This window comes from Paenibacillus silvae, assembly GCF_014639235.1.
GTDB classification, from domain to species: Bacteria; Bacillota; Bacilli; order Paenibacillales; family Paenibacillaceae; genus Paenibacillus; species Paenibacillus silvae.
On record NZ_BMFU01000020.1, the window covers coordinates 1 to 55780 of the forward strand.

At 46.8% G+C, this 55780-nt stretch carries 72 protein-coding genes, 1 rRNA gene and 1 other annotated feature (1 of these 74 cut by a window edge); of the genes, 3 read left to right on the forward strand and 70 right to left on the reverse strand.

Annotated features, from left to right (window positions below; all coding sequences use genetic code 11):
• From IEW26_RS28345 to IEW26_RS28355, 3 genes are all read right to left on the reverse strand, one after another.
• A 16S ribosomal RNA gene (locus tag IEW26_RS28345) occupies positions 1-86 on the reverse strand; the annotation flags it as partial.
• A 524-nt stretch (positions 87-610) separates the two neighbouring features.
• On the reverse strand, positions 611-841 hold the full coding sequence (locus IEW26_RS28350; protein ID WP_188594824.1) for a hypothetical protein: 231 nt from the start codon (positions 839-841) through the stop codon (positions 611-613).
• Between the two features lie 166 nt (positions 842-1007).
• A complete protein-coding gene (locus IEW26_RS28355; protein ID WP_188594825.1) occupies positions 1008-1625 on the reverse strand; it encodes a stage II sporulation protein M in 618 nt (205 codons plus the stop codon).
• A gap of 145 nt (positions 1626-1770) precedes the next feature.
• On the opposite strand from IEW26_RS28355, the gene pdaB reads away from it, so the two are divergent.
• Entirely contained in the window at positions 1771-2547 is a 777-nt protein-coding gene (pdaB, locus tag IEW26_RS28360; RefSeq protein ID WP_111271042.1) for a polysaccharide deacetylase family sporulation protein PdaB, read from the forward strand.
• Positions 2548-2663: 116 nt separating this feature from the next.
• On the opposite strand, the gene IEW26_RS28365 is transcribed toward pdaB, so the two are convergent.
• Positions 2664-3296: a KinB-signaling pathway activation protein gene (locus IEW26_RS28365; protein WP_188594826.1), complete on the reverse strand. Its 633-nt coding sequence runs from the start codon at positions 3294-3296 to the stop codon at positions 2664-2666.
• Between the two features lie 125 nt (positions 3297-3421).
• Between IEW26_RS28365 and gerD the strand changes: the two genes are divergently transcribed.
• Positions 3422-4171 (forward strand): spore germination lipoprotein GerD, encoded by a 750-nt coding sequence (gerD, locus tag IEW26_RS28370; RefSeq protein ID WP_145406615.1) that lies wholly within the window; start codon positions 3422-3424, stop codon positions 4169-4171.
• A 99-nt stretch (positions 4172-4270) separates the two neighbouring features.
• Here the strand turns inward: gerD and salA are convergent, their stop codons facing one another.
• The 63 genes from salA to IEW26_RS28685 form a co-directional block, all read right to left on the reverse strand.
• Positions 4271-5374: an iron-sulfur carrier protein/transcriptional regulator SalA gene (gene salA / locus IEW26_RS28375; RefSeq protein ID WP_188594827.1), complete on the reverse strand. Its 1104-nt coding sequence runs from the start codon at positions 5372-5374 to the stop codon at positions 4271-4273.
• 78 nt (positions 5375-5452) lie between these two features.
• Positions 5453-6208 carry an N-acetylmuramoyl-L-alanine amidase CwlD gene (cwlD, locus tag IEW26_RS28380; RefSeq protein ID WP_145406613.1) on the reverse strand — a complete coding sequence of 252 codons (756 nt, stop codon included), beginning with the start codon at positions 6206-6208 and terminating at the stop codon, positions 5453-5455.
• Between the two features lie 68 nt (positions 6209-6276).
• Complete coding sequence (gene sat / locus IEW26_RS28385) at positions 6277-7446, reverse strand: sulfate adenylyltransferase (protein WP_111271037.1); 1170 nt, start codon at positions 7444-7446, stop codon at positions 6277-6279.
• A gap of 107 nt (positions 7447-7553) precedes the next feature.
• Positions 7554-8246, reverse strand: coding sequence for a phosphoadenylyl-sulfate reductase (locus IEW26_RS28390; protein WP_145406611.1), 693 nt, complete (start codon positions 8244-8246; stop codon positions 7554-7556).
• 750 nt (positions 8247-8996) lie between these two features.
• On the reverse strand, positions 8997-9389 hold the full coding sequence (rpsI, locus tag IEW26_RS28395; RefSeq protein WP_111271035.1) for a 30S ribosomal protein S9: 393 nt from the start codon (positions 9387-9389) through the stop codon (positions 8997-8999).
• 19 nt (positions 9390-9408) lie between these two features.
• A complete protein-coding gene (gene rplM / locus IEW26_RS28400) occupies positions 9409-9846 on the reverse strand; it encodes a 50S ribosomal protein L13 (RefSeq protein ID WP_024633564.1) in 438 nt (145 codons plus the stop codon).
• Between the two features lie 205 nt (positions 9847-10051).
• A complete protein-coding gene (truA, locus tag IEW26_RS28405; protein ID WP_111271034.1) occupies positions 10052-10825 on the reverse strand; it encodes a tRNA pseudouridine(38-40) synthase TruA in 774 nt (257 codons plus the stop codon).
• Between the two features lie 159 nt (positions 10826-10984).
• Positions 10985-11350, reverse strand: coding sequence for a 50S ribosomal protein L17 (gene rplQ, locus IEW26_RS28410; RefSeq protein ID WP_017692102.1), 366 nt, complete (start codon positions 11348-11350; stop codon positions 10985-10987).
• A 34-nt stretch (positions 11351-11384) separates the two neighbouring features.
• Positions 11385-12329: a DNA-directed RNA polymerase subunit alpha gene (locus IEW26_RS28415; protein WP_024633566.1), complete on the reverse strand. Its 945-nt coding sequence runs from the start codon at positions 12327-12329 to the stop codon at positions 11385-11387.
• 136 nt (positions 12330-12465) lie between these two features.
• Complete coding sequence (rpsK, locus tag IEW26_RS28420; protein ID WP_068537278.1) at positions 12466-12861, reverse strand: 30S ribosomal protein S11; 396 nt, start codon at positions 12859-12861, stop codon at positions 12466-12468.
• A 19-nt stretch (positions 12862-12880) separates the two neighbouring features.
• Positions 12881-13249 (reverse strand): 30S ribosomal protein S13, encoded by a 369-nt coding sequence (gene rpsM, locus IEW26_RS28425; protein WP_095293406.1) that lies wholly within the window; start codon positions 13247-13249, stop codon positions 12881-12883.
• Between the two features lie 20 nt (positions 13250-13269).
• Positions 13270-13383: a 50S ribosomal protein L36 gene (gene rpmJ / locus IEW26_RS28430; protein ID WP_003333770.1), complete on the reverse strand. Its 114-nt coding sequence runs from the start codon at positions 13381-13383 to the stop codon at positions 13270-13272.
• Between the two features lie 152 nt (positions 13384-13535).
• Positions 13536-13751, reverse strand: coding sequence for a translation initiation factor IF-1 (gene infA / locus IEW26_RS28435; protein WP_017692098.1), 216 nt, complete (start codon positions 13749-13751; stop codon positions 13536-13538).
• 3 nt (positions 13752-13754) lie between these two features.
• Positions 13755-14063: a KOW domain-containing RNA-binding protein gene (locus IEW26_RS28440; RefSeq protein ID WP_111271033.1), complete on the reverse strand. Its 309-nt coding sequence runs from the start codon at positions 14061-14063 to the stop codon at positions 13755-13757.
• Positions 14064-14073: 10 nt separating this feature from the next.
• Positions 14074-14826 carry a type I methionyl aminopeptidase gene (gene map, locus IEW26_RS28445; RefSeq protein ID WP_111271032.1) on the reverse strand — a complete coding sequence of 251 codons (753 nt, stop codon included), beginning with the start codon at positions 14824-14826 and terminating at the stop codon, positions 14074-14076.
• Positions 14827-14829: 3 nt separating this feature from the next.
• Positions 14830-15474, reverse strand: coding sequence for an adenylate kinase (locus tag IEW26_RS28450; protein WP_111271031.1), 645 nt, complete (start codon positions 15472-15474; stop codon positions 14830-14832).
• A gap of 90 nt (positions 15475-15564) precedes the next feature.
• Positions 15565-16863, reverse strand: coding sequence for a preprotein translocase subunit SecY (gene secY / locus IEW26_RS28455; protein WP_184190211.1), 1299 nt, complete (start codon positions 16861-16863; stop codon positions 15565-15567).
• Entirely contained in the window at positions 16863-17303 is a 441-nt protein-coding gene (gene rplO / locus IEW26_RS28460; protein ID WP_110899289.1) for a 50S ribosomal protein L15, read from the reverse strand. The genes secY and rplO overlap by 1 nt, the downstream gene beginning before the upstream one ends.
• Before the next feature lie 44 nt (positions 17304-17347).
• Positions 17348-17533, reverse strand: a complete 186-nt coding sequence (rpmD, locus tag IEW26_RS28465) for a 50S ribosomal protein L30 (RefSeq protein WP_111271028.1) — start codon at positions 17531-17533, stop codon at positions 17348-17350.
• 12 nt (positions 17534-17545) lie between these two features.
• Positions 17546-18043, reverse strand: a complete 498-nt coding sequence (gene rpsE, locus IEW26_RS28470; RefSeq protein ID WP_024633574.1) for a 30S ribosomal protein S5 — start codon at positions 18041-18043, stop codon at positions 17546-17548.
• Positions 18044-18070: 27 nt separating this feature from the next.
• A complete protein-coding gene (gene rplR, locus IEW26_RS28475) occupies positions 18071-18439 on the reverse strand; it encodes a 50S ribosomal protein L18 (RefSeq protein ID WP_110899288.1) in 369 nt (122 codons plus the stop codon).
• Between the two features lie 117 nt (positions 18440-18556).
• Positions 18557-19099, reverse strand: a complete 543-nt coding sequence (gene rplF, locus IEW26_RS28480) for a 50S ribosomal protein L6 (RefSeq protein WP_110899287.1) — start codon at positions 19097-19099, stop codon at positions 18557-18559.
• 30 nt (positions 19100-19129) lie between these two features.
• The gene (gene rpsH, locus IEW26_RS28485) at positions 19130-19528 is read right to left on the reverse strand and encodes a 30S ribosomal protein S8 (protein WP_110899286.1); all 399 of its coding nucleotides are present in this window, start codon (positions 19526-19528) and stop codon (positions 19130-19132) included.
• 32 nt (positions 19529-19560) lie between these two features.
• A complete protein-coding gene (locus tag IEW26_RS28490; RefSeq protein WP_013312154.1) occupies positions 19561-19746 on the reverse strand; it encodes a type Z 30S ribosomal protein S14 in 186 nt (61 codons plus the stop codon).
• Between the two features lie 74 nt (positions 19747-19820).
• Positions 19821-20363, reverse strand: coding sequence for a 50S ribosomal protein L5 (gene rplE, locus IEW26_RS28495; protein WP_111271027.1), 543 nt, complete (start codon positions 20361-20363; stop codon positions 19821-19823).
• Positions 20364-20395: 32 nt separating this feature from the next.
• On the reverse strand, positions 20396-20749 hold the full coding sequence (rplX, locus tag IEW26_RS28500) for a 50S ribosomal protein L24 (RefSeq protein ID WP_090924672.1): 354 nt from the start codon (positions 20747-20749) through the stop codon (positions 20396-20398).
• 41 nt (positions 20750-20790) lie between these two features.
• Positions 20791-21159, reverse strand: a complete 369-nt coding sequence (gene rplN / locus IEW26_RS28505; RefSeq protein WP_024633579.1) for a 50S ribosomal protein L14 — start codon at positions 21157-21159, stop codon at positions 20791-20793.
• A 36-nt stretch (positions 21160-21195) separates the two neighbouring features.
• Positions 21196-21462, reverse strand: coding sequence for a 30S ribosomal protein S17 (gene rpsQ / locus IEW26_RS28510; protein WP_110899284.1), 267 nt, complete (start codon positions 21460-21462; stop codon positions 21196-21198).
• Between the two features lie 46 nt (positions 21463-21508).
• Complete coding sequence (rpmC, locus tag IEW26_RS28515; protein WP_145053338.1) at positions 21509-21706, reverse strand: 50S ribosomal protein L29; 198 nt, start codon at positions 21704-21706, stop codon at positions 21509-21511.
• Positions 21696-22130 carry a 50S ribosomal protein L16 gene (gene rplP / locus IEW26_RS28520; protein ID WP_188594828.1) on the reverse strand — a complete coding sequence of 145 codons (435 nt, stop codon included), beginning with the start codon at positions 22128-22130 and terminating at the stop codon, positions 21696-21698. Before rplP ends, rpmC begins: the two co-directional genes overlap by 11 nt.
• Before the next feature lie 2 nt (positions 22131-22132).
• A complete protein-coding gene (gene rpsC / locus IEW26_RS28525; protein WP_110899283.1) occupies positions 22133-22798 on the reverse strand; it encodes a 30S ribosomal protein S3 in 666 nt (221 codons plus the stop codon).
• Positions 22799-22813: 15 nt separating this feature from the next.
• Complete coding sequence (gene rplV, locus IEW26_RS28530) at positions 22814-23146, reverse strand: 50S ribosomal protein L22 (protein WP_110899282.1); 333 nt, start codon at positions 23144-23146, stop codon at positions 22814-22816.
• A 35-nt stretch (positions 23147-23181) separates the two neighbouring features.
• On the reverse strand, positions 23182-23460 hold the full coding sequence (gene rpsS, locus IEW26_RS28535) for a 30S ribosomal protein S19 (protein WP_188594829.1): 279 nt from the start codon (positions 23458-23460) through the stop codon (positions 23182-23184).
• Positions 23461-23531: 71 nt separating this feature from the next.
• The gene (gene rplB, locus IEW26_RS28540; protein ID WP_111271026.1) at positions 23532-24362 is read right to left on the reverse strand and encodes a 50S ribosomal protein L2; all 831 of its coding nucleotides are present in this window, start codon (positions 24360-24362) and stop codon (positions 23532-23534) included.
• A gap of 31 nt (positions 24363-24393) precedes the next feature.
• The gene (rplW, locus tag IEW26_RS28545) at positions 24394-24684 is read right to left on the reverse strand and encodes a 50S ribosomal protein L23 (protein ID WP_110899281.1); all 291 of its coding nucleotides are present in this window, start codon (positions 24682-24684) and stop codon (positions 24394-24396) included.
• Positions 24684-25307 carry a 50S ribosomal protein L4 gene (gene rplD, locus IEW26_RS28550; RefSeq protein ID WP_111271025.1) on the reverse strand — a complete coding sequence of 208 codons (624 nt, stop codon included), beginning with the start codon at positions 25305-25307 and terminating at the stop codon, positions 24684-24686. The genes rplW and rplD overlap by 1 nt, the downstream gene beginning before the upstream one ends.
• Positions 25308-25332: 25 nt before the next feature.
• Complete coding sequence (gene rplC, locus IEW26_RS28555; protein ID WP_111271024.1) at positions 25333-25956, reverse strand: 50S ribosomal protein L3; 624 nt, start codon at positions 25954-25956, stop codon at positions 25333-25335.
• 47 nt (positions 25957-26003) lie between these two features.
• Positions 26004-26312, reverse strand: coding sequence for a 30S ribosomal protein S10 (gene rpsJ / locus IEW26_RS28560; protein WP_017692074.1), 309 nt, complete (start codon positions 26310-26312; stop codon positions 26004-26006).
• Positions 26313-26744: 432 nt separating this feature from the next.
• Positions 26745-27935: an elongation factor Tu gene (tuf, locus tag IEW26_RS28565; RefSeq protein WP_145406608.1), complete on the reverse strand. Its 1191-nt coding sequence runs from the start codon at positions 27933-27935 to the stop codon at positions 26745-26747.
• A gap of 95 nt (positions 27936-28030) precedes the next feature.
• The gene (fusA, locus tag IEW26_RS28570) at positions 28031-30109 is read right to left on the reverse strand and encodes an elongation factor G (RefSeq protein WP_188594830.1); all 2079 of its coding nucleotides are present in this window, start codon (positions 30107-30109) and stop codon (positions 28031-28033) included.
• A 48-nt stretch (positions 30110-30157) separates the two neighbouring features.
• A complete protein-coding gene (gene rpsG / locus IEW26_RS28575; RefSeq protein ID WP_007432586.1) occupies positions 30158-30628 on the reverse strand; it encodes a 30S ribosomal protein S7 in 471 nt (156 codons plus the stop codon).
• An 87-nt stretch (positions 30629-30715) separates the two neighbouring features.
• Complete coding sequence (gene rpsL / locus IEW26_RS28580) at positions 30716-31138, reverse strand: 30S ribosomal protein S12 (protein WP_017692070.1); 423 nt, start codon at positions 31136-31138, stop codon at positions 30716-30718.
• Between the two features lie 153 nt (positions 31139-31291).
• Positions 31292-31540 (reverse strand): ribosomal L7Ae/L30e/S12e/Gadd45 family protein, encoded by a 249-nt coding sequence (locus tag IEW26_RS28585; protein WP_188594831.1) that lies wholly within the window; start codon positions 31538-31540, stop codon positions 31292-31294.
• A gap of 201 nt (positions 31541-31741) precedes the next feature.
• The gene (gene rpoC, locus IEW26_RS28590) at positions 31742-35356 is read right to left on the reverse strand and encodes a DNA-directed RNA polymerase subunit beta' (protein ID WP_188594832.1); all 3615 of its coding nucleotides are present in this window, start codon (positions 35354-35356) and stop codon (positions 31742-31744) included.
• A 112-nt stretch (positions 35357-35468) separates the two neighbouring features.
• Positions 35469-39014, reverse strand: a complete 3546-nt coding sequence (rpoB, locus tag IEW26_RS28595; RefSeq protein ID WP_111271019.1) for a DNA-directed RNA polymerase subunit beta — start codon at positions 39012-39014, stop codon at positions 35469-35471.
• Between the two features lie 413 nt (positions 39015-39427).
• Positions 39428-40030 carry a class I SAM-dependent methyltransferase gene (locus IEW26_RS28600; RefSeq protein WP_188594833.1) on the reverse strand — a complete coding sequence of 201 codons (603 nt, stop codon included), beginning with the start codon at positions 40028-40030 and terminating at the stop codon, positions 39428-39430.
• 98 nt (positions 40031-40128) lie between these two features.
• Positions 40129-40491, reverse strand: a complete 363-nt coding sequence (gene rplL, locus IEW26_RS28605) for a 50S ribosomal protein L7/L12 (RefSeq protein WP_111271017.1) — start codon at positions 40489-40491, stop codon at positions 40129-40131.
• A gap of 71 nt (positions 40492-40562) precedes the next feature.
• Complete coding sequence (gene rplJ, locus IEW26_RS28610) at positions 40563-41066, reverse strand: 50S ribosomal protein L10 (RefSeq protein ID WP_110899271.1); 504 nt, start codon at positions 41064-41066, stop codon at positions 40563-40565.
• 23 nt (positions 41067-41089) lie between these two features.
• Positions 41090-41237: a sequence feature (ribosomal protein L10 leader region), on the reverse strand.
• A 68-nt stretch (positions 41238-41305) separates the two neighbouring features.
• A complete protein-coding gene (gene rplA, locus IEW26_RS28615; RefSeq protein ID WP_090924686.1) occupies positions 41306-41998 on the reverse strand; it encodes a 50S ribosomal protein L1 in 693 nt (230 codons plus the stop codon).
• Positions 41999-42092: 94 nt separating this feature from the next.
• Positions 42093-42518 (reverse strand): 50S ribosomal protein L11, encoded by a 426-nt coding sequence (gene rplK, locus IEW26_RS28620; RefSeq protein ID WP_188594834.1) that lies wholly within the window; start codon positions 42516-42518, stop codon positions 42093-42095.
• A gap of 68 nt (positions 42519-42586) precedes the next feature.
• Entirely contained in the window at positions 42587-43120 is a 534-nt protein-coding gene (gene nusG / locus IEW26_RS28625; protein ID WP_024633599.1) for a transcription termination/antitermination protein NusG, read from the reverse strand.
• Between the two features lie 22 nt (positions 43121-43142).
• Positions 43143-43334, reverse strand: coding sequence for a preprotein translocase subunit SecE (gene secE / locus IEW26_RS28630; RefSeq protein WP_024633600.1), 192 nt, complete (start codon positions 43332-43334; stop codon positions 43143-43145).
• Positions 43335-43355: 21 nt separating this feature from the next.
• Positions 43356-43505, reverse strand: coding sequence for a 50S ribosomal protein L33 (rpmG, locus tag IEW26_RS28635; RefSeq protein ID WP_072735843.1), 150 nt, complete (start codon positions 43503-43505; stop codon positions 43356-43358).
• A 309-nt stretch (positions 43506-43814) separates the two neighbouring features.
• Complete coding sequence (sigH, locus tag IEW26_RS28640; protein ID WP_024633601.1) at positions 43815-44459, reverse strand: RNA polymerase sporulation sigma factor SigH; 645 nt, start codon at positions 44457-44459, stop codon at positions 43815-43817.
• Positions 44460-44631: 172 nt separating this feature from the next.
• Positions 44632-45153, reverse strand: a complete 522-nt coding sequence (locus IEW26_RS28645; protein ID WP_145406606.1) for an NYN domain-containing protein — start codon at positions 45151-45153, stop codon at positions 44632-44634.
• 5 nt (positions 45154-45158) lie between these two features.
• A complete protein-coding gene (rlmB, locus tag IEW26_RS28650) occupies positions 45159-45905 on the reverse strand; it encodes a 23S rRNA (guanosine(2251)-2'-O)-methyltransferase RlmB (protein ID WP_188594835.1) in 747 nt (248 codons plus the stop codon).
• A gap of 50 nt (positions 45906-45955) precedes the next feature.
• Positions 45956-46480 (reverse strand): Mini-ribonuclease 3, encoded by a 525-nt coding sequence (locus IEW26_RS28655; protein ID WP_229730091.1) that lies wholly within the window; start codon positions 46478-46480, stop codon positions 45956-45958.
• A complete protein-coding gene (gene cysS / locus IEW26_RS28660; RefSeq protein ID WP_188594841.1) occupies positions 46477-47877 on the reverse strand; it encodes a cysteine--tRNA ligase in 1401 nt (466 codons plus the stop codon). Before cysS ends, IEW26_RS28655 begins: the two co-directional genes overlap by 4 nt.
• 81 nt (positions 47878-47958) lie before the next feature.
• Positions 47959-48612 carry a serine O-acetyltransferase gene (gene cysE, locus IEW26_RS28665; protein ID WP_111271012.1) on the reverse strand — a complete coding sequence of 218 codons (654 nt, stop codon included), beginning with the start codon at positions 48610-48612 and terminating at the stop codon, positions 47959-47961.
• A gap of 504 nt (positions 48613-49116) precedes the next feature.
• A complete protein-coding gene (gene gltX, locus IEW26_RS28670; RefSeq protein WP_188594836.1) occupies positions 49117-50580 on the reverse strand; it encodes a glutamate--tRNA ligase in 1464 nt (487 codons plus the stop codon).
• A gap of 33 nt (positions 50581-50613) precedes the next feature.
• Entirely contained in the window at positions 50614-51090 is a 477-nt protein-coding gene (ispF, locus tag IEW26_RS28675; RefSeq protein ID WP_017692052.1) for a 2-C-methyl-D-erythritol 2,4-cyclodiphosphate synthase, read from the reverse strand.
• Complete coding sequence (ispD, locus tag IEW26_RS28680) at positions 51087-51779, reverse strand: 2-C-methyl-D-erythritol 4-phosphate cytidylyltransferase (RefSeq protein WP_188594837.1); 693 nt, start codon at positions 51777-51779, stop codon at positions 51087-51089. Before ispD ends, ispF begins: the two co-directional genes overlap by 4 nt.
• Before the next feature lie 102 nt (positions 51780-51881).
• Positions 51882-52967: a PIN/TRAM domain-containing protein gene (locus tag IEW26_RS28685; RefSeq protein WP_188594838.1), complete on the reverse strand. Its 1086-nt coding sequence runs from the start codon at positions 52965-52967 to the stop codon at positions 51882-51884.
• Between the two features lie 172 nt (positions 52968-53139).
• Here IEW26_RS28685 and IEW26_RS28690 point away from each other — a divergent pair, with 172 nt between their 5' ends.
• On the forward strand, positions 53140-53535 hold the full coding sequence (locus IEW26_RS28690) for a nucleoside triphosphate pyrophosphohydrolase family protein (protein WP_110899262.1): 396 nt from the start codon (positions 53140-53142) through the stop codon (positions 53533-53535).
• A 133-nt stretch (positions 53536-53668) separates the two neighbouring features.
• Here the strand turns inward: IEW26_RS28690 and pssA are convergent, their stop codons facing one another.
• The 3 genes in view from pssA to radA are tightly spaced (at most 41 nt apart) and all read right to left on the reverse strand, a layout consistent with a single transcriptional unit that may run on beyond the window.
• The gene (gene pssA / locus IEW26_RS28695) at positions 53669-54397 is read right to left on the reverse strand and encodes a CDP-diacylglycerol--serine O-phosphatidyltransferase (protein WP_145406601.1); all 729 of its coding nucleotides are present in this window, start codon (positions 54395-54397) and stop codon (positions 53669-53671) included.
• A gap of 41 nt (positions 54398-54438) precedes the next feature.
• The gene (gene disA, locus IEW26_RS28700) at positions 54439-55515 is read right to left on the reverse strand and encodes a DNA integrity scanning diadenylate cyclase DisA (protein WP_184190235.1); all 1077 of its coding nucleotides are present in this window, start codon (positions 55513-55515) and stop codon (positions 54439-54441) included.
• 13 nt (positions 55516-55528) lie between these two features.
• Positions 55529-55780, reverse strand: partial view of a DNA repair protein RadA gene (gene radA / locus IEW26_RS28705; RefSeq protein ID WP_111271006.1) — the 3' end only. It continues 1116 nt past the right edge of the window; the window shows 252 of its 1368 coding nt (coding positions 1117-1368); the start codon falls outside the window, past its right edge — the gene reads right to left on this strand; its stop codon occupies positions 55529-55531.

The following is a 55780-nucleotide window of genomic DNA, read 5'->3' on the forward strand; positions in this document are numbered from 1 at the left end:
CAAGCTTTCCGTCAACTCCGCTCGACTTGCATGTATTAGGCATGCCGCCAGCGTTCGTCCTGAGCCAGGATCAAACTCTCCAATAAAGTATTGAAAAGAGCGATTAGCTCATTTTGAATCTGACGAGATTGTTAATCTCATTGTTGTTCCAGTTTTCATACAGCCAGATGCTTGCACCAAAAACCTTCACGTTCATTCTGCAAGCAGAATGATTACTCACTCGTTGTTCAGTTTTCAAAGATCAAAATTCCAATTTAATGTGTTGTTTTTTCATCTCGTCGTCGTTTCAGCGGCGACTTTTATAATGTACCACACTCACATTATCTTTGCAAGCTTTTTTTTTGATAACTTTCAAACCCAGATATCAAAACAGCTTGATTTAGTGACCAGCTCCTTAAAAAAAGGAACGAAAGTTAATTTACCATATCATAATAGAAAGGTCAACCCTATTTCGACAAAAACGTTGATTCTTTTTAGTTTAATTGCGTTACACTCCTTCTAATTCATGAACTGAATGAGAGGTGTGAGCTCTATATAGATTGCCCCACCTCTTATCACGCAGATCGGACATATTCTTAGTTTTGAACCGGATTATATTTTCAGCCTTACTTCACGGCCTGGACTTCTTCAACTCCCCACCTCTTGCATATTTGGATAACTCTTTAGGCGGGGCAAACCGTGCATACATGCGGAATACCGTCTTGTACCGACTAGCGATAGCATGTTTTATCTCCTGGTCAAGACGATGATCACTTAGATCGAACAGCATTTCATCCAATTCTTTGCGTAATACATAGTCCAGCTCTTTGCATTCCTTCTCGTTAAATAGCATACCCAGCATTAAGAGTTCTCCTTTTTGTGCATATCATCTATAGTCACACCCGCGTTTTTCAGCAACATGATTCGTTAATAAGCCCTCGATCTCCTGATTGCTGAAACCCGTTTTATTGTTATGGTCAACTTTCTGGGAAATTATGAATGCTGGTATCATAATTTTCACAAAACATTTATCCTCTTACAAGCGCATAGGTAAGTGTGCTTTCGATAATTGCGGCAATGAAAAGCAGGATGACTACCCAGAAGCTTGCCGTTAACGTCGTTTTCACAAACTCCCTCCAACGTGTCCCGATCAACGCTCTCTTTTCTCCCCCTAATTGGGCAAGACTGCTTATTGTTAAACCGCCAAACTTTAATCCAAACGCACATGCGATGATAATTACCGGGATCTCGATGATTCCGTGAGGAAGCAACCCTTTAATAACGATATCGAAAAAACTTGCGCCATTATTCATCGTTGCATGAACGACAAATCCCAGCACCATTCCGTTAATAAGCAAAAATATAATGGGTAAGATGCCGAAGAAAATGCCTGCGTAAATGACCAATACACTCTTGATGGCATTGTTAAAAAAAATAAACAGGAAGAAGTTCCATTGCACATTTCCTCCTTGCTCCAACTGTTGACTCACCTGGCGTATTCCTTCAATCTGATTCAGCATCAGCTGCTCTAAGGGTCCTGTACTCACCCATCCAGCCCCGATTCCAACTGCAAACAGTAGGAAGGCCCAGATTAATGCTGTCCTTATTTGGCTCATGTCTCTCATGAATGCGCTGAATTTTAACATAATAACCTCCTGGTTAACGAAATGATGGACAATCAATGATGTAAAACGAATAACTGAGCCGTACGAGCATACATTGAAAACAAACAAGCATTTTCCTATCGAACAGAAACAAGCATTTTTTATTGGGAGAGGGGCGCTTAGCGAAATGAACTCGTTCTATGTATTCAGCGGCAAAAAAATCAAACGTAACCTGATTGTGCTCGTTGCTGCCATCTTTGCAATCGGTATTATCTATCTGGAAAGTGGCAACGTGTCTGTATTTTCGGAGGAAGCTCCCTCCGCCGTCTACAGTGTTCCAACTGACAAGAAGGTCATTGCTCTTACCTTTGATATTAGCTGGGGTGATAAACGGACTGAGCCGATCCTGAAGGTGCTTCAGGAAAACAAAGTGCAGAAGGCCACCTTCTTCCTCTCTTCACCCTGGAGCAAAACCCACCCTGAGATTGTCACCGCCATCAAGGAGGCAGGATATGAGATTGGCAGTCATGGCCACAGACATGAGAATTACAGCAGCTTGACCGAAGAACAAATACGCAAGGAAATTTCGACAGCTCACAGCATTTTAACAGATTTAACGGGAAAAGAACCGAAATTGCTGCGTCTGCCTAATGGAGACTTTGACAAGCGCGTGCTCCAGGTTGCTAACAGCCTCAACTATCAGGTCGTGCAATGGGATACCGACTCTATGGATTGGAAGAACCCAGGAGTACAAACGATTGTAGATCGCGTTGTCAGCAAAGCCCATCCGGGTGATATCGTGCTGCTGCACGCCAGCGACTCTTCGAAACAAACGCATGAAGCCCTGCCTGTCATCATTGATAAGTTAAAAAATCAGGGATATGAGTTTGTAACTGTATCGGAATTGCTGAACCACTCCAGTGTAGAGGGTAAAGAAGTCCGTGATCAAGCCAGCGGCCAATAGCCTGCAACAAACAAGTAGAAAGTTGAAAAGAGCTAACATGGTTAGCTCTTTTGGTGTTTATTTTTAAAAGATGACGCCTTATCCGTATTGACGCTTCTAGTGAAGCGTGCTTCTTCTTATGCCCTGCTCTCCTTGATGGACTTGCCTGCAGGCTCAGCCGATCGCTCTTCTGAATTATCGACCAGTTTGTGCAAAATCAGCATCTGGTATGCATTACATAACAACAAAGGGAGCACAATAAAGATCGTCGCCGCGTTGACATCAATACGCAATACACCGATCGTCTCCACAGCAGTAACGGCTATCATAAAAAAAAGCGTGGGTACCAGCGCAGAGATATGTGTTTGCTTAACTTTCACGTAAGCGGTAACAACTGCGGCCGCCAAAATGAGCAGTCCGAGTACGATATCCGAGATGCGCTCCCGCTCACCACCGACAAAGAGACGTAAAAACATAACATCCAGCAGCGCAAGCACAGTCAGCACAATCTGAACAATCTGCCACCCGCGTTTTGGAAATACACCTTTCCCCATATAATTTAATATGAGATATGCAAAGAAACCCATTTGTGAATATACGCTAATCATCACTCCAGAGCCAAACAAAATCAGAAGATACAGCATAAAGTCAGCTATTCCGTTTGTTTTCTCCCCGTTTACCAGCATCATAATCAACCCCGTGGCTAACGCACCTGCAGCGCCAATCAGCAAGGCTGTCCAAAACAGGAAAAACCATCTACGCAAATTCAAATGTTTTCCACCCCCGAGAGTTTATTTTACCAACCTTCACAGCAAAAAACCATCATTGCTCAACATATTTCCCCCTTTCCCATCACATACTACATCCAGTATCTATTCAAGGAGGGATTGTACACATGAAACGGCCTATATGGCAGCTGTCCTGTGTGGTGCTCGGACTATCCGTCATGCTTGCCGGCTGCGGTTCAGATCAAAGTTCTTCGCCTCCTCAGGGCAGTTATAAAGAGATGAAAACGATGGTTGTTGATATTTTGAAAAGTGACGAAGGCAAAAAAGCTGTAGAAGAAGCTCTGACGGGTCAAAGTTCCTCTGGCGGCGGTGGGGGTGGCAGCACAGAAGGAGGCGGAGGGTCCGGCGGTGGATCAGGAACAGTTGGGATGAAAATGTTAATGCCTATGCAATCTTCGGAACAAATACGTATTGCCGTAAAAGATACCATCACCGCACCTGAATACCAGAAGGAATTCGAGAAAATTATGACGGATCCGCAATTCGCGGGTGAATTCGCCAAAGCGATCAACGCGCAAAGCAAGCAGCTCCATATGCAGTTGATCAAAGACCCCACATATCAGAAATCCATTGCGGACATTATGAAATCACCTGAGGTGTCCAAGATGTTTATGGATATGACCAAAACTCCGGAATATCGCAAGCAGACGATGACCGTTATGCAGGAAGTGATGCAGAATCCATTGTTCCGTATGGAAGTGCTCACGCTGCTGAAAAAAGTTGTACAAGAAGAGCTGCAGCCTAAAACCGAAAGTGGTGGGGGGCAAAAGGGGCAGGAATCCGGTGGTCAGGACAGTGGAGATGGTGGCAGTGGTGATTCCGGAGGCGGCGGCTCCAGTGGTGGAAGCGGCTCATAAGATGCATTCTATGGCTTCGTCAAGCCATCCAACGATGCCATTTGAAGATAATAAGCCTGCATCCCCTCTAAAGGACGCAGGCTTTTGTCTGTGCTCACATTAAAATTTGGATTCAATGTTACGGGCAACCTCATCATAAATCGCGCCAATGGGTGTTTCTGACTTGTATACAGAAGGTGAGAAATCCGGCTCGGAAGGATGGTTATCCGGTGCACCCAATGGAATCTGGGCAAGCAGCACGGTATGCAGACTCTCGGCCAGCCGTCCACCGCCACCGCGTCCAAAGACATAATCCTTCTCTCCGCAGCTGCCACATTCGTAATACGCCATATTCTCCACAACACCAAGCAGCTCATGTTCCGTCTGAATCGCCATCGCCCCAGCTCGCGCTGCAACAAAGGCTGCTGTAGCATGCGGAGTTGTCACGATAATTTCTTTACTCTGCGGCAGCATCTGATGTACATCAAGAGCTACATCGCCTGTTCCTGGTGGCAAATCCAGCAGCATATAGTCCAGTTCTCCCCATTGTACATCGGTGAAAAACTGACGCAGCATACGGCCGAGCATCGGCCCGCGCCAGATGACAGGGTTATTTTCCCGAATGAAAAAACCCATCGACATGACTTTGACACCAAAACGCTCCACCGGCTGAATGACGCCGTCTTCAACCACCGGGTACTCCTCAATGCCCATCATATCAGGCACACTGAACCCGTAAATGTCGGCATCAATGAGGCCAACCTTTTTCCCTTGACGAGCCAAGGCTGCAGCCAAATTAACAGTAACGGTGGATTTACCTACCCCGCCTTTACCACTCGCCACCGCAATATAACGCACACCAGACTCGGGACTCAGCAACTCATGTCCATCCAGACCTGCTGCATGCCCTTTTACAAGCACTTCATCCTGTTCCTGAGCCTGATTATCGCCTTGTCCTGTATTCAGACTCTCACGATCATGCTCAGACGCTGCTCGTGTGCGAACGTGTACGTCCTTCACCCCATGCTGAGCAAGCAGATTGCGCGCAGCATCTGTTAAAGCGGTTGCATCTTCCGGTCGATTCTCCAGAGTCACCATACTTAATGCCACATGATGCTCTTTCACCATAATGTCACGAATCCATCCCAGCTCCGTCAGGCTTTGTCCAATCTGCGGTTCCTGTAATGGCTGTAAAATTTCAAGTATCTGTTCTTTGGATAACATCAGACAGCACCTCGGTTTTATCTATTGGCATGTATTAGGTATGCTGTTCCAATTATAGCACTACCGATCTTCTTATGACTAACTTTTCGGACGTTCTCCTGCGGAATACCTGAGAATCCCATTATATATGGATGCCGCTACCTTACGTTGATACGTTTCATCGGCTAGCATACGCGCTTCCTGAGGATGTGACAAAAAGCCAACTTCCACGAGTGCTGACGGAATTTTCAGCGCCTGCAGCAGATAAACGGTATTCACCGTTTTGGCGATCCGGTCTGTATTTTCCAGATTACGAATCATTTCAGCCTGCAGCAAATTTGCGAGTCCTTCATTATCAGGATGATTGGGGGTGTAGAACACCTGTGCGCCGCTCCAGCGATTTGAAGGCACACTGTTCATATGAATGCTGATAAACAGATCTGCCTGCTTGTCTTCAATTCGCCGTACTCTTTGCTTGAGATCCTCCGTTTTGCGCTTGGAATACCCCCTTGTGCCTTCCTCTGCCAGGTCTTTATCTATCTCACGAGTCATCACGACAAGTGCACCAGCCTGCTGCAGATAGTCTCTCACATACAGCGCAATAGACAAGTTGATATCCTTCTCGATAACCCCTTGTCTGCTTACAGCACCTCCATCTGGTCCCCCATGTCCTGCATCGATGGCTATTACCTTGCCCGCCAAAGGCAGACTCCAGTAGCCCGACGTTTTGGCAGAAGGCATCTCATACGAAACAACTGCCACAAACATGGCAAGCAAACACAGACTAAGCATAACCCTCTTTACTGTCTTTAATCTGATCCAGACCACCAGATGTTTCCCCATGTTTTTGCGCATAAAAAAACCACCTCGTCCCTATAAATGACTCTAATCATCTATATGGGACAAGATGGACAAATATACCCTTACGAATGGACTTGCTCTGCCATACCCTCAATCAGCACTTCAGCAACTTCAGGACGTGTGAATTCAGGAGGCGGACACTGACCATCACGCAGCAGTGCACGTACTTTGGTGCCCGACAGCGTCAGATGGTGTTCCTTGCCATGTGGACATGTTTTGCTGGAAGCCATGTTTCCACATTTCGTGCAGAAAAAGCTGTGCTCAAAGAACAGCGGTGTAATTCCGAGTTCTTCAGCTGTAAAGTTAGAGAAGATCTCCTGCGCTTCATAGGTGCCGTAGTAGTCACCTACACCCGCATGATCGCGACCAACGATAAAGTGGGTGCAGCCATAATTTTTACGTACCATCGCATGGAAAATCGCTTCCCGTGGTCCAGCATAACGCATCGCCGCCGGGAACACACCCAAAAACGCGCGATCCGCAGGATAATAGTTCTCCAGCAGCACCAGATAACTTTTCATCCTTACATCAGCAGGTACATCATCAGACTTTGTTTCGCCGACCAGCGGATTCAGGAAGAGTGCATCCACAATCTCCATCGCACTTTTCTGAATATACTCGTGCGCACGGTGCACAGGATTACGAGTTTGGAAACCAACAACCGTTTTCCAACCCTTCTCCTGAAAAATACTGCGTGTCTCTGCCGGGTCGTAATAGAAGTCTTCGAACTTTGCCGGCTTCGGTCGATTTAATACCTGTATAGGACCCCCCACATAGGTTGCAGGGCGCTCCAGCAGCTTTTTCACACCCGGATGCTCCGGATCATCGGTTTTGAATACACGACGCGCTTCCTCGCCCTGATCCACCTGATAGATGCTTTGAACTTCTAGCAAGCCGTATGTCACCCCATCCTCTTCACCAACAAGGGCTACGGTTTCTCCTTTGCGGAGAGCAGCCGCCTGTTGATCATCAACAGCAAGTGTAATCGGTATGCTCCATACCGTACCATTGGCCAAACGCATCCGGGATACAACCGATTGATAATCCTCCTCGTTCATAAATCCTTCAAGCGGCGAGAAAGCACCTACACCGATCAGGTCGAGGTCGGAAATCGTCCAGGTATTAATGCGCAGGGAGGTAAGGCTCTTGCTCTCCTGCAGTAAACGTTCACGTTCTTCTCCTTGTACGACACGCTGCACCAGCGTACCTCCATGAGGCAGAATCGAAGTCATCTTGTCAGCTCCTTATATATCCATTCGTTTATAGTGAGGCCATGCGCTTATTTTCCATTGCTGTAGGATACAGAAAACGTCGTTTACGTCATCCTATCCTTAGGACCTTATTTATGCAGACCGCATTCCGTTTTGTCATTGCCGGACCAGCGTCCTGCACGTGGATCTTCACCAGGCATCACCTGACGTGTACAGTACTCGCAACCGATACTTGGATAGTTCTGATCATGCAGCGGGTTATAGATTACGTTGTTGGCACGTATATATTCCCACACATCCTCACTCGTCCAATGTGCAATCGGGTTGAATTTCATCAGGCCAAACTTTGTATCGTACTCAACTTTCTTCGCATTCGCACGTGTTGGAGCCTGATCTCTGCGAATACCTGTAATCCATGCATCATACTGAGAAAGAATACGTGTTAGCGGCTCTACCTTGCGAATGTTGCAACAAGCGTTAGGATCGGATTTCCACAACTCTTCCCCATGCTGGGCAGCCTGTTCTTCTGGTGTAATTTTCGGTGACACTCTCACAAAATCTAGATTGTATTTTTCCTGCATCCGATCACGTGTATCATACGTTTCCTGAAAATGAAAATCAGTATCCAGATAAAAAATATCCGTGGACGGACTGATTTTCTGAAGCATATCTACGAGCACAACATCTTCAGCGCCGAAGCTGCACGCAAAAGTAATGTTTGGGAAGGTTTCAATTGCATATCGAATAATATCCTCAGGACTTGCATGCTCCAGTTCCTCTGCTTTGGTCCGTGCCAATTCTTCCTTTTCCAACAAGTTCATTGTTTCATTTCCCCCATTCATGATCTCAAAACCAATAAAAGCCGACTAATCTAATATGAATTATGTATAGTATAAATCTTTCACCCGGTATGTCAATGCCTGCCAGATGGTAAAATACAGCGAGTGAAACCTCTAATTAGCGTGTAAAATCACATAACTTTTTAGTGCCATTTAGGCAACTCTAACATACAGAGACAAAATCATCTGAAAATCAGATGGTCTATAGTGAATACTCAATAGTTCGCAAAATGGCGTAAACCGTTGCTGCTGCTGGATTTCCAAGCTGATCAGTATATTCAAACAAGACATAGACAAAATCTTAACTCGTAAAAGAGATGCGATGCATCTTCCATTCTTTTACTGAAGACAGATGCGTAGTGTATTTTCAAATGTAAGAGGCCTTTATCACATCCATAAGAAAGACTGATAAGCATAGCGTGATGTGTATCGCTTGCGAAGAAACATATTGCATTTCTTGTTATATTCGCTGCTGTGCATCATTCATCGAAGTGCTATTCATTTCAATTTACATACGGAGGCTGTTACGGACCTCCTACTGCTAAACAGACTGACGTATTGACTGATGTACACTGTGTACCCGGATGTGTCACTGGAGGTCTAGGGCAAGACTCAGCTGACCGCTTTAGTAATCTGGCCCAACTGTTGGATTTTTGCGCGTTTCACACACTCGGCTGGCTAAAGCCATAATAAAAAAAGCTCTTGACCGAGGGCCAAGAGCTTTTGAAAATCTTAACGTTTGGAGAACTGAGGTGCGCGACGAGCCGCTTTAAGACCGTATTTTTTACGCTCTTTCATACGTGGGTCACGAGTCAGGAATCCTGCTTTTTTCAGGGATGCACGGAATTCCGGATCTGCTTTAAGCAGAGCGCGGGAGATACCATGACGGATCGCGCCGGCTTGACCGGAGATACCGCCACCATGAGCGATAACCAAAACGTCATAGTTAGTGAGCGTTTCTGTCAAAGTCAGTGGTTGTTTTACGATCAGTTTGAGTGTTTCCAAACCGAAGTATTCATTAATATCACGTTTATTGATGACAATGCGTCCTTCACCCGGTACAAGGCGAACACGTGCTACCGAATGTTTACGACGACCTGTCCCATAGTATTGTACTTGTGCCATGAAACTGTCCTCCTTTTAATTAACCGCGAAGTTCGTAAACTTCTGGTTTTTGTGCTGCGTGTGGATGCTCAGTGCCTCTGTACGCTTTAAGTCTCAGCTTCATTTTCTCGCCCATGCGAGTTTTAGGAAGCATACCGCGAACAGCCAATTCCAACATACGTTCAGGTTTGTTTTTAACCATCTCTTCTGCAGTAGTTACTTTCAAACCACCTGGGTGCATGGAGTGACGGTAGTATTTTTTACCTTGCATTTTTTTACCAGTCAATACAATTTTCTCTGCATTGATGATAACAACGAAATCGCCAGTGTCCACATGTGGAGTGAATTGTGGCTTATGTTTGCCGCGGATCAAAGCAGCTGCTTCGCTCGCCAAACGTCCGAGGGTTTTGCCTTCAGCATCAATGATGTGCCATTGGCGCTCAACTTCGTTAGGCTTCGCCATGTACGTAGTACGCATGAAAAGTTCCTCCTTAAATGTTCAAAATCATCATTTTTCATTTATCTTCGTTCGTTAAGTGATAACTTTAGGTGTTGATGGATAGTTGTTGCGATGTGAACATCTTAATTGGGGCTGTGGGAAAGCCATTAAGAAAACACAACTTTTATATTACATGATAGGCGATCAAATCGCAAGTATAAATTAAGCTTTTTACTCACTAAATTCAATCTTTTTTGTATTCAAGATCCCAGAGCATCAAACCGCAGCTAACCGCAGTAGGTCCTGCGGCAGAACGATTGCATGCAGCAATCATATTCGGCACATCAGAGGCTTTCCGTTTGCCCTCTCCGATCTCCAGCAGCGTTCCTACAATGATCCTTACCATGTGCTGCAAAAAGCCGTTACCACTCACGTAGATGTGAATGACGCCTTGATCGCGCGGATGGTCTCTGCACATTGAACGGTCCACTTCTATCCATGCTTCGTATACCGAACGTACATGATTCTCTTTCTGCGACTTGCGTGAAGCAAAGGAAGTAAAGTCATATGTGCCTATGAAATGACGCAGGCCCTCTTCCATAGCAGCGATGTCCAGCCTTGCATGATGATGATGCTGCAATCTTCGGTTAAACACATCCGGGAATTGATTTGCATTGATCGTGTATCGATAGGTTTTCTTTTTCGCCGCATAACGAGAATGGAAATCTAGCGGTACCTCAATCGCATCAATAACAACAATATCGGATGGCAGTCTCGAATTGAGTGCAATACACCAGCGTTCCACCGGAATCTGTGAAGCTGTAGGAAAATTGAAGATTTGTCTGCGAGCGTGAACGCCTGCATCCGTTCGGCCTGAACCCGTGATTTTAACGCTCTCACCTGTCAAAGCTCGAATGGCATCCTCAAGATGATCCTGGATGGTATTGCCTCCTGGCTGTACTTGAAAGCCGTAGTAGGCCGTTCCATCGTAAGTGACCGTCATACATAAGTTGCGCATATTACCACACCTTTGTTCCATACTATACATAAGCCTATCCCGAACAGCAAAAGAAGCCCCTTACGGAGCTTCATTTACAGCACGAATTCCGAAATGAAGAGAAAAAAAGGGTTGATCCAGAATCATCAGACTCTGTCCCCTTTCCTCATCTCATCTGTTTTACGCGCGGTCTACCAGTTCCAAGTAAACCATAGGCGCTGCGTCGCCACGACGAGGTCCCAGTTTCAGGATACGAGTGTATCCGCCTGGACGCTCAGCGTAACGACCGGACAATTCGCTAAACAGTTTTTGGATTGCATCTTGCTCACCATCGATTGTTTCGCGGCGAACGTAAGCTGCCACTTGGCGACGGGCATGAAGATCTCCCTTTTTCGCTTTAGTGATCAGTTTTTCAGCAATAGAGCGAACCTCTTTTGCTTTCGCTTCAGTTGTCTGAATGCGCTCGTATAAGAACAGGTCGGTTACCAGGTCACGGAACAACGCTTTACGTGCGCTGGAATTACGGCCCAACTTTTGGTATGCCATTGTTTTCCCTCCTTCACTTCAAGCACTCAGCTGTCTATTCTTCTGTACGAAGTCCCAATCCCAGTTCCTCAAGCTTCTCTTGAACTTCTTCCAAAGACTTGCGTCCGAGGTTACGGACTTTCATCATGTCTTCTTCCGTTTTCGTTGTCAGCTCTTGTACGGTATTAATACCAGCACGTTTGAGGCAGTTGTAGGAACGAACAGAGAGATCCAGCTCTTCGATCGTCATTTCGAGTACTTTTTCTTTTTTGTCTTCTTCTTTTTCAACCATGATCTCTGCATCCTTCGCTTCGTCTGTAAGACCCACGAAGAGCATCAGATGCTCGGTCAAAATTTTAGCGCCAAGGCTTACAGCCTCTTCAGGACGAATACTTCCGTCAGTCCAAACTTCCAACGTGAGCTTGTCATAGTTGGTTACTTGGCCTACACGCGTATTTTCCACAGCGTAGTTTACGCGGCTGATCGGGGTGAAGATGGAATCGACAGGGATGACGCCGATCGGCTGGTCATCGCGTTTATTCCGATCTGCCTGGACGTAGCCGCGACCGCGATTGGCAAAAATACGCATGTGAAGTCTCGAACCTGGTCCAAGCGTAGCAATGTGAAGATCCGGGTTAAGGATTTCAACATCGGAATCAGCACGAATATCTCCAGCCGTGATTGCTCCTTCGCCTTCAGCATCAATCTCGAGCACTTTCTCCTCATCAGAGTGAATTTTGAGCGACAAAGCTTTCAGGTTAAGGATAATCTCTGTAACGTCTTCCATTACGCCAGGAACTGTAGCAAATTCATGCAGAACGCCATCGATTTGAACCGAAGACACTGCCGCACCCGGCAGTGACGAGAGCAGGATTCGGCGAAGCGAGTTTCCAAGCGTCGTACCGTATCCGCGCTCTAGCGGTTCTACTACGAATTTCCCATAGGTGCCATCATCGTTGACGTCTACCGTCTCAATTTTCGGCTTTTCGATTTCTATCACTGCAATACCCCTCCTTCAAAACGTCGGTCCTCTATGAAACATTTACCTTCTCTTGCGAAAACATGTAGTAGTATGCCTAAACAACCATTATTAGCAGATTGTGCCGGAAGTATACCACACGCAGGGGCAAATCTCATTAGACACGACGACGTTTTGGAGGACGGCATCCGTTATGCGGGACTGGAGTTACGTCTTTGATCAGGTTAACTTCAAGACCAGCAGCTTGCAAAGAGCGGATCGCTGCTTCACGGCCTGCGCCTGGTCCTTTAACCATAACCTCAACGGATTTCATCCCATGTTCCATTGCAGCTTTGGCAGCAGTCTCAGCAGCCATTTGTGCAGCAAACGGAGTCGATTTACGGGAACCTCTGAATCCGAGGCCGCCAGAGCTTGCCCACGAAATCGCATTTCCGTGAGGGTCCGTAATAGTAACGATAGTGTTATTGAAAGTGGAGCGGATATGTGCCACGCCAGATTCAATATTTTTACGGTCACGACGTTTAGTACGTACGACTTTTTTCGGTTTAGCCATTTTCTCTTATCCCCCCTTATTATTTCTTCTTGTTCGCTACAGTACGACGAGGACCCTTACGAGTACGAGCATTCGTTTTCGTACGTTGTCCACGAACAGGCAGACCACGACGATGACGAACTCCACGGTAACAACCGATCTCCGTCAAACGTTTAATATTCAAAGAGATTTCACGACGCAGGTCACCTTCTACTTTGACCTCTTTGTCGATACTTTCACGCAATTTGCTGACTTCATCTTCCGTCAAATCACGAACACGAGTGTCCGGATTGATGCCTGTAGAGCTCAGAATTTTCTGGGAAGTCGTTTTACCGATTCCGAAAATATAAGTCAAGGCGATCTCAACGCGCTTATCACGTGGCAAATCCACACCAGCTATACGTGCCATTTTACGCTACACCCCCTTCATTAACCTTGTTTTTGTTTGTGTTTCGGATTTTCACAGATAACCATTACATTCCCTTTGCGGCGAATGACTTTGCATTTTTCGCAAATCGGCTTGACCGAAGGTCTTACCTTCATGTGAATTACCTCCTCAAAGTTCTGCTTAGCAAAACTCTCTTCGTAAGCATTGACCTTGTTCTACTATTGTAAAACCGGCTTCGAAGCTTTCGCAAGTTTTGCCGGGCAAAACCCGCTTCATAAGCTTCACAGTTCATTGCAACTGTCTACTACTATTTACGGTAAGTTATACGACCTTTTGTTAGATCATAAGGCGATAACTGAACAACTACTTTGTCTCCAGTCAGGATACGGATGAAGTGCATCCGCAATTTTCCGGAAACGTGAGCGAGAATTTGATGACCATTCTCAAGCTCAACCTTGAACGTTGCATTCGGTAGCGGTTCAAGAACCGTACCTTCCACTTCAATGACATCTTCCTTGGCCATTAGTCAGTCTCCTTTCTCTTCAGCTTGAATGTTGGTGGATTCCAGGAACGAATGAACCGCATAGCGGAGCTTTCCGTTTGTCACCCGACCACTCTCGTTTAAACTGTTTACAACCTCACTGCTAATCATGGGCTGAAGTTCAAGATGAAGAATGTTCTTCTTCTTGGGTTGGTCAAACTTTCGTTTGTCTCCATCCGCTATATATACGAACCTACTGTCCACTATAGCAACAATTACTGCGGCTTGGTCCGCGTTGCGGCCTTTACGGATCTTCACAAGTTGACCGAGCTGCGGATTCGACTGATTGTTCATGCCTCATCACCTACGCATTCAGTTTTGTGAAAATTTCCATACCCTCAGGTGTAACTGCTACGGTGTGTTCAAAGTGGGCACATAACGATCCATCAACTGTCACGACAGTCCAGTTATCTTCCAACGTTTTCACATACCGTCTGCCTGCGTTAACCATCGGTTCAATGGCAAGCACCATGCCAGCCTTTAACCTTGGACCACGATCAGGAAGACCATAGTTCGGAATTGATGGCTCCTCGTGCAGATCCGCTCCAATGCCGTGACCGACATACTCACGAACGACGGAGAACCCCTCATCTTCGATATATTTCTGAATTGCATGAGATATTGTAAACAAGCGAACGTCTGGTTTTACCAGCGCCAGACCTGCGTATAACGAAGCCTCGGTGACGTCCAGAAGACGACGGGCTTCTTCGGAAATACGGCCGACTGGATAGGTCCAGGCAGAATCTCCATGATACCCCTGGTACTGCGCGCCAATGTCAAACGTAACGATATCGCCCTCGTTCAACTTGCGTTTGCCGGGAAATCCATGTACCAACTCTTCATTTACTGAAGCGCACACACTGGCAGGGAAACCGTTATAGCCTTTGAAAGACGGCACAGCTCCTTGACTGCGGATATATTGATCAGCCATATGGTCAAGTTCACCAGTCGTAATACCGGGAGCGATATGCTCTGCCAAGAGACGATGCGTTTCCGCAACAATTCTCCCTGCTTCCCTCATCAAACCCAGTTCCGTTTCGGACTTACCAATGATCATCAATTAACCTCTCAACAAGGACACGATTTCTTTAGAAACTTGATCGATATCCTGTTCTCCGTCGATTTGACGAAGAAGACCTTTAGTTTCGTAGAACGTGAGGAGTGGTGCTGTTTTGTTGATATATTCGTCCAAACGAGTGCCTACGCTCTCTTCATTATCATCAGAACGCTGATACAGCTCGCCGCCGCATTTATCACAGATACCTTCCTGCTTCGGTGGATTAAATACGACATGATACGTGGAACCACAGTTTTTACAAATGCGACGACCCGTCAAACGAGCGAGCAATTTGTTGCGATCCACTTTCAGGTTGATCACATGATCAAGACCTGAGTTCAGTCGTGCCAGGATGCCATCCAGCGCTTCTGCTTGAGACAGGGTTCTTGGAAATCCATCCAAAAGAAATCCTTCTCTGCAGTCCGCTTGCTGCAAACGTTCTTCAACGATGCCGATGGTTACATCATCTGGTACAAGTAATCCTTGATCCATATATTCCTTGGCTTTCAGGCCAATGGGAGTTCCCTGTTTAATCGCGAGACGAAATGCATCGCCTGTTGAAATATGGGGAATACCGAACTCTTTCACAATGACGTCTGCTTGCGTACCTTTTCCTGCCCCCGGAGGGCCCATGAATAGGATGTTCACGTTATGTCACTCCCTCCAAGACTACCCTACATCAACAAACAGCACAATAGGTGCCGGCAAGTAAATCTTTACTCAACCGGAACCTATTGCCTATTTATTGATAAAACCTTTGTAGTGGCGTTTGATCAATTGGCTTTCGATTTGCTTCATCGTATCCAGCGCTACACCGATAACGATCAGGAGGGATGTTCCTCCAATTTGCGCTGATTGAGGCAAACCAGAAAGTGCCCCTAAGAATACAGGCAGAACGGAAATGACTGCCAAGAAGATGGCTCCGGCCATTGTCAAACGAGTCATGACACGGGTCAGATATTTCTCGGTTGCTTTACCCGGGCGAATGCCTGGGATGTAACCGCCGTTCTTTTTCATATTATCAGCCATCTGCTGAGGATTCATCTGTACGAAAGTATAGAAGAATGTGAATCCGAAGATCATCACAACATACAGCACCATACCAAGTGGTTTGTGTGTAGTCAAGTTTTGACCGATCCACTGTGCCCAACCATGATTAGCCCAGAAGTTGGCGATAATCGTCGGGAACATCAACAGCGATGATGCGAAGATGACAGGGATAACACCAGCTGCATTAATCTTCAGCGGGATATGTGTATTCTGTCCACCGTACATTTTGTTACCTACGACACGTTTAGCGTACTGTACCGGAATTTTCCGAATCGCCTGTTGGATGTAAATGACCCCGATGATAATCAGTACGATGACAATCGCAATGATTACAGCTTTGAGGATGTTCATAAACAACTGATCAGGTTGAATGAAGTCAGACTCGATGGTTTGTTTGATAATGTTAGGCACTGTTGCCAGGATACCCGCAAAGATCAAAATCGAGATTCCGTTTCCGATGCCCTTCTCGGTGATCTGCTCACCAAGCCACATCAGGAATGAAGTACCGGCCGTAAGTACAATCGCGATCAAGATATAATCTGCAAACGTTGCGTTAGGAACCATCTCTGTATTGTACAAGCGGTTAAATCCGATCGACGTACCAAACGCTTGAATCAATGCCAGCCCGATCGTTAAATAACGAGTCAGTTGTGCAGACTTTTTCTTACCTTGTTCACCTTGCTTTGCCCACTCCGCTAATTTAGGAATAACGTCCATGGAAAGCAACTGTACTATGATAGACGCAGTGATGTAAGGCACGATCCCGAGTGCAAATATCGAGAACTGGAACAGTGCTCCACCCGAGAACGTATTGAGAAGTCCAAAAACTTCTTTACCCGCAGAATTTGTCGCTTCGAACACATCTTTGTTAACACCCGGTACGGGAACAAAGGAGCCGATGCGGTAAATGATCAGTACAAAAAGGGTAAATAATACCCTTTTGCGCAGATCCTCAACCCGCCAGATATTCTTTAGGGTCTTGAACATTAAATCACCTCGGTTGTACCGCCGGCAGCCTCGATTTTCTCTACCGCAGATTGAGAAAACTTATTAGCTTTAACAGTCAGCTTCACAGTGACTTCACCGTTACCCAGGATTTTGATTCCGGATTTAGCGTTTTTAACAACGCCATTCGTCATCAAGAATTCTGGAGTTACTTCAGTACCCGCAGGCAAACTGTTCAGGTCTTCGATATTAACAACTGCATATTCTTTGCGAGTTGGGTTTACGAAACCGCGTTTCGGCAAGCGACGATACAGTGGATTTTGTCCACCTTCGAAGCCTGGACGAACACCACCGCCAGAACGAGCGTTTTGTCCTTTATGACCGCGACCTGATGTTTTACCCGTACCACTACTTGGACCGCGACCAACACGTTTGCGTTCTTTACGCGATCCAGGAGATGGTGAAAGCTCATGTAACTTCATCGTTCGTTGCACCTCCTTAAAGATTTGTGGGATTATCCCGTTTATTAAGCTTCTACTTCTTTAACAGATACCAAGTGACTTACTTTGTTAATCATGCCACGGATGGCTGGATTATCGTTTTGAATCACTTTGCTGTTGATTTTGCGCAATCCCAATGTTTTCACAGTTGTTCTTTGCGTCTCCGGACGTCCGATCAAGCTGCGGACGAGGGTAATTTCTAATTTAGCCATGAGAATTCCCTCCTAACCCAGAAGCTCTTCGACGGATTTTCCGCGCAGTTTAGCCACGTCTTCAGCACGCTTCAAACGGGACAAACCTTCCAAAGTCGCATTGACCATGTTCATGGAATTCGAAGAACCCAGAGATTTTGTCAAAATGTCACCCACACCAGCAAGTTCGAGAACCGCACGTACAGGACCACCAGCGATAACACCAGTACCTTCAGATGCTGGTTTCAGCAGAACGCGTCCTGCGCCGAACTTACCTGTTACCAAGTGAGGAATCGAAGTTCCTACGAGTGGAACGTGTACAAGGTTTTTCTTAGCATCTTCAATACCTTTGCGAATTGCATCAGGTACTTCGCCCGCTTTACCGATACCCGCTCCAACCCAGCCGTTGCCGTCGCCGACTACAACCAGTGCGCTAAAGCTGAAACGGCGTCCGCCTTTTACTACTTTAGCTACGCGATTAATGTTTACTACTCTTTCAGACAGTTCCAAAGTATTCGGATCTACACGCAAGTCGTTAACCTCCTTTTGAAAAATATCTTAAAACTCAAGTCCTGCTTCACGAGCCGCTTCAGCCAAAGCTGCGATACGACCATGGTACAGATATCCGCTACGGTCAAATACGATGTTGGAAACACCTTTGTCTTTCGCACGTTTAGCAACGAGTTCGCCAACTTTGCGAGCAGATTCAACAGATGCACCGTTTTTGATGTCGCCGCTCAATTCTTTGTCTACAGTAGACGCGGATGCGATCGTTACACCAGCTACATCATCGATGATTTGAGCGTACATATGTTTACCAGAACGGAATACGTTCAAACGAGGACGTGCTGCCGTTCCTTGGATTTTTTTACGAACGCGCAAGTGTCTTTTCAGACGAGCCTTGTTTTTATCTGGTTTCGTAATCATCTCAGGGATTCACTCCTTTCAGGTTACCTCGCTGGCTTCAAACCGGAAGCCACGGGGTATATTAGAAACACACGAAGCAAGCAAGCCGAAAGCCGCGAAAAGGCGGTAAGAGAAATCTTATTTCTTCTTACCGGCTTTACCTTCCTTACGGATGATACGCTCGCCTTCATATTTGATACCTTTACCTTTGTACGGCTCAGGTTCACGAACGGAACGAATTTTAGCAGCGTAAGCACCTACGCGCTCTTTATCGATACCGCGAACGATGATTTTAGTGTTCGAAGGTACTTCGAACTCAATTCCCGCTTCCGGTGTAATTTCAACCGGGTGAGAGTATCCAACGTTCAGAACGATTTTATCTCCGGATTTGCTTGCACGATATCCGACCCCAACCAGCTCCAGAGATTTTGCGAATCCTTCAGTTACGCCGCTCACCATATTGCTGACAACGCTGCGTGTTGTGCCGTGCAAAGAACGGTGAGTTTTGTTATCGGAAGGACGCACAACTGTAATTTCGTTGTTTTCAACTGTAACCTTCATGTCTTTATGAAGCTCACGAGTCAAAGTTCCTTTTGGTCCTTTTACCGTAATAACGGAATTGTCCAAAGTGATGTCTACACCACTTGGTACTGTAATTGGTTTGCGACCAATACGAGACATGTGTTGCACCTCCTATCTTGTGACGTTATATTACCAAACGTAGCAAACGACTTCTCCGCCGGATTTTGCTTGACGAGCTTCTTTGTCCGTCATAACACCTTTGGATGTCGAGATGATCGCGATACCCAGGCCGCCAAGTACACGAGGTACTTCATTGCTTTTCGTGTAAACACGAAGACCAGGTTTACTGATTCTTTTCAGACCAGTGATAACGCGCTCGTTATTTTGACCGTATTTCAGGAAAACACGGATAATCCCTTGTTTGTTATCTTCGATAAATTCAGCGTCACGGATGAAACCTTCACGCTTCAAGATATCGGCGATTTGTTTTTTCATTGTCGAAGCAGGCATTTCTACCGTTTCGTGACGAACTGTGTTCGCGTTACGAATACGAGTAAGCATATCTGCAATTGGATCAGACATAGTCATTGTGAGTTAACCTCCTTCCCGTTCAGGACTTTTTACCAGCTTGCTTTTTTCACGCCAGGGATCTGGCCTTTATAAGCTAATTCACGGAAGCAAATTCTGCAAATTTTGAACTTTTGCAGTACCGAATGTGGACGACCGCAACGCTCACAGCGTGTATAAGCACGTACTTTAAACTTTGGTGTACGTTGTTGTTTAACTTTCATCGAAGTTTTTGCCACTTTAGCCTGACACCTCCTAAATAATTTCGGAGAAAAGGGAGTCTTTCCAGACACCCGGAACGTTTATGCCAACATTATTTAACGAAAGGCATTCCCAGTTGCGTGAGCAACTCGCGGGACTCTTCGTCTGTTTTCGCCGTTGTTACGATGACAATATCCATACCGCGGACTTTGTCTACTTTATCATACTCAATCTCTGGGAAGATCAATTGCTCTTTCAGACCCAGAGTGTAGTTACCGCGACCATCGAACGCTTTGCTCGATACACCACGGAAGTCACGTACACGTGGAAGTGTAACGTTGAACAATTTATCGAGGAAGTAGTACATACGCTCGCCGCGCAATGTTACTTTCACACCGATAGGCATGTTCTCACGCAGTTTGAAACCTGCGATAGATTTTTTCGCACGAGTGATTACAGGTTTTTGACCTGCGATCAGTTGCAAATCGTTTACTGCGGAATCCAACACTTTGGAGTTTTGAACAGCGTCGCCCACACCCATGTTGATAACGATTTTCTCGATTTTCGGCACTTGCATTACCGTTGTATAGTTAAACTTCTGCATCAAAGCAGGAGCGATTTCTTGCAGGTAACGTTCTTTCATTCTTGATGCCATGAATCATAGCCCTCCTTTCTCATTCGGTTCAATTAGTCGATAATTTCTCCGGAACGTTTTGCAACGCGCACTTTCTTTCCGTTATCCAACACTTTGTAACCGATACGGGTTACTTTTCCGCTCTTTGGATCGATGTGCATCACGTTGGAAACGTGAATCGGAGCTTCCTTCTCGATAATGCCGCCTTGCGGGTTTTGCTGGTTAGGCTTCTGGTGTTTTTTCACCATGTTAACACCTTCCACAAGGACGCGGTTTTCACGAGGATAAGCAGCGATGACACGGCCTTTTTTGCCTTTGTCTTTACCGCTGATCACCATAACCGTATCTTCCTTTTTAACGTGAAGTTTGTTGTTATGGGATTCCAGAACTTTTTTCACTCTTGGCATTTCGTACACCTCCTGTTTCTAAACATCACGAGCTTAATCTATTAGATAACCTCTGGGGCCAAGGAAACGATTTTCATGAAGTCTTTCTCGCGAAGTTCACGAGCAACAGGTCCGAAAATACGTGTTCCACGTGGGCTTCTGTCGTCTTTTACAACAACAGCTGCATTTTCATCAAAACCGATGTAGGAACCGTCTTTACGACGTACAGAACGTTTCGTACGAACGACAACCGCTCTAACTACATCACCTTTTTTGACAACGCCGCCTGGTGTTGCTTGTTTTACAGAACAAACGATCAGATCACCGATTTGAGCTGTACGACGTCCCGTACCGCCGAGTACGCGGATACACATCAATTCCTTCGCACCGGAGTTGTCGGCTACAGTCAAACGTGTAAATGGTTGAATCATTTAGTATTCCTCCTTCCAGCTATGCTGATCATGCAATTAGATGATAACCGCTTTTTCAACGACTTCAGTAAGTCTCCAGCGTTTATCTTTCGAAAGCGGACGAGTCTCCATGATTTTCACCGTGTCACCGATTTTCGCAGTGTTTTCTTCGTCATGCGCTTTGAACTTTTTAGTGTACTTGATACGTTTATGGTACAAGTCGTGTTTTTTGTAGGTTTCTACAGCAACAACGATCGTTTTGTCCATTTTATCACTGACTACTTTACCGATTTGCACTTTACGTGCGTTACGTTCTTCGCTCATTGTTGGCCTCCTTCCTGATTACGGACGGAATATATCCGACCTCTGATTAACCGATTCCCAGTTCTCTTTCACGGATGATGGTTTTAGCACGAGCTATTTCTTTCCGCACATCACGGATTCGAGTCGGGTTATCCAGCTGACCGGTAGCGAGTTGAAAGCGGAGGTTAAAGAGTTCTTCTTTAAATCCGACAATCTTTTGCTCGATTTCAGCAGAGGTTAGGTTGCGAAATTCACTAGCTTTCATTTGCTTCACCACCCAATTCTTCACGTTTCACGAACTTCGTTTTGATTGGCAGTTTGTGAGCGGCAAGACGCATTGCTTCGCGAGCAATATCCTCCGGTACACCAGAAAGTTCAAACATGATCTTACCTGGTTTCACTACTGCAACCCATTTCTCTACGTTACCTTTACCGCTACCCATCCGAACCTCGAGAGGCTTTTGAGTGATTGGTTTGTCAGGGAAAATTTTGATCCAGACTTTACCACCACGTTTGATGTAACGAGTCATCGCAATACGAGCCGCTTCGATCTGACGGTTCGTAATCCAAGCCGGTTCCGCAGCTTGCAGACCGTATTCGCCAAAGTTCAACGTAGTTCCGCCTTTTGCTTGGCCTTTCATATGTCCACGTTGTTGCTTACGGTGTTTTACACGTTTTGGTACCAACATGATTAGTTGCCTCCTTCCTTAGCAGCTTGTTTCTTAGCCGTAGGAAGAACCTCTCCACGATAGATCCATACTTTTACGCCGATACGTCCGTAAGTAGTATGAGCCTCTGCAGTACCATAGTCAATGTCAGCACGCAGTGTGTGCAGTGGAACAGTTCCTTCGCTGTAGCCTTCAGAACGTGCAATCTCAGCACCGCCAAGACGTCCGCCTACTTGAGTTTTAATACCTTTAGCACCAGAGCGCATAGTTCTTTGAATAGCTTGTTTCAACGCACGACGGAAAGAAACACGACGTTCCAATTGTTGTGCAATGCTTTCTGCTACCAGGATCGCGTCCAGGTCTTGGTTTTTAATTTCAGAGATGTTGATGTGTACTTTTTTACCGCCAGCAATTTTCGTAATTTGGTTACGAAGATTTTCAACTTCAGATCCACCTTTACCGATTACCATACCTGGTTTCGCAGTGTGAATCGTTACGTTTACGCGGTTAGCCGCTCTCTCAATTTCTACACGAGATACAGCGGAGTCTTTCAATTTATTTTTCAGGAATTCACGAATTTTCACGTCTTCCATCAAAAGATCGCCGAAGTCTTTGCCTGCATACCACTTAGATTCCCAGTCACGGATAACTCCGACACGAAGTCCGACTGGATTTACCTTTTGGCCCACACGTTTTCCCTCCTTCTACTTTTCAGATACCACCAAAGTAATGTGGCTAGTACGTTTGTTAATACGACTTGCACGTCCCATTGCACGAGGGCGGAAACGTTTCATCGTTGGTCCTTGGTTTACGTAAACTTGCGAGATCACCAAGTTATTAACATCCAAAGAATAATTATGTTCCGCATTCGCAATAGCGGAGTTAAGCAACTTCTCAACAACTGGAGAAGCGGATTTCGGAGTGTGACGGAGAATGGCAACCGCCTCACCTACTTGCTTGCCGCGAATCAAGTCAACAACGAGTTGAACTTTACGAGGAGCAATCCGGATAAACTTAGCATGTGCTTTTGCTTCCATTGTGTAACCTCCTCTCAAACATTAGAGATGTTCATTTATCTTCTTGTTTTCTTGTCATCATTAGTATGGCCTTTGTACGTACGGGTTGGAGCGAACTCACCCAGTTTGTGTCCGACCATGTCCTCAGTTACATATACTGGCACGTGTTTACGACCGTCGTAAACGCCAAATGTGTGTCCGATGAATTGTGGGAAAATTGTAGAGCGACGGGACCAGGTTTTGATAACGTTCTTCTTGCCTGATGCTTCCATCTCTTCTACCTTCTTGAGCATGTAGCCATCAATGAATGGCCCTTTTTTCAAACTGCGACTCATGTGGAGATCCTCCCTTCAAACATAGCTTTTATGCATCCGTAGATGCCTCACGAAGTTATGCACAGTGTGTATTACTTCGTGCGGCGACGGATGATGTATTTATCAGAAGCTTTATTTTTCTTACGCGTTTTGAAACCAAGAGTAGGTTTACCCCATGGTGACATTGGCGATTTACGTCCGATAGGAGCACGACCTTCACCACCACCGTGAGGGTGATCGTTAGGGTTCATTACCACACCACGAACCTCAGGACGTTGACCCAACCAACGGCTACGACCGGCTTTACCGATTTTGATGAGCTCGTGGTCTTGGTTACCAACAGATCCGATTGTTGCGCGGCAAACTTTCAGAATACGACGAACTTCTCCGGAAGAGAGACGAACAGAAACGTATTTTTCTTCTTTACCAAGCAATTGAGCTTCTGTACCAGCTGCACGAACCAATTGTCCGCCTTTACCTGGTTTCAACTCGATGTTATGGATAACGGTACCTACTGGAATGTTTTCGAGTGGCAGTGCGTTACCGATTTTGATGTCTGCGTCAGGACCTGAGAATACTTGATCTCCAACTTTCAGACCTTTAGGAGCGATGATGTAACGTTTCTCACCATCAGCATAGTGAATCAATGCAATGTTGGAAGTACGGTTCGGGTCATACTCGATTGTAGCAACGCGGCCCGGTATTCCATCTTTAGTACGTTTGAAGTCGATGATACGGTATTTACGTTTATGTCCACCACCGTGGTGACGAACTGTAATTTTACCTTGGTTGTTACGGCCTGCTTGTTTGCTCAGCGGGGCCAACAACGATTTCTCCGGCTTATCTGTGGTGATTTCCTCAAATGTAGAAACGGACATGTTCCGTCTTGCCGGGGATGTTGGTTTATACTTTTTGATTGGCACTAGTTTTCCCTCCTTACTTCAAAAATTTCAATTATACAGTTTCAAAGAACTCAAGCGCTTTGCTGTCTTGTGTCAGCGTTACAAACGCTTTTTTCCATTCGCTTGTATATCCGGAATAACGACCGTACCGTTTCGGTTTAGCTGGAACACGAAGAGTGTTCACGTTTTTCACTTTTACGCCGAAAATAGCTTCAACCGCTTTTTTGATCTCGGTTTTGTTTGCACGGATATCGACTTCAAATACATATTTCAAGTCGTTCATCATGTCAGCAGTACGTTCCGTAATAATCGGACGTTTAACAATATCACGAGGATCCTTCATTACGCGAGCACCTCCTCTACCTTCTGAACTGCTTCTTTCGTAATGATCAGTTTGTCGTGCCCAAGCACGTCAAGAACATTAATGCCGTCAGCAGCTACGAATTTCACGCCAGGAATATTCCGTGCGGAAAGAGCTACATTATCATCATAGCTAGGTGCTACGATCAAAGCTTTGCGACCTACTTTGAGGTTATTCAAGATAGCTGCAAATTCTTTAGTTTTAGGAGCGCTCAGAGTCAGAGCATCCAAAACGATAATGTCATTGTCTTGCACTTTGGAAGAAAGTGCTGATTTGATCGCCAGACGGCGAACTTTCTTAGGCAGTTTGTACGCATAGCTCCGTGGAGTCGGACCAAATACGATACCGCCGCCTTTCCATTGTGGCGAACGAATTGAACCTTGACGAGCGCGACCTGTACCTTTTTGTTTCCAAGGCTTACGTCCACCGCCACGTACTTCAGAACGTCCTTTTACTTTGTGGGTACCTTGACGAAGGGAAGCACGTTGCATAAGAACTGCATCGTACAGAACGTGTTGATTCGGCTCAATTCCGAATACAGCATCATTCAGTTCAACTTCACCTACTTGGCTACCATCTACATTGTAAACTGATACTTTTGGCATTTTGTGTTCCTCCTTTCTTCAGTGGTTATTTTTTCACCGTTTCTTTAACTCTTACAAGGCTGTTTTTTGGACCTGGGATGGATCCTTTAACAAGAATCACATTACGCTCAGCGTCTACTTTCACAACTTCAAGACGTTGAATTGTAACAGTATCATGACCCATATGTCCTGGCAGGCGTTTGCCTTTAGGAACGCGGTTAGCTTGGATCGAACCCATTGAACCCGGGCCACGGTGGTAACGCGAACCGTGCGACATAGGTCCAGTGCTTTGTCCCCAACGTTTGATTACGCCGGCAAAACCTTTACCTTTAGAAATACCCGTTACGTCAACGAACTCGCCTTCAGCGAAAATGTCAGCTTTCAATTCTTGGCCAACTTCATATTCCGCGATGTTGATGCCGCGAAGCTCACGAACGTAGCGCTTAGGTGCAGTATTCGCTTTTTTAGCGTGTCCTGCTTCTGGCTTGTTAGCATTTTTCTCTTTCTTATCGGAAAAACCGATTTGAACTGCTTCGTAGCCATCGTTCTCAATATCTTTCTTTTGCAAAACAACACAAGGGCCTGCTTCGATAACCGTTACTGGAACTACGTTACCTTCAGGGGTAAACACTTGAGTCATTCCAAGTTTTTTTCCTAAGATACCTTTCATGTTGACACCTCTTTTCCTTTATACGTGGTCTTGTTTGTTGCTATATATTACAGTTTGATTTCGATATCTACACCGGACGGCAGATCCAAGCGCATCAAGGCATCCACAGTTTGTGGAGTCGGGTTAACGATATCGATCAAACGCTTGTGAGTGCGTTGCTCGAATTGCTCCCGAGAATCCTTGTACTTGTGCACCGCACGAAGAATAGTAATGATTTGTTTTTCAGTAGGAAGCGGAATCGGACCGGATACACCAGCACCGGAACGTTTTGCTGTTTCAACAATTTTCTCCGCGGATTGATCAAGAATTCTGTGGTCGTAAGCTTTCAAACGAATACGAATTTTTTGCTTTGCCATTTTAGTCCCTCCTTCTATCGCCCAATTTTTTATCGGACATACTCCGTGAAAATTTTCTAACCACTCTCCCATGGCAAAGGGGCCGGGTGTGTCAGTAACCTCTCACATCATCGCAACGTCACAAGAACAACATTCATTATTATATAGAAAAGATGGGCGTATTGCAAGCATATTTAAAAAAAACATATAAACAAATCTTTTCTAATGAAAAGACACTGTTTAGTACGATATTTTTTTAATATCCAGGCTGCCTAACCTATCAAACTATAAAATGAATTTTGTCCATTTTAGATGACGCAGGTTCCGAAACGTTGACATTAAAAAAGAGTTCTTTATCCGATGTCGGATAAAGAACTCTTCCGAAGCTTCGTTACAATACAATGTTACTTGTTCCAGTACACTGTTGCTTATAGATAATTGGCTATAGCCAAATTATTTTTGGATTGTTGCTACGGATCCCGCACCAACTGTACGTCCACCTTCACGAATAGAGAACTTAGTTCCTTCTTCGATCGCGATTGGAGAGATCAGTTGAACAGTTACTGTAACGTTGTCACCAGGCATTACCATTTCAGTACCTTCTGCCAGGTTGATGATACCAGTTACGTCAGTTGTACGGAAGTAGAACTGTGGACGGTATCCAGTGAAGAAAGGCTTGTGACGGCCACCCTCTTCTTTAGTCAAAACGTAGATTTGAGCAGTGAACTCTGTGTGTGGTTTAACAGATGCTGGTTTAGCAAGTACTTGACCACGCTCGATTTGAGTACGATCAACACCACGCAGCAACGCACCGATGTTGTCACCCGCTTGTGCGGAATCCAACAATTTACGGAACATCTCAACGCCCGTAACTACGGATTTTTTAGTTTCTTCTACGATACCAACGATCTCAACCTCTTCGCCGACTTTAACAGTACCACGCTCTACACGACCTGTAGCAACGGTACCACGACCAGTGATGGAGAATACGTCCTCGACAGGCATCAAGAAAGGCTTGTCAGTTTGACGCTCAGGCAGTGGGATGTAAGTGTCGATTTCTTTGAACATCTCAACGATTTTTTGAGCCCACTCACCATCAGGGTTTTGCAGAGCTTCACGAGCGGAACCACGAGTGATTGGAGTGTCATCACCTGGGAACTCGTATTCGTTCAGAAGGTCGCGAACTTCCATCTCAACCAATTCCAACAACTCTTCGTCTTCAACCATATCACATTTGTTCAAGAAAACAACGATGTATGGTACGCCTACTTGACGGGAGAGCAGAATGTGCTCACGAGTTTGTGGCATTGGGCCGTCAGCTGCGGATACAACCAGGATTGCTCCGTCCATTTGTGCCGCGCCAGTGATCATGTTTTTAACATAGTCGGCGTGACCTGGGCAGTCTACGTGAGCGTAGTGACGAGTGTCAGTTTCGTACTCAACGTGTGCTGTGGAGATTGTGATACCGCGCTCGCGCTCTTCAGGAGCTTTGTCGATTTGGTCGAATGCTACAGCAGCACCACCGTAAGTTTTGGACAATACAGTTGTGATTGCAGCAGTCAGAGTTGTTTTACCATGGTCGACGTGACCAATAGTGCCAATGTTAACGTGTGGTTTAGTACGTTCGTATTTAGCCTTTGCCATTTGAACGTGGCCTCCTTAGAATTTATAATTTTATGTTTTCACTGAATGCGGTGCTTCAAACCAGGTTTCAAGCACAAGCATTCAGTGTGAGAAAACTACTCGGTGCCTTTTGTTTTGGCAACGATCTCTTCAGCGATGCTCTTAGGAACTTCTTCATAGTGGGAGAGTTCCATGGAGAATACGCCGCGTCCTTGAGTACCGGAACGAAGAGTTGTAGAGTAACCAAACATTTCAGAAAGAGGTACCTTAGCACGGATGATTTGAGCTCCACTACGGGAATCCATACCTTCGATGCGGCCACGACGGGAGTTCAACATCCCCATAACGTCACCCATGTACTCTTCTGGAACAGTTACTTCTACTTTCATGATCGGCTCAAGCAAAACTGGACTACATTTGTCTTTTGCTGCTTTCAGCGCCATCGATCCGGCAATTTTAAATGCCATCTCGTTGGAATCGACATCATGGTAAGATCCGTCTACGATTGTAGCCTTAACGTCTACCAGCGGGAAGCCCGCGAGTACACCGTTTTTCATTTGCTCTTCAATCCCTGACAGTGCAGGTTGAATGTATTCTCTTGGTACCGAACCACCGACAATCTTGCTTTCGAACTGGCTACCTGTACCTGGCTCGAGAGGTTCGAACTCAACCCATACGTGACCGTATTGACCACGACCACCGGATTGACGTACGAATTTACCTTCAACGCGCGCTGGAGCACGGAATGTTTCACGGTAAGCTACTTGTGGTTTACCCACAGTAGTTTCAACCTTGAACTCACGACGCATACGGTCGATGATGATATCAAGGTGAAGCTCACCCATACCTGCCAAGATGGTTTGACCTGTTTCTTCGTCAGTATGAGCGCGAAGAGTTGGATCCTCTTCCGTCAATTTGCCGAGAGCCACACCCATTTTATCTTGGTCAGCTTTGGTTTTAGGTTCAACAGCGATTTCGATTACCGGATCAGGGAAGTTCATCGATTCCAGGATAACCGGGTGTTTCTCATCACATAGTGTATCACCTGTACCTGTATCTTTCAAACCTACAGCTGCTGCAATATCACCGGAGTAAACTTCAGTGATCTCTTGACGGCTGTTTGCGTGCATTTGAAGGATACGACCGATACGCTCACGTTTGTTTTTAGTTGCATTCAATACATAAGATCCGGATTGAAGTACACCGGAATATACGCGGAAGAATGTCAATTTACCAACGTAAGGGTCAGTCATGATTTTGAAGGCCAATGCAGAGAATGGCTCTTCGTCGGAAGACTTACGAACTGCTTCAGTTCCATCTTCAAGATGTCCTGTGATAGAAGGAACATCAGTTGGAGCTGGCAAGTAGTCGATAACAGCATCCAACATCAATTGAACACCTTTGTTACGGTATGAGGAACCACAGATAACCGGGAAGATTTTAACCTCTACTACACCTTTACGGAGAGCGGCTTTGATCTCATCAATAGAGATTTCTTCGCCTTCCAGGTATTTCATAGTCAATTCTTCGTCCAGTTCTGCAACACGCTCAATCAATTCGTTGCGAAGTTCTTCAACCTGTTCAACGAATTCCACAGGAATATCAGTTTCTTCGATATCTTGTCCGAGGTCATCTTTATACATATGAGCCCGTTGTGCCACGATATCAATGATACCTTTGAAATCATTTTCAGCACCGATCGGAAGTTGAATCGCAACTGCGTTCGCTTGAAGGCGATCACGCATGTCAGATACAACGTTCAAGAAGTCAGCACCGATGATATCCATTTTGTTTACGTATGCGATACGAGGTACGCCGTACTTGTCAGCCTGTCTCCATACAGTTTCAGACTGAGGCTCAACGCCTTCTTTCGCACTGAATACACCTACTGCTCCGTCCAATACACGAAGGGAACGTTCAACTTCAACAGTGAAGTCAACGTGTCCCGGGGTATCAATGATATTTACGCGGTGACCTTTCCAAGCAGCGGTAGTCGCAGCGGAAGTGATTGTAATCCCGCGCTCCTGTTCCTGTTCCATCCAGTCCATTGTCGCAGCGCCTTCGTGAACTTCACCGATTTTGTGCGTACGTCCTGTGTAAAACAAGATCCGCTCAGTTGTCGTGGTTTTACCCGCATCAATATGAGCCATGATCCCGATATTACGTGTATTTTTCAAGGAGAACTCTCTAGCCATGAAATGGGTCTCCCTTCAAAATTGAAGTTTTTTATTGTGAACTGAATCCTACCAACGGTAGTGAGCAAACGCTTTGTTCGCTTCAGCCATTTTGTGAGTGTCTTCGCGTTTCTTAACGGAAGCGCCTGTGTTGTTGGAAGCGTCGATAATCTCAGCCGCCAAACGCTCTTCCATTGTTTTCTCACCGCGGTTGCGGGAGTAGTTCACGAGCCAACGTAATCCCAAAGAAGTACGTCTCTCTGGTTTTACCTCGATTGGTACTTGGTAGTTGGCACCGCCGACACGGCGAGCTTTAACTTCCAGGACTGGCATGATATTCTTGATTGCTGCTTCAAATACTTCCATCGGGTCATTACCCGTACGTTCTTGAATCAACTTGAACGCATTGTACAGAATGCTTTGAGCAACACCGCGTTTTCCGTCGAGCATGATGCGGTTGATCAAACGAGTAACCAACTTGGAGTTGTATACCGGATCTGGCAACACGTCTCTTTTCGTAACTGGACCTTTGCGTGGCATGGATATCCCCCTTTCTTTCTTGTTCAGCAGACCCTGTACCTTCCAGACCTAAGCCAGAAGGCTATCAGGCTACCTGCTTATAGTGATTTAGGCTTTTTTAGCTTTTGGACGTTTCGCACCGTATTTAGAACGAGCTTGCATACGGTTGTTAACACCTGCAGTATCGAGTGCTCCACGAACGATGTGATAACGAACCCCTGCAAGGTCTTTTACTTTACCTCCACGGATCAATACCACACTGTGCTCTTGAAGGTTATGTCCGATTCCCGGGATATAAGCAGTTACCTCGAGACGGTTCGTCAAACGAACACGGGCATATTTACGAAGTGCAGAGTTCGGTTTACGAGGCGTCATTGTACCTACACGAGTGCAGACACCACGTTTTTGTGGGGCACTGATGTTAGTGGATTCACGTTTCAAAGCGTTGAATCCTTTTTGCAAAGCTGGTGATTTAGACTTTTCAACTTTAGCTTGACGTCCTTTACGAACCAGTTGGTTAATAGTTGGCATGTGATTGCCACCCCCTTCCTCAATTATTCATGTTTCTTTATAAACCTTATACGCTAAGCCCACAGACCCAGGCGGTTCATAAAAAGACAAATGAAAAGTTTTTGCCTTGGAGAATCCATTAGATGTTCTCGGACAAAAACGTTCCTTACCCTATCATTTTACGACAGCAGCCATTGCTGCCCCCACTCCAATCCCGCAAGCTTTGCCGAGATTTTTCATTGTGTCCACTTTCGTGTACTTTACATTGTGCTGTTCACACAAGGCAATGATTTTGGAAGTGAGCTGCGGATCACTATCTTCTGCGACATAGACTTCATGAGCCATTCCTGTCTGCACTGTCCGCATGGTCTGTTTGGTACCAATCTTGACATGAGCATCTTGCAAGCCTTTTTCATTAGACATCATACATTCCTCCGAATAGGACCAATTACAATCAGCTGCCCACGCACCTTTGATATATTAGCATCTAGCGCAAGCATTGTCAATGCTAATCCTAAAAGATTTTAAAAAGTTTGTGTATGCCAGGGTTACTCCACCAGTTTGACACTAGCGAAGCGCCCAGACATACACACCCTTAATCATTTCAGATCTAAAGAGTCGATGTTAGTCTACCGAAACTGGCTCCAGTTCTTCTACCGAAGATTGGCCATCCTCCGGCTCAGCAAACTTGATACTGCGATAACGGTTCATACCCGTGCCTGCAGGAATCAATTTACCGATGATAACATTTTCCTTCAGACCCAGCAATTGGTCTACCTTACCTTTGATCGCTGCATCTGTCAATACACGTGTCGTTTCTTGGAACGATGCCGCAGAGAGGAAGGAGTCTGTTTCAAGGGATGCTTTTGTAATACCGAGCAGGATTGGTTTAGCAACCGCTGGCTCTTTATCACTAAGAATCGCAATTTTGTTCGCTCTTTCGTACTCATACGTATCAACAAATGATCCTGGCAGCAGCGTTGTATCTCCCGCATCCACGATACGGATTTTACGCAGCATCTGACGAATCATAACTTCAACGTGTTTATCATTGATTTCTACACCCTGGTTACGGTATACACGCTGTACTTCCTGCAAAATGTAGTTCTGTACGCCGCGTACGCCTTTGATGCGCAGCATTTCTTTTGGATCGATAGAACCGTCTGTCAGCTCGTCACCCGCTTCAATTTCCATGCCTTCGCTTACGCGTACACGGGAACCGTAAGTAACGGAGTACACTTTGGATTCTGCTTCACCTTGAATTTCGATTTCACGACGGTCTTTCGCTTCGCGAATTTCTTTAACCACACCATCAATCTCACTGATTGTCGCTTGACCCTTAGGATTACGAGCCTCAAAGAGCTCCTGGATACGCGGCAAACCTTGCGTGATATCGTCTCCGGCTACACCACCGGTATGGAACGTACGCATCGTCAGCTGTGTTCCCGGCTCACCAATGGATTGTGCTGCAATGATACCAACTGCTTCACCAATCTCCACGTGTTTACCTGTCGCAAGGTTGCGACCATAACACTTCTTGCAGACACCATGGCTTGCACGGCAGCTGAGAACGGAGCGGATTTGCAATTTGGTTACGCCAGCTTTGATAATCGCTTCTGCTTTGTCAGAATCGATCAGCTCATTGCGGCCAGCGATAATTTCTTTGGTTTCCGGATGACGAACAGTCTCGAAGCAATATCTGCCTTCAATACGGTCGTAGAGATCCTCAATAACCTCTTTACCATCCTGGATACGGCTAACGGTAAAGCCTTTATCTGTACCACAATCGTCCTCACGCACGATTACGTCTTGGGCAACGTCTACGAGACGACGAGTCAGGTAACCTGAGTCGGCTGTACGCAGGGCTGTATCCGCGAGACCTTTACGCGCACCGTGAGTGGAAATAAAGTACTCGAGTACTGTCAGACCTTCACGGAAGTTCGATTTGATTGGGAGTTCGATAATTCGACCAGACGGGTTGGCCATCAGACCACGCATACCGCCCAATTGAGTGATTTGTGATTTGTTACCCCGGGCTTTGGAGTCAACCATCATCATGATCGAGTTGTAGCGATCCATGGATTTCATCAGGATGTCCGTGATATCATCTTTGGATTTCGACCAGATATCAATGATGCGGTCATAGCGCTCTTCATTCGTAATCAGACCACGGCGGTACTGATTCGTAACGATTTGTGCTTTCTCCTCGGACTGTTTCAGAATGTCTGTTTTCTCATCTGGAACGACAACGTCAGCCACGGCTACAGTAATACCTGCTCGTGTAGAGTATGTGAATCCAAGCTGTTTGATTTTATCCAGAATAACCGCTGTTTCGGTTGTGTGATAAATTTCAAAGCAGCGTGCGATGATCGAACCCAAATATTCTTTGCCGACACCGCCTGCTTGAGGAGCATTCATGATTGCCTCTCTCAGGTCAGCCCCTTTTTCATATACAAAGAAGTGATCAGCAGTACCTTGATACAGGTTTGCACGAGTCGCGTCATTGATATAAGGGAAGCTTGCAGGGAAAATTTCGTTAAAGATAATTTTACCCACTGTTGTTAACAGCATGCCTTTTTGCTGCTCTTCGGTGAAACTTGTTTTACCAAGTGCCTTAACCGGAATAGCTACACGTGCATGCAGTCCGGCAGTACCCCGTTGGTATGCAGATACAGCCTCATTGACCGTACGCAGGACCATACCTGTACCCTTCTCTTCCTTGTTGTCCATGGTCAGATAGTAAGAACCAAGAACCATATCCTGAGAAGGAGTAACAACCGGTTTACCGTCTTTCGGGTTCAAAATGTTGCCTGATGCCAGCATCAGGATACGTGCTTCCGCTTGAGCTTCAGCAGACAACGGAACGTGCACGGCCATTTGGTCACCGTCAAAGTCGGCATTGTACGCCGTACATACGAGCGGGTGAAGACGAATTGCTTTACCTTCAACCAGGATCGGTTCGAACGCCTGGATACCGAGACGGTGAAGCGTAGGGGCACGGTTCAGAAGAACCGGATGCTCCTTGATGACTTCTTCAAGAACATCCCATACTTCAGGACTTACACGCTCAACTTTACGTTTTGCGCTCTTGATATTGTGGGCAAGTCCTTTATTCACAAGCTCTTTCATAACAAAAGGCTTGAACAGCTCAAGTGCCATATCTTTTGGCAGACCACACTGATACATTTTCAGGTAAGGTCCGACAACGATAACGGAACGACCGGAGTAGTCAACACGTTTACCGAGCAAGTTTTGACGGAAACGACCTTGTTTACCTTTCAGCATGTGGCTGAGAGATTTCAAAGGACGGTTACCCGGACCTGTAACAGGACGTCCACGACGACCGTTATCAATCAAAGCGTCAACCGCTTCTTGCAGCATCCGTTTTTCATTTTGCACGATAATATCTGGCGCGCCCAGGTCAAGCAGACGTTTCAGACGGTTGTTACGGTTAATTACACGGCGATACAGATCATTCAGATCAGACGTAGCGAAACGTCCACCATCCAGCTGTACCATCGGACGAAGCTCCGGCGGAATGACAGGAAGTACATCCATGATCATCCACTCTGGGTTATTCCCAGAGTTACGGAAAGCTTCAATCACTTCCAGACGTTTGATTGCACGGTTGCGGCGTTGTCCTTGTGCAGTACGGAGCTCTTCCTTCAGGAATTCAAGCTCTTTCTCTACGTCAAGGTCTTGAAGCAATTTTTTAACTGCTTCTGCACCCATGCCAGCTTGGAAGCCATAACCGTATTTTTCACGGTAGCTGCGGTATTCTTTTTCGGACAGCAGCTGTTTTTTCTCCAGTGGAGTTTCTCCTGGATCAGTTACAACATAAGATGCAAAATAAATAATCTCTTCGAGAGATCTCGGAGACATATCCAAAGCGAGACCCATACGGCTCGGAATACCTTTGAAGTACCAGATATGCGATACCGGAGCAGCAAGCTCAATATGGCCCATCCGTTCACGACGGACTTTCGCACGTGTTACTTCAACGCCACAGCGGTCACAGACAACGCCTTTATAACGAACGCGTTTGTATTTACCGCAATGACATTCCCAGTCTTTTGTAGGGCCAAAAATCTTTTCGCAGAACAGCCCTTCTTTTTCCGGTTTCAACGTACGATAGTTGATCGTTTCCGGTTTTTTCACTTCTCCGCGGGACCAAGAACGAATTTTCTCTGGGGAAGCAAGCCCGATCTTCATGTATTCGAAATTGTTGACGTCCAACAAGGAGCAACCCTCCTTAACCAATTCCTGTATTCTAGGTTACGCCCGCTCCGGCCGAAGCCGGAGCAAAACGTGAGCCTGATGAAAAACGCCGGTCATCATGCGCCCGAAGCAATTATTCAGCTCCGACCTCTGCACCCTCAAGGTTGAGGCTGAGCTTATCGCTCGCAGCGTCATCTTCATCGTCCATTTCTTTCATTTCAATCTCTTGCTCATCTTCACTCAAAATCTTAACGTCCATACCCAAGCTTTGCAGCTCTTTAATCAATACTTTGAACGATTCAGGAACACCTGGCTCCGGCACGTTCTCACCTTTGACGATGGACTCGTACGTTTTCACCCGACCAACAACGTCATCGGATTTAACGGTCAAGATTTCTTGCAGAGTATAAGCGGCACCGTATGCCTCAAGCGCCCAAACCTCCATCTCCCCGAAACGCTGTCCACCGAATTGGGCTTTACCACCCAGCGGCTGTTGCGTAACAAGTGAGTAAGGACCTGTGGAACGGGCATGGATTTTATCGTCAACCATGTGTGCCAGTTTGATCATGTGCATGACACCTACGGTAACTTCACGTTCAAACTCTTCACCAGTACGTCCGTCATACAGCACAGTTTTACCATTACGCTGCATACCTGCTTCTTCCATCGTATCGAAGACGTCATACTCCTTCGCTCCGTCGAATACAGGTGTTGCTACGTGGATACCAAGCTGCATTGCGGCCATACCCAAGTGAACTTCGAGTACTTGACCGATGTTCATACGGGAAGGTACGCCCAGCGGGTTAAGAACGATTTGAACTGGTGTGCCGTCTGGCAGGAAAGGCATATCTTCTTCCGGCAAGATGCGGGCCACGACCCCTTTGTTACCGTGACGTCCCGCCATTTTATCACCCTCGGAGATTTTCCGTTTTTGGGCAATATAAACACGAACGAGCTGGTTCACACCTGGTGGCAGTTCATCTCCGTTTTCACGGGTAAAGACTTTCACATCGACGACAATACCATCTGTACCGTGAGGCACACGCAGGGAAGTATCACGAACTTCACGTGCTTTCTCACCGAAGATCGCGTGCAAGAGACGTTCTTCTGCAGTCAGCTCTGTTACCCCTTTTGGTGTAACTTTACCAACGAGAATGTCGCCAGCTGCAATTTCAGCACCGATGCGGATAATACCGCGCTCATCCAGATTACGCAGCGCTTCTTCCCCAACGTTAGGGATATCGCGTGTGATCTCTTCAGGTCCGAGCTTGGTATCCCGAGCTTCCGACTCATATTCCTCGATATGGATAGATGTGTATACATCTTCTTTAACGAGTTTTTCGCTGAGCAGGATCGCATCCTCGTAGTTGTAGCCTTCCCAAGTCATGAAGGCAACTACAACGTTACGTCCAAGTGCAAGCTCACCCATTTCCGTCGAAGGACCGTCAGCAAGGATGTCGCCGGCTTTGACAACAGCGCCTCTTTTTACGATTGGACGTTGGTTGATGCATGTTCCTTGGTTCGAACGCATAAATTTGTGTAATTTATATTTAACGATATCGCCTTTGACTTCCTGACCGTCTACCTCTTCTACACGACGAAGCCAGATCTCGTTCGCAGAGGAACGTTCAATAATTCCGTCATAATCGGCAACAATACATACACCAGAGTCTTTAGCTGCTTTGTGTTCCATACCTGTTCCTACAAGCGGAGCTTTAGGAATCAAGAGCGGAACCGCCTGCCGTTGCATGTTTGATCCCATGAGGGCACGGTTGGAGTCATCGTTCTCAAGGAACGGAATGAGCGCCGTAGCGACAGATACAACCTGTTTAGGCGATACGTCCATGTAGTCTACTCGATCACTCGGCATCGTAAGGATGTTATCCGACTGTTTGTTGTAACGTACAATGATCGCATCTTCAGCAAAGGTGTTATCTTCATTCAGCTTCGCATTCGCCTGAGCGATAACATAGTTGTCCTCTTCATCTGCTGTCAGGTAATCGATTTGCTCGGTTACGACACCAGTTTTCGGATCAACCCAACGATAAGGAGCTTCGATAAAGCCATATTCGTTCACGCGTGCAAAAGTCGACAAGGAGTTGATCAAACCGATGTTTGGTCCCTCCGGTGTCTCGATCGGACACATCCGGCCATAGTGGGATGGATGGACGTCACGGACTTCCATGCCGGCGCGCTCACGTGTCAAACCGCCCGGTCCGAGTGCGGACAGACGACGTTTATGCGTCAATTCACCCAGCGGGTTCGTTTGATCCATAAACTGTGACAATTGGGAGCTTCCGAAGAACTCTTTAATGGACGCGATAACTGGACGAATGTTGATCAACGCCTGTGGAGTAATGACATTTGCATCCTGGATGGACATTCTTTCACGAACCACACGCTCCATACGAGACAAACCGATACGGAACTGGTTCTGCAGAAGCTCACCTACGGAACGCAGACGACGGTTACCCAGGTGATCGATATCATCCGTGCTACCGATGCCATGCAGCAAGTTCAGGAAGTAACTGATGGAAGAGATGATGTCGGCTGGCGTAATGTTTTTTACGGACTTGTCAATGTCACCATTGGCAATCAGCTTAACCACTTTACCATCTTCAATCGGTGAAAATACATCAATCGTTTGCATCGGGATATCATTGGCATCCAAAACGCCGTTACCTACATGATATGTGCGGAAACCAACGCTTTTCTCCAGGTAAGGCATGATTTCGTCGAGCAAACGACGGTCAACCATCTGACCTGCTTCTGCAATGATTTCACCCGTTTCAGCGTCGATGAGAGACTCAGCAAGGCGCTGATTAAACAAACGGTTTTTGATGTGCAGCTTTTTGTTGATTTTGTAACGACCTACGTTTGCGAGGTCATAACGCTTTGGATCAAAGAAACGTGCAACGAGCAAGCTCTTCGCGTTATCAAGCGTTGGCGGCTCACCTGGACGAAGACGCTCATAGATTTCAATGAGTGCTTTCTCCGTGGAGTCCGTGTTGTCTTTGTCCAGCGTGTTACGGATATATTCGTCATTACCGAGCAAATCCAGAATCTCAGCGTCTGTGCCAAAACCAAGGGAACGCAGGAGAACCGTAACCGGAATTTTACGTGTACGGTCGATCCGGACATAAACAACGTCCTTCGCATCCATCTCCAGCTCCAGCCAAGCGCCGCGGTTAGGAATTACTGTAGCGGTATACGTTTTTTTGGCGTTCTTATCTACTTTTGTACTGAAGTAAACGCTAGGAGAGCGAACCAACTGGCTGACAATAACCCGTTCCGCACCATTAATAATGAATGTGCCGGTGCTGGTCATCAGCGGGAAATCTCCCATGAATACTTCCTGCTCTTTGACTTCTCCGGTTTCCTTATTAATGAGCCGGACTTTGACCCGAAGCGGTGCTGCATAAGTAACATCACGCTCTTTCGCGTCATCTACTGTATACTTCGGTTCTCCGAGACTGTAATCGATAAATTCCAAAATCAAGTTGCCTGTGAAATCCTGGATCGGCGAGATATCCTGGAACATTTCGCGCAACCCTTCCTCCAAAAACCAGTCGTACGATTTTTGTTGGATTTCAATCAGGTTCGGAACTTCGAGTATCTCGTTAATTCGTGCATAACTGCGCCGAGTGCGTCGACCATATTGAACAAGATGTCCTGCCAACTTAAACTCACCCCTCAATGTCTACTCACTTTAAAAATTTCGTTGCGAACCTCTGTTTGTAACCTTATAATGGTACACATACAGAGCAAAGCAATGCACCCGCAAATAAAGAAAAGCCCTTATTCGAAATGTCGTTCGATAAAAGAGCAACTTTGATCGGCGGATGTCTTTCCAAATCATTCATATCCCCAGTTTGCCCAAAATGTACATATTATACGCCAAACATAGGCATAATAAGCCCGGTTCGGCGTAAAAAAGGTTGACATTTTTAGTTAGCTAAAGCCAAGTAGGGCATCTTAATACTGACATTTTACAACTATACCACGGCTTGAATTTCAAGTCAATAGTCCTATTGCAAAAAAATTGATCCCCTGCTTACTTTACAAATCCAAAAGAACCTCTGATAGATTTCACTATTCTTCCTTTACCGCTTTGAAGATCCGATAGCCTTTATCCTTTGTCACTTCTTCCACTCGTGAAAATAACGATTCCAGCTTTGCTTTCGCAGAAGGTGCACCTTGTTTCTTTTGAATGACAATCCATAACGCCCCGCCAATCTTCAAATGCTCATACGCCTGCTCAAAGATCATGTGAACTGTTTCTTTGCCTGCTCGTATAGGCGGATTAGTCAGAATCACGTCGAAATCCCGCTGTTGTACTTCAGCTAGTAGATTGCTTTGCATAACCGTAACATTAGCAACGCCGTTGCCTTTAGCATTTTCCCTGGAAAGCTCAACCGCTCTCTCATTGATATCGATCATGGTGACATGTCCATTCGGTACAAGTTTTGCTGCTGTAAGCCCGATCGGCCCATAACCACATCCCACATCGAGAACCTGAGCGCCTGACGGCAGTTCCATCGCATCAATCAATACTCTGCTGCCATAATCGATTCCGTTCTTGGAAAAAACACCAGCATCCGTCACCAGCCGCAGACTGAATCCGCGAAGCACCGCTTCCGCGGCCTTACGGTCATGTGCTGCTTGCGGTTTGTCCGAATAATAATGATTGGACATGCCCTCACTCACTTTCCATAGTTACATTTACAGCAACAAACCCCTTGATATAAGTCAAGGGGTTTGTTGTTTTATTCATTCAGCTTGGATAAGCTAAATTATTTAACTTCGATTGTAGCGCCAGCTTCTTCAAGCTTAGCTTTGATTGCGTCTGCTTCTTCTTTAGCCACTTTTTCTTTCAGTGGTTTTGGAGCGTTGTCAACCAGTTCTTTTGCTTCTTTCAAGCCAAGACCAGTGATTTCACGAACTGCTTTGATAACGTTGATTTTGGAAGCACCAGCGTTAGTCAAGATTACGTCGAATTCGGATTGTTCAGCTTCAGCTGCAGCTGCGCCGCCACCTACAACAGCTACTGGAGCTGCAGCAGTTACGCCGAATTCTTCTTCGATTGCTTTAACAAGATCATTCAGTTCCAGTACAGTCATGCCTTTGATTGCTTCCAAGATTTGCTCTTTACTCATGATTGAACCTCCATATATAATTTTATTTTTTTGTATTTCATTACTGCTACGCAGTATTCAGATCAAGTAGCTTACGCGCCTTGCTCTTCTTTTTCTGCAACGGCTTTAACCGCAAGCGCGAAGTTGCGCATAGGGGCTTGAAGCACGCTGAGGAGCATGGAGAGGAGACCTTCGCGGGATGGCAGTTCTGCCAACGCTTTAACTTCTTCTACTCCAATTACGCGACCTTCTACGACAGCACCTTTCAATTTCAGTGCATCGTTCTTTTTCGCGAAGTCGTTCAGAATTTTGGCTGGAGCTACAGCATCTTCTCCGCTGAATGCAATTGCAGTAGGGCCTGTCAGAACGCTATCGAGTTCTGTCAATTCTGCTGCAGCAGTCGCACGGCGAAGCAATGTGTTTTTCAGCACTTGGAATTCTACACCAGCTTCACGAAGCTGCTTGCGCAGTTCAGTAGCTTGGGCAACGTTCAATCCGCGGTAATCAACAACAACTGTTGTCGCGCTTTCGCGCAATTTTGCTGTTACTGCATCAACGGACTCTTGTTTTGCTTGAATCACTTTTGCGTTTGCCAATCTGTACACCTCCTGATCAAATTTATCCCATTAAGAAAAGCCTCCGTAGAATCACGAAGGCTTGATATATACTCGCAATCGATTTACATCGTTTCAAGTTGTATAATCACACCTCGGTAGGAAATTAAGCCAGTTGGCACCTACTGTCTACGGCAAGCATATTCAAATGTCAACGGTCAGTCACTCGGACTCACAACTTTTATATCATACCAGAGCAAGGAGAACCTTGTCAAGAGATATTATCTAAAAGCTGCTGCGTTCACGCGTGCGCCAGGGCCCATCGTAGAAGAAAGACTTACGTTCTTCAGATAAACACCTTTTGCTGCCGCCGGTTTAGCACGGTTCAGAGCGTCCATGAGAGCTTTGAGGTTCTCATTCAGTTGCTCGGAAGAGAAAGAAGCTTTACCGATCGGTGCATGAATTTGACCTGCACGATCCAGACGATATTCGATTTTACCGGCTTTGATTTCTTGAACAGCCTTAGTTACATCGAAAGTTACCGTTCCGGCTTTAGGGTTAGGCATCAGGCCTTTACCGCCGAGCAGACGGCCCAATTTACCTACTTCACTCATCATATCCGGTGTCGCTACGCAGACGTCGAATTCGAACCAACCTTGTTGGATTTTGTTGATCATGTCTGCATCACCAACATAGTCCGCGCCAGCCGCTTCCGCTTCTTTCGCTTTGTCACCTTTTGCAAATACCAATACGCGTTGTGTTTTACCTGTACCATGTGGCAGGACAACAACACCACGTACTGCCTGGTCTTGCTTACGAGGGTCTACGCCCAAACGAACTGCTGCTTCGATAGTTTCATCGAATTTCGCAGTAGCTGCCTTTTTCACAAGCTCAACCGCTTCTGAAGGCTCGTAAGTTGCTTCGCTGTCGATCAGCTTGGCAGCTTCCAGGTATTTTTTACCGTGTTTAGCCATGTTTTATTCCTCCTTTGTGGTTTTAGCGGATATACCTCCCACATTGACCGGCCGCGAATCGGCCGGCTTTACGAAGCCATGTTTCGTTTGAAAATTAGTCTTCGATGGTGATACCCATGCTGCGGGCAGTACCTTCGACCATACGCATTGCAGACTCAACGTCAGCAGCATTCAGGTCAGGCATTTTTGTTTCCGCGATTTGACGTACCGCATCACGTTTAACGGTAGCAACTTTTTTCTTGTTCGGTTCGCCGGATCCTTTTTCAACTTTCGCTGCCACTTTCAACAGAACTGCTGCAGGTGGAGTTTTAGTGATGAATGTAAAGGAACGATCCTCGAATACAGAGATTTCAACTGGAATGATCAATCCCGCTTGATCAGCTGTACGAGCGTTGAATTCTTTACAGAATGCCATGATGTTGACACCTGCTTGACCCAATGCCGGACCTACTGGTGGTGCTGGATTTGCTTTACCTGCTGGAATCTGCAGTTTTACTATTTTGATTACCTTTTTTGCCATGATTGACACCTCCTTGCAAAATAGTGGTTAACGGGCCTCACAGCCCTCCCACAAGAAACTTGAAGAAACTATATCTTCTCCACTTGCGTATATTCCAACTCAAGCGGTGTTTCCCGTCCAAACATGTTGACGTGTACTTTCAGCTTGCTTTTGTCTACCAAAATCTCTTCCACGGAGCCCACAAAATTCGCAAAAGGACCGACTTTGATGCGTACGGATTCCTTAATATCGAATTCAATTTTAGGCTTAGGCTCAACCATACCCATGTGCTTCAGAATTTGTTCCACTTCTTCTGGCAACAAGGCTGTTGGTTTGGAGCCGGAACCTGTCGAGCCGACAAATCCGGTAACACCTGGCGTATTGCGAACAACATACCAAGAGTCATCCGTCTGAACCATTTCGACCAAGACATATCCGGGGTAAACTTTACGCATAACGGTCTTTTTCTTACCGTCTTTGTTTACCACTTCTTCTTCCATCGGAACAAGAACGCGGAAAATCTTGTCTTCCATGCCCATGGACTCTACGCGTTTTTCCAAATTGGCTTTGACCTTATTCTCATACCCTGAGTAGGTATGAACGACGTACCATCTTTTTTCCATATCAAGCCACCTGGGACCCTTCTTAAATAATCGCTTCGATCACAGCGGAGATGCCGATATCTACGACCCAAAAAAACAGCGTCATAACCACAACAGTACCAAGTACGATTAACGTGTAGTTCGTCAGCTCTTTACGATTAGGCCAGCGAACCTTTTTAAGTTCAGCCCAGCTTTCAGAGAAAAAGGAAATCAGAGATTTGAAACTACGTTTCACGCCGACTACACCTCCCAAAAACTATCTGGTTTCGCGATGAGAAGTCTGCTCGTTACAAAACTTGCAAAATTTCTTCATCTCCATGCGGTCGGGGTGATTACGCTTGTTTTTTGTCGTAGTGTAATTTCTTTGTTTGCAGTTTGTACAAGCCAAAGTAATAATTACCCGCATGATGTACACCTCCCGAAGACTTCCGCACTGAGCAGAGTCTCTAAATTGATCCTGAAAAAAAAGCCGTAAAATAGGCCTACCTAAAACACTTTATCACAAGGGTATAAGCATGTCAATGAAAGAATAACCTTTCATCATTGGGTATTAATTCCGCACTACACGTGCCGTGTCTCTCATCTCTGATTTTTTCAATTCTCCGGCATGAACCGAGCGATTACTAGTATTTATCAATCCTTAACAATATAAACTCCAGACAATAAAAAAAGACTCAAACACCGAGCCTTTTCCGTCAACGACAACAACCTCTGTTCAATTATCTCGAACTTCCAGGTACTTTTCAAGTTTGCGCTTCACACGCTGCAATGCATTATCAATGGACTTCACATGACGATCCAGATCAACTGCTATCTCCTGATAGGATCTTCCGTCCAGATACAACATCAGCACTTTACGTTCCAGGTCACTCAAAATCTCGGACATTTTGTCTTCCAGGCCAACGAACTCCTCCTGGTTAATAATTAATTCTTCCGGATCACTGACCTGTGTTCCACAAATCACATCGAGTAACGTACGATCAGACTCTTCATCATAAATGGGCTTGTCCAGAGATACGTAAGAATTCAGCGGAATATGCTTCTGTCGTGTGGCTGTCTTGATCGCCGTAATAATCTGTCTTGTAATGCACAATTCGGCAAACGCCTTGAAAGAAGCAAGCTTGTCCCCTTTGAAATCACGGATGGATTTATAAAGGCCAATCATTCCTTCTTGAATAATATCTTCCCGGTCAGCTCCGATCAAAAAATAAGATCTTGCCTTGGCGCGTACAAAGTTGCGATACTTGTTGATCAAAAACTCCAGCGCTTCGCTCTCGCCTTCACGGACCGCTTCGACAATGTCTTCGTCACTTTGGTAATCATACTTTGATAACATGATATCTTTGAGGTCGACACTCACAGACAATCCCTCCGGCTGCAACGCAAGGTACCCCGTTACTCTACTCTATGAAATATACGAACAGTATATATGATGGTACCTGCCACCGTCAACCACGCCATCCCTAAAAAAGAACAGGTATAACATAATTGTCAATAGTTTCAATATTGTAAAATTTGTAAGAAACCCGCTGTCAGCCTCGTCTCCAGCGTTCAAACTGCTTCAAAATCTCAGGGCTTAATTTCCCCCCGATTGTATTGCGAGTTGATCTCGCCTGATCCTCCGCAAGCCGCTGCTGAAGCTCCTTTTCATTCTGTTCCACTTCAATCAGCAGTTCTCTTGCAGATACACGCAGCGCTCCCTGGCCGAAAATAACATGTTGTTCTACCATATCGCTGGTAGCTACATAGATTTGGCGTCTTCGCATGCTTAGTTCCCGAACGAGTCTCTCAATGCATTCGTCTGCCGTCTCTTTTTCCTTTGTAAAATGAACTTGAACTTTGCTCTGTGTAAAGGATTTACCGAGTCCAGGCACTAGGTAGGCGTCAAACACAACGATGACGCGCCTGCCGGAAAAAGCCTGGTAGTCTGCAAGCCGGAAGAGCAGTCTGTTCCGCGCCTCTTCCAGCCCGCTTTCAGCCAATTTGGATAATTCAGGCCAGTCGCCAATCATGTTGTACCCGTCTACAAGAAGCACATCACGGGAATCAGCCATATCATCTATTCCTGCGCTTGGCGGGAACGGAGCACTTCATACATAACAACCCCCGCTGCCACGGAAGCATTCAGGGAATTAATCTGACCTTGCATCGGCAGTTTGACCAGCACGTCACATTTCTCACGAATGAGGCGACCCATGCCTTTGTTTTCGTTGCCAATAACAAGGGCCACAGGACCTGTAAATACACCATTGCCAAAAACAGCCTCACGTGCAGTAACATCCGTTCCCACGACCCATACGCCCTCTTCTTTGAGACGATCAATCGTTTGCGCCAGATTACTTACCCGAGCAACGAGTACATACTCTGCAGCGCCTGCAGACGTTTTGGATACCGTTGCTGTTACTGAAGCTGAACGCCGCTTGGGTACAATGACACCGTGAGCTCCAGTACAGTCTGCCGTACGCAGGATGGACCCCAGATTATGAGGGTCTTCAATTTCATCCAGCAGCAGGATAAACGGTTGTTCATTTTTGGATCTGGCTGCTTGCAAAATATCTTCAACCTCAGCATAAGCATACGGAGCTGCCTGGGCAACAACACCCTGATGCTGAATACCGGGAACGGTTTGATCCAGCTTACGCTTGTCCACGTGCTGTATTACGATCCCTTGTTTTTTGGCCACCGCAATGATCGGTTGCGTCAGGTGTTTCTGCGCCGTGTCGGCAATCCATATTTTATTAATGGTCCGGCCAGAACGCAGCGCCTCCGTTACGGAGTGTTTACCGGCAATCCATTCTTCTTCCATCCTTGTTCGTTCCTCTCTGTATTGCTTGTTATATAAAATAGTCACCGCAGCTATTTGGACGTTGATGCAGATGCCTGTTCTGCCTGCTCAATCCCCAGCCCGATCAGCTCAATCATTCGATGATGCTGACTGCTGCTGTATAGATAACCGATCAGACATTCAAATGCCGTTGCGTGTCTGTACTCCAGCACATCCGCATTTTTGGGAACGCTGCCCGACTTGGCATTGCGCCCCTGCCGCACCACGTCCAGCTCCTCTTCCGTCAATGCAGCCTCTATACTTGTCAGTATGCGGCTTTGAGCCTTGGCAGATACCAGCTTTGTTGCACTGCGGTGCAGATGGTTAGGACGCATGTTCGCTTTGGATAACAGATACTGCCTCACCGCAACCTCATATACCGCATCACCGATATAAGCCAGTGCAATGGGCGGGATCAGCCGTGCAGGCCGGGAAGGAGGATAAGGAAACCATCCGCCCTCCTGCGCATTCACCTGATGCGTCGTCCCTTCACTCTGTACATCATTGACCGTACGCTCGACAGATTGAGACAAAATATTCTCTTTTTCCTCGCTCATTTGCGGCGCCATCTCATTCCCTGTGCCGTATCTTCCAGCAGGATGCCTTGAGCAGACAATTCATCACGAATTTCATCTGCGCGAGCCCAGTTTTTGGATTTGCGTGCTTCCACGCGCTCTTGTATTAAACGTTCAATCTCTTCGTCCAAAAGTTCCGGCTCCACGTCTGTATAGATTCGCAGCACCGCATTCAGTTCATCGAACAGTTCCAGCAATGCATGAATTTCGGCGGCATTGACCACATCCTGCTGCAGCAGCTGGTTCGCTTCTGCCGCCCACTCAAACAGCGCCGTAATTGCATCTGGAGTATTGAAGTCATCCTGCATTTTTTCATGATACTGTTGTCGAATTCCGTCCAGTCTTGCTGCGAATTCTTCAGGAATCTGCTGATTTACGGTTACAGCCCCCAGACGATGCTTCAGGTTACCCACCGCATTGGCGATACGATCCACACTGTTCTGCGCCTGCTCCATCGTATCCTCAGTGAAATTAAGCGGGTTGCGATAGTGAGTAGACAACATGAAGTAACGGATGGCTTCACGCTTGTACTGGCTTCGCAGATCCTTCACCAAAACGCCGTTACCGAGAGATTTCGACATTTTCTCGTTATCAATGCGAATAAACCCGTTATGCATCCAGTAATTCGCGAGTGGTTTGCCCGTAATTGCTTCGGATTGCGCGCATTCGCACTCATGGTGAGGAAACTGCAGATCCTGACCTCCACCATGAATATCCAGTGTATCCCCCAGGTATTCCCTTGCCATAGCGGAGCACTCGATATGCCAGCCAGGACGACCATCGCCCCATGGGCTGGACCAGAAAATTTCGCCAGGCTTAGCTGCTTTCCAAAGCACGAAGTCTTCCGGATGCTCCTTGCGCTCGTCTACACCGATCCGGATACCGAACTGCAGCTCCTGCAAGTTTTGTTTCGACAATTGTCCGTATTTCTCGAACTTGCCTGTTCGATAATATACGTCACCGCCATTTTCATAAGCGAAACCTTTTTCAACGAGTTCACTTATAAAATCAATAATCAGCGGCATATTCTCAGTTACACGTGGGTTGCTGCTGGCCTTAGGAATGCCAAGACCTTCCAAATCCGCGTAATACGCAGCAATAAATTTCTCCGCCACATGCGGAACATCGGTGCCAAGCTGCTCGGCTTTACGGATCAGTTTGTCATCCACATCCGTGAAATTTACGACATAATTCACTTCATGTCCGGTCTGCTCCAGATACCCGCGAACGGTGTCGAAAAAGATCACTGGACGGGCATTCCCGATATGAATGTAATCGTATACGGTTGGTCCGCATACGTACATTTTCACCTTGCCGGGCTCTTGCGGAACAAACTCCTCTTTGGTACGGCTCATCGTATTATAAATCTGAAGCGTCATGGTCACTTTTCCTTTCATCCTGAACTGCTGTACTGTATACCTATTCAATGTGCATGCATCAGCGAATGTGCATCAATCATCTTATGTGCATTTCTCCGATTCGCGTGTATTTTGCATTGTGCGCACTTCCTCCTGCAGCCGTTCAATTTCGCGCTGCATGCTGCGCAGCGAATCAACAACCGGGTCAGGCAGCTGCTGGTTCAGACGGTCCACACGCCGGCCATCCTGCTTGACGATTCGTCCCGGAATACCTACGACTGTACTGTTCGCCGGCACTTCCTTTAAAACCACAGAGTTGGCACCAATATTGCTTTGATCCCCTACGCGAAACGATCCCAGCACCTTCGCACCGGATGAGATAACCACATTATTGCCAATTGTCGGGTGTCTCTTCCCTTTTTCTTTTCCTGTCCCGCCCAGGGTTACGCCTTGATAGATCACAACATCGTCACCAATCTCACACGTTTCTCCAATGACAACCCCCATCCCGTGGTCAATGAACAAACGATCACCGATCGTAGCTCCAGGATGAATCTCGATGCCTGTCATAAACCGACTAACCTGAGATATAAACCGGGCAAGCGAGTACCATCTTCGTTTGTATAGATAGTGCGCGAATCGATGGGCCCATATCGCATGCAGCCCTGAATACGTAAATACAACTTCAAACCAACTCCGGGCGGCTGGATCATTTTCAAAGACCGTCTGGATATCTGATCTGATCTTTTTGAACATGCTCGTTCCCCTCTTGTTCCGGTTCTCGTCCTCCGGGTATGCCGGACGGCGTGTTCCTTGATAGTGTACTGCGCACTCGCCAAAACAAAAAACGCCTCTGCAGCACGAAGCTGCAGAGGCGTTAATCGCGGTCCCACTCTGCTTGGTTTGGTTCATTCCTGATGAATCCTGAATAACACAAACCCTCTGGCGGCTCGGTAACGGGAACCAGTCGTCGCCATCTATCCTGACGTTCTCCTCTGTACTGCTGACTGAGGCGGGGCCGGATTCGACGGTGCAGCTCACGGGTGCATTTCAGACTGCTGGACAATGGACGGCTCGCAGCCACCGCTCGCCAAACAGATTTGTTCTCTGTCCGGGCGTACGGGGCCATCCTCTCTGGATTTGTCCGGGTCAGCTTACTTCTCCCGGTCTTTGCTGTTCTATATGAACGTATTATGACAATTCAACCTTGTGTTGCTATTATAGCGAAAAGCCTTCACACTGACAACCAGCAGAATCTAATTACGCGCTTGTCACCTGTGCCAGCAAACGCTGGGTGACCGTGTCTCTGCCAAGCAGTACAATCGTCTGATTCAGATCACGTCCATGAGTCTGTCCCGTCAAGGCCACACGGATTGGCATAAAGAGCTGTTTGCCCTTAAAGCCTGTTTCCTTCTGCACTTCCTTGATCAACGCAGCCATTTTACTCGGTGTGAATTCGTCGCTCTCCTGTACCTTGTCAGCAAATGCCTTCAGCACCGTTGGTACCTGCTCTTCAGCAAGAACCGCAGCTCCTTCACTCTCCAGCACAACCTCCGAACGGAAGAACACTTCCGACAGTTCTACGATATCGGATGCCGCATTCATCTGCTCCTGATATAGATGTACGAGGGAATATGCCCATTCTTTTTGCTCCGCGGACAGCTCGGCAGGAAGACGTCCTGCTTTTTGCAGATGCGGGATCGCCATCTCTGCAATGCGCGCAGGATCAGCATGTTTGATGTAATGGTTGTTCAGATGCGCCAGCTTGTGCGTATCAAAGACAGCCGGGCTCTTGGACAGACGCTTTGTATCAAAGATGGAGATCAGCTGCTCCTGTGAAAAGATTTCCTCTTCTCCTTCCGGCGACCAGCCAAGCAGGGAGATAAAGTTGAACATCGCTTCGGGCAGATAGCCCAGCTGATCATACTGTTCAATAAACTGGATGACGGATTCATCCCGTTTACTCAGTTTTTTGTGATTTTCGTTCACAATCAGCGTCATATGACCAAATTGCGGAGGCTCCCAGCCAAGCGCTTCATAGATCATCAGCTGACGCGGGGTGTTGGAGATATGATCCTCCCCACGCAATACGTGGGAGATCTTCATCAAGTGATCGTCCACAGCAACCGCATAGTTGTACGTGGGAATGCCGTCCTTTTTCACAATGACAAAGTCGCCTGATTCCTTACTGTTGAACGAAATCGTACCTTTGACCATGTCGTCGAATGTATATGTGCGGTCTGCCGGTACACGGAAACGAATGCTCGCCACGCGGCCTTCCGCTTCAAATGCTTCAATCTGCTCCGGTGTCAGGTCACGGTGCTTGCCGGAATAACGCGGGGTTTCTCCACGCGCCGACTGCTCTTCGCGCTCCTGTTCCAGCTCTTCTTCCGTGCAGTAGCAGCGGTATGCCAGACCTTTGTCCAGCAGCTCTTGTGTATATTTGCGATACAGATCGAGACGCTCCGTCTGGCGGTACGGCCCGTAGTCCCCGCCTACATCAATACTCTCATCCCACTCGATGCCGAGCCATTTCAAGTATTTCAGCTGGCTTTCCTCGCCACCCTCAATGTTGCGTTTCACGTCCGTATCCTCGATACGAATAATGAATTTACCGTTATTATGTTTGGCATACAAGTAGTTAAACAGCGCCGTACGGGCATTCCCGATATGCAGGTGTCCCGTTGGGCTCGGTGCGTAGCGCACCCGAATTTCTGCGCTCATATGATCCCCTCCGTCTCTAATTCGTTGATGATATCACACACGTACCAGGCACACAACCGATTGGGCTGCAATGCCCTCTCCCCGTCCAGGGAACCCGAGCTGCTCTGTCGTTGTTGCCTTCACGTTCACTTGTGTCACATCGGCTTCCAGCGCCTTCGCAATCACTTCAGCCATCTGCGGAATATAAGGTGCCATCTTGGGCTTCTGGGCAATAATCGTTGAATCAATATTACCGAGCTTATAGCCGCGATCCTTCACGAGCTGCCATACATGCTCCAGCAGTTTCAAGCTGTCCGCATCTTTAAATTCCGGATCGGTATCCGGGAAATGCTTGCCGATATCCCCCAGTGCAAGTGCACCAAGAATTGCATCACTGATCGCATGCAGCAGCACGTCTGCGTCCGAGTGGCCCAACAGTCCTTTTTCATAAGGAATCGTTACCCCGCCAATAATGCACGGTCTTCCCTCTACCAGCTGGTGCACGTCAAATCCTTGTCCTACACGTATCATCGCTTCTTCTCTCCCCCAAGCCAAAACGCGGCATACTGTAAATCTTCAGGCGTCGTTAGTTTGATGTTGGTGTAACTGCCTTCCACAACCTTGACCGACATTCCCTGGCGCTCGGCCAGCATGGCATCATCCGTTCCCAGAAACCCGTCCCGCTCTGCCGTATCGTAAGCTTCCAGCAAGGAAGAAAGACGAAAAGCCTGCGGGGTTTGAATGCTCCACAGACTGCTGCGGTCCGGCGTTGCTGTAACGATGCCATCCGCGTTCACTTGTTTAATCGTATCCTTCACCGGCACGGCCAGCACAGCTCCTCCGCCTGAAGCGGCGGCAGCCATGCAGTTCCTGATCTGCTCACGGTGCACAAAAGGACGTACCCCGTCGTGAACGAGCACCCAATCGGTTCCTAACGCCCGCAGGCCTTCATGGACCGAATGCTGTCTCTCTTTCCCTCCGGGGATTACGCGGACACGCGATTCCAGCTGGTATTCTTTTACCCATTCCAGGCATCGTTCAACATCTGCAGCACCCGTAACCAGAACCATCTCGCGAATCTCGTCCAGCGCCGCAAATACTTCAAGCGTATGTATGAAAACGGGCTTGTCCTGCAGCAGCAGAAATTGTTTGCTCTCGGTTGTGCCCATACGGGTTCCCCGGCCTGCCGCTACAATGACAACGCCCCAACCTTTATCCATGCCGCAATCCCTGCCTTGTCTGTCAGTTTATCGTCTGGAGTCTATAATTCATAATACATCACCTATTATAACTCATTACGATACACTACTCATCATACCCCTTTATTGGGCTTTTTCCAACAGTTTCGGCTTGGCAAATATCATTCGTCCCGCAGATGTCTGCAGCACACTGGTCACCAGCACTTCCATCATCATGCCGATATACTCCCGTCCACCTTCAACCACAATCATGGTACCATCGTCCAGATAGGCTACACCTTGTCCGTGCTCCTTGCCATCCTTGATAATCTGCACCATAATCTCTTCTCCTGGCAGTACTACCGGCTTCACCGCATTGGCCAGATCATTGATGTTCAACACCGATACCCCTTGTAGCTCACACACTTTGTTCAGGTTGAAGTCATTGGTCACGACCTTGCCCTGCAATACCTTGGCAAGTTTCACCAGTTTGCTGTCTACCTCGGAGATTTCTTCGAAATCCCCTTCATAGATCAATACCTGCACATCAAGCTCCTTCTGGATTTTGTTCAAAATGTCCAGTCCGCGCCGCCCGCGGTTCCGCTTGAGCAGATCCGATGAATCCGCGATATGCTGCAGCTCCTCCAGCACAAATTCAGGAATGACAATCGTTCCCTCAATGAAACCGGTCTTGCAGATATCCGCAATTCGTCCATCAATGATGACGCTGGTGTCCAAAATTTTATGCTCTTCCATGCGTCGTTCCTCGTCCACTTCAGGATGGCCCCATCGTCCCGACTTCCAGAATGCCCCCAGATCGTCTTTCTTGGCCATAGCCAGACTGTACCCTGAATAAGCAGCAATGGCAGTCAGCCCCACCTGCAGCACCTCTCCTGCGGTTCCCAGCCAGGCAAGGCAAGGGTACAGCAGCAAAGCAGCCAGAAGCCCGGCCACGATGCCTGCCGCACCAGCAGCCAGCTCGTTCATCGGTATTTTAGCCAGGGAATCAATCCCGCTATGCAGTCTGTTTGCCATCATGGTGCCGCCAATTGTACATACGGACATAAAAAGTACCGCTCCCAGCAGTGTAGATACACCAGCCCCCAGCAATCCTGCTGACTGAATCCATTCGGCCATCCAGGGAATGGACCTGCCTGCCAGATGATAAGCCGTGTACCCGAACCATGCGCCGCACAATCCAGTAAAAGTTAAAATGCCTTTTCTCCACATGAGTTCCTGCACCTCCTCAATCAATCTTTATCTTCATATCCAGTATGATCCAATTCCCGAAAAGCTAATCCCGTCCGCAAGAACTTTTTGGAAATGTTGCATTCGTCAGTTGAAAGTAAGACTTTTATTGGCATATAATGAATTCAATTCATATCCAGAGGTGAGTGGCAAAATGAGTACGCTAAGTTTACAGGCTTTTCAGGATCAAGTTTCGGAACTGCTGCTGCGCCATCGCAGCCTGATTGATGTACTGTCCAAAACGGGACAAGCCGGAGCCTCTGTTAACCGCGCTGTGTCCAAAGCCATTACCGAATGCGGCTGCATTGAGCTGCACGCCACCAAACAGCAGTACGCCCCCGAAAGTGGTATATCTCAAGCCAAGGGTTCGCTGGAAACACATGTGGAAGGTGAATTGTGTGAAAATTGCAAAGAGGTCATCAGTTCCGAATTAGGGCGGAACCTGTTCTATATGTCAGCACTCTGCAATCTGCTGGACATTAACATGGAAGAGGTTGTGAATCACGAATCACAGAAATGTTCGACGCTTGGCATGTTCAACTTGTCTTAGCTCCATGATTATATACTCGGTTGGTTATGTATCAGCATAAGCCACACAGCAAAAAGCACGTACTCTCCGTTCAGGAAAAGTACGTGCTTTTTGTGTTTCGTGATTTGTTAAGCTCGTGTACAACTCGCATAAGTTAGCTGTCGGAGCGGGAAGATTTCTCTCCCTTGCGTTTTTTGGCACGATTGCGAGAAGCCGCGATTCGTACACTGTGCTTCATTCCATACAAGGCATACAGCACGAGCGGAATAAAAATCAGCTTGGACAGCTGATCCGGGAAAAGGAGAGCCAGCCCGACCGCCAGCAGTATAACCCACGGGGCGATCCAGATCGCCTTTCGAGGCAGTCCGACCTTTTTGAAATTGGGATATTTCAGCGAGCTTACCATCAGATATGATAACAGCAGCGTAGCAATCATCATGGAGATGGGGCCGATATCCTTATGGAAAAGGGAGAGCGTTGCAAGTACGCCACCCGCGGCCGGAATCGGTAAACCTGTGAAATACCCGGGAATGCCCGGCCGTACATTAAATCTCGCCAGACGTATGGCTCCGCAGATTGGAAAAGCAGCCGTTGCAATCCAGGCGAAGATGGGCGTTGCATCCTGGAATGACACCATAAAAATAATCAGGGCCGGTGCTGCACCAAAAGAAACCATATCCGACAAGGAGTCCAGCTCCTTGCCAAATTCGCTTTGCGCATTCAATGCCCGGGCTACCCGTCCATCCAGACCATCCAACAGCATCGCAATGATAACCAAAATCGCAGCCAGGCTGTATTTTTCGTTGATTGCAAGCAAGATGGCCAGCATTCCAAGAAACAGATTACCCAGGGTAAAGAGATTTGGAATGAATCTGGTTAACATGTTGTTTCACCTCATCCATTAGAAGCCTATACAGGCGGTTCCTACATCTGTCTGTCAATAAACATCTGCTCCTGCAGACGTTTGAGTCCTTCCTTGATGGTACGGGCACGAACTTCACCAATGCCATCCACCTCATCAAGCTCCTCGATTGTAGCGGTAATGACGTGAGGCAGCTGTTCGAATTGATCCACCAGGTTATGAATAATGACATTAGGCAGACGAGGGATCTTATTTAATACCCGGTAACCGCGAGGTGCAACCGAATCCTCGGAAGTTGCTGCCGATGAAGGATAACCCAGCAGACGTACGATATGGTGCGCATCCAGCAGCTCTTCATCCGACAATCTTTTCAGCCCTCCGATAATCTCGCGAATCTTGTCATCACTGTCGTCTCGGGCATAATCCTTGTACAGCAGCCAGGCTTCTTCCTCTGTTGTACCAACAAGCTCCTCCATCTGCATGGAGATGAGTCGTCCCTCATTGCCCAGTTCATCAATATATCGTTCAATCTCCGTTTTGATCCGCAGCACCATCTCGGTGCGTTGAATGACATTGACCACCTCTGGAATCGTAACCAGTTCCTCGAATTCAGAGGCGCTCAGATTGGTGAGGGATTGCGTCAACACAGCTTTATATTTTTCGAGCGTTTGAATCGCCTGATTGGCTTTGGTCAAAATAACCCCGATTTCCTTGAGTGAATATCGAAGCGTTCCCTGGTACAGCGTAATAATATTCCGGCGCTGCGAGATAGACACAACCAGCTTGCCAGTCTGCTTCGCCACTCGTTCGGCCGTCCGGTGACGAATGCCTGTCTCTGACGAAGAGATCGAGGAATCCGGGATCAGCTGTGTGTTGGCATACAAAATCCGCTTCAGATCCTCACTCAGAATAATCGCACCATCCATTTTGGCAAGCTCATACAGGTAGTTTGGCGAGAAATCACAATTAATCGAAAATCCTCCATCCACCACTTCCATTACTTCAGGGCTGTATCCTACAACAAGCAGTGCGCCTGTCTTGGCGCGCAGCACATTTTCCAGACCTTCGCGGAAAGGTGTACCTGGTGCGATCAGCCTTAACAAATCATTCATATTGTCCAGTTGGCTTGAATCCTTCATCTTGTTATGCCCCCTAATCTAAAGCAACCGCTAGTGCATCTGCCACGGTATTCACACCGATCAGTTGTATCCCGCGAGGATGTTTCCAGCCCTTTAAGCTTTTTTCTGGTAAAATAACTCGTTTGAAGCCCAGCTTGGCGGCTTCTTTCACACGCTGTTCTGCCCTGGATACGGCACGAACCTCACCTGTCAGGCCAATCTCGCCAAAGATAACATCATCCGGCTTGGTTGGCACATCTCTAAGGCTGGAGGCAATGCTGATAGC

What these genes read in the sequence shown, in the direction of transcription:
- IEW26_RS28350 (WP_188594824.1), bottom strand. Translation starts at nt 841, where the DNA reads ATGCTGGGTATGCTATTTAACGAGAAGGAATGCAAAGAGCTGGACTAT.
- IEW26_RS28355 (WP_188594825.1), bottom strand. Translation starts at nt 1,625, where the DNA reads ATGTTAAAATTCAGCGCATTCATGAGAGACATGAGCCAAATAAGGACA.
- pdaB (WP_111271042.1), top strand. Translation starts at nt 1,771, where the DNA reads ATGAACTCGTTCTATGTATTCAGCGGCAAAAAAATCAAACGTAACCTG.
- gerD (WP_145406615.1), top strand. Translation starts at nt 3,422, where the DNA reads ATGAAACGGCCTATATGGCAGCTGTCCTGTGTGGTGCTCGGACTATCC.
- salA (WP_188594827.1), bottom strand. Translation starts at nt 5,374, where the DNA reads ATGTTATCCAAAGAACAGATACTTGAAATTTTACAGCCATTACAGGAA.
- cwlD (WP_145406613.1), bottom strand. Translation starts at nt 6,208, where the DNA reads ATGCGCAAAAACATGGGGAAACATCTGGTGGTCTGGATCAGATTAAAG.
- sat (WP_111271037.1), bottom strand. Translation starts at nt 7,446, where the DNA reads ATGACTTCGATTCTGCCTCATGGAGGTACGCTGGTGCAGCGTGTCGTA.
- IEW26_RS28390 (WP_145406611.1), bottom strand. Translation starts at nt 8,246, where the DNA reads ATGAACTTGTTGGAAAAGGAAGAATTGGCACGGACCAAAGCAGAGGAA.
- rpsI (WP_111271035.1), bottom strand. Translation starts at nt 9,389, where the DNA reads ATGGCACAAGTACAATACTATGGGACAGGTCGTCGTAAACATTCGGTA.
- rplM (WP_024633564.1), bottom strand. Translation starts at nt 9,846, where the DNA reads ATGCGTACTACGTACATGGCGAAGCCTAACGAAGTTGAGCGCCAATGG.
- truA (WP_111271034.1), bottom strand. Translation starts at nt 10,825, where the DNA reads ATGCGCAACTTATGTATGACGGTCACTTACGATGGAACGGCCTACTAC.
- rplQ (WP_017692102.1), bottom strand. Translation starts at nt 11,350, where the DNA reads ATGGCATACCAAAAGTTGGGCCGTAATTCCAGCGCACGTAAAGCGTTG.
- rpsK (WP_068537278.1), bottom strand. Translation starts at nt 12,861, where the DNA reads ATGGCTAAACCGAAAAAAGTCGTACGTACTAAACGTCGTGACCGTAAA.
- rpsM (WP_095293406.1), bottom strand. Translation starts at nt 13,249, where the DNA reads ATGGCACGTATAGCTGGTGTGGATTTGCCACGTGATAAGCGCGTTGAG.
- rpmJ (WP_003333770.1), bottom strand. Translation starts at nt 13,383, where the DNA reads ATGAAGGTAAGACCTTCGGTCAAGCCGATTTGCGAAAAATGCAAAGTC.
- infA (WP_017692098.1), bottom strand. Translation starts at nt 13,751, where the DNA reads ATGGCCAAGGAAGATGTCATTGAAGTGGAAGGTACGGTTCTTGAACCG.
- IEW26_RS28440 (WP_111271033.1), bottom strand. Translation starts at nt 14,063, where the DNA reads ATGAACAATCAGTCGAATCCGCAGCTCGGTCAACTTGTGAAGATCCGT.
- map (WP_111271032.1), bottom strand. Translation starts at nt 14,826, where the DNA reads ATGATCATTGGTAAGTCCGAAACGGAACTGGGTTTGATGAGGGAAGCA.
- secY (WP_184190211.1), bottom strand. Translation starts at nt 16,863, where the DNA reads ATGTTCAAGACCCTAAAGAATATCTGGCGGGTTGAGGATCTGCGCAAA.
- rplO (WP_110899289.1), bottom strand. Translation starts at nt 17,303, where the DNA reads ATGAAGTTACATGAGCTTTCACCATCTCCTGGATCGCGTAAAGAACGC.
- rpmD (WP_111271028.1), bottom strand. Translation starts at nt 17,533, where the DNA reads ATGGCTAAATTAGAAATTACCCTCGTCCGCAGCTTGATCGGACGTCCG.
- rplR (WP_110899288.1), bottom strand. Translation starts at nt 18,439, where the DNA reads ATGATTACGAAACCAGATAAAAACAAGGCTCGTCTGAAAAGACACTTG.
- rplF (WP_110899287.1), bottom strand. Translation starts at nt 19,099, where the DNA reads ATGTCTCGTATTGGTCGCAAACCAATTACAGTACCAAGTGGTGTAGAC.
- rpsH (WP_110899286.1), bottom strand. Translation starts at nt 19,528, where the DNA reads ATGACTATGTCTGATCCAATTGCAGATATGCTTACTCGTATTCGTAAC.
- rplE (WP_111271027.1), bottom strand. Translation starts at nt 20,363, where the DNA reads ATGGCATCAAGAATGAAAGAACGTTACCTGCAAGAAATCGCTCCTGCT.
- rplX (WP_090924672.1), bottom strand. Translation starts at nt 20,749, where the DNA reads ATGCCAAGAGTGAAAAAAGTTCTGGAATCCCATAACAACAAACTTCAC.
- rplN (WP_024633579.1), bottom strand. Translation starts at nt 21,159, where the DNA reads ATGATTCAACCATTTACACGTTTGACTGTAGCCGACAACTCCGGTGCG.
- rpsQ (WP_110899284.1), bottom strand. Translation starts at nt 21,462, where the DNA reads ATGAGCGAAGAACGTAACGCACGTAAAGTGCAAATCGGTAAAGTAGTC.
- rpmC (WP_145053338.1), bottom strand. Translation starts at nt 21,706, where the DNA reads ATGAAAGCTAGTGAATTTCGCAACCTAACCTCTGCTGAAATCGAGCAA.
- rplP (WP_188594828.1), bottom strand. Translation starts at nt 22,130, where the DNA reads ATGTTGGTACCAAAACGTGTAAAACACCGTAAGCAACAACGTGGACAT.
- rplV (WP_110899282.1), bottom strand. Translation starts at nt 23,146, where the DNA reads ATGGAAGCAAAAGCACATGCTAAGTTTATCCGGATTGCTCCTCGTAAA.
- rpsS (WP_188594829.1), bottom strand. Translation starts at nt 23,460, where the DNA reads ATGAGTCGCAGTTTGAAAAAAGGGCCATTCATTGATGGCTACATGCTC.
- rplW (WP_110899281.1), bottom strand. Translation starts at nt 24,684, where the DNA reads ATGAAGGATCCTCGTGATATTGTTAAACGTCCGATTATTACGGAACGT.
- rplD (WP_111271025.1), bottom strand. Translation starts at nt 25,307, where the DNA reads ATGCCAAAAGTATCAGTTTACAATGTAGATGGTAGCCAAGTAGGTGAA.
- rplC (WP_111271024.1), bottom strand. Translation starts at nt 25,956, where the DNA reads ATGAAAGGTATCTTAGGAAAAAAACTTGGAATGACTCAAGTGTTTACC.
- rpsJ (WP_017692074.1), bottom strand. Translation starts at nt 26,312, where the DNA reads ATGGCAAAGCAAAAAATTCGTATTCGTTTGAAAGCTTACGACCACAGA.
- tuf (WP_145406608.1), bottom strand. Translation starts at nt 27,935, where the DNA reads ATGGCAAAGGCTAAATACGAACGTACTAAACCACACGTTAACATTGGC.
- fusA (WP_188594830.1), bottom strand. Translation starts at nt 30,109, where the DNA reads ATGGCTAGAGAGTTCTCCTTGAAAAATACACGTAATATCGGGATCATG.
- rpsG (WP_007432586.1), bottom strand. Translation starts at nt 30,628, where the DNA reads ATGCCACGCAAAGGTCCAGTTACGAAAAGAGACGTGTTGCCAGATCCG.
- rpsL (WP_017692070.1), bottom strand. Translation starts at nt 31,138, where the DNA reads ATGCCAACTATTAACCAACTGGTTCGTAAAGGACGTCAAGCTAAAGTT.
- IEW26_RS28585 (WP_188594831.1), bottom strand. Translation starts at nt 31,540, where the DNA reads ATGTCTAATGAAAAAGGCTTGCAAGATGCTCATGTCAAGATTGGTACC.
- IEW26_RS28600 (WP_188594833.1), bottom strand. Translation starts at nt 40,030, where the DNA reads ATGTCCAATCATTATTATTCGGACAAACCGCAAGCAGCACATGACCGT.
- rplL (WP_111271017.1), bottom strand. Translation starts at nt 40,491, where the DNA reads ATGAGTAAAGAGCAAATCTTGGAAGCAATCAAAGGCATGACTGTACTG.
- rplA (WP_090924686.1), bottom strand. Translation starts at nt 41,998, where the DNA reads ATGGCTAAACACGGTAAAAAATACCTGGAAGCTGCCAAGCTGATCGAC.
- rplK (WP_188594834.1), bottom strand. Translation starts at nt 42,518, where the DNA reads ATGGCAAAAAAGGTAATCAAAATAGTAAAACTGCAGATTCCAGCAGGT.
- nusG (WP_024633599.1), bottom strand. Translation starts at nt 43,120, where the DNA reads ATGGAAAAAAGATGGTACGTCGTTCATACCTACTCAGGGTATGAGAAT.
- rpmG (WP_072735843.1), bottom strand. Translation starts at nt 43,505, where the DNA reads ATGCGGGTAATTATTACTTTGGCTTGTACAAACTGCAAACAAAGAAAT.
- IEW26_RS28645 (WP_145406606.1), bottom strand. Translation starts at nt 45,153, where the DNA reads ATGGCTGATTCCCGTGATGTGCTTCTTGTAGACGGGTACAACATGATT.
- rlmB (WP_188594835.1), bottom strand. Translation starts at nt 45,905, where the DNA reads ATGGAAGAAGAATGGATTGCCGGTAAACACTCCGTAACGGAGGCGCTG.
- IEW26_RS28655 (WP_229730091.1), bottom strand. Translation starts at nt 46,480, where the DNA reads ATGAGCGAGGAAAAAGAGAATATTTTGTCTCAATCTGTCGAGCGTACG.
- cysS (WP_188594841.1), bottom strand. Translation starts at nt 47,877, where the DNA reads ATGACGCTTCAGATTTATAATACGATGAGCCGTACCAAAGAGGAGTTT.
- cysE (WP_111271012.1), bottom strand. Translation starts at nt 48,612, where the DNA reads ATGTTCAAAAAGATCAGATCAGATATCCAGACGGTCTTTGAAAATGAT.
- gltX (WP_188594836.1), bottom strand. Translation starts at nt 50,580, where the DNA reads ATGAGCGCAGAAATTCGGGTGCGCTACGCACCGAGCCCAACGGGACAC.
- ispF (WP_017692052.1), bottom strand. Translation starts at nt 51,090, where the DNA reads ATGATACGTGTAGGACAAGGATTTGACGTGCACCAGCTGGTAGAGGGA.
- ispD (WP_188594837.1), bottom strand. Translation starts at nt 51,779, where the DNA reads ATGGATAAAGGTTGGGGCGTTGTCATTGTAGCGGCAGGCCGGGGAACC.
- IEW26_RS28685 (WP_188594838.1), bottom strand. Translation starts at nt 52,967, where the DNA reads ATGTGGAGAAAAGGCATTTTAACTTTTACTGGATTGTGCGGCGCATGG.
- IEW26_RS28690 (WP_110899262.1), top strand. Translation starts at nt 53,140, where the DNA reads ATGAGTACGCTAAGTTTACAGGCTTTTCAGGATCAAGTTTCGGAACTG.
- pssA (WP_145406601.1), bottom strand. Translation starts at nt 54,397, where the DNA reads ATGTTAACCAGATTCATTCCAAATCTCTTTACCCTGGGTAATCTGTTT.
- disA (WP_184190235.1), bottom strand. Translation starts at nt 55,515, where the DNA reads ATGAAGGATTCAAGCCAACTGGACAATATGAATGATTTGTTAAGGCTG.